Annotated in this window: 63 protein-coding genes; 8 read left to right on the top strand and 55 right to left on the bottom strand. The window is 70.1% G+C overall.

Features of this window, described 5'->3' with window-relative positions; all coding sequences use genetic code 11:
- Nucleotides 1–84 precede the first annotated feature (84 nt).
- From QIS96_RS31655 to QIS96_RS31390, 54 genes are all read right to left on the bottom strand, one after another.
- On the bottom strand, nt 85–1,515 hold the full coding sequence (locus QIS96_RS31655) for a hypothetical protein (protein ID WP_282546272.1): 1,431 nt from the start codon (nt 1,513–1,515) through the stop codon (nt 85–87).
- 78 nt (nt 1,516–1,593) lie between these two features.
- A complete protein-coding gene (locus QIS96_RS31650) occupies nt 1,594–2,688 on the bottom strand; it encodes a hypothetical protein (protein ID WP_282546271.1) in 1,095 nt (364 codons plus the stop codon).
- 301 nt (nt 2,689–2,989) lie between these two features.
- Nucleotides 2,990–3,721, bottom strand: a complete 732-nt coding sequence (locus tag QIS96_RS31645; RefSeq protein ID WP_282546270.1) for a pentapeptide repeat-containing protein — start codon at nt 3,719–3,721, stop codon at nt 2,990–2,992.
- Entirely contained in the window at nt 3,718–4,338 is a 621-nt protein-coding gene (locus QIS96_RS31640; RefSeq protein WP_282546269.1) for an RNA polymerase sigma factor, read from the bottom strand. Before QIS96_RS31640 ends, QIS96_RS31645 begins: the two co-directional genes overlap by 4 nt.
- Complete coding sequence (locus QIS96_RS31635; protein ID WP_282546268.1) at nt 4,331–4,558, bottom strand: hypothetical protein; 228 nt, start codon at nt 4,556–4,558, stop codon at nt 4,331–4,333. Before QIS96_RS31635 ends, QIS96_RS31640 begins: the two co-directional genes overlap by 8 nt.
- Nucleotides 4,559–4,784: 226 nt before the next feature.
- The gene (locus QIS96_RS31630) at nt 4,785–5,027 is read right to left on the bottom strand and encodes a hypothetical protein (protein WP_282546267.1); all 243 of its coding nucleotides are present in this window, start codon (nt 5,025–5,027) and stop codon (nt 4,785–4,787) included.
- Nucleotides 5,024–8,332, bottom strand: coding sequence for a LysM peptidoglycan-binding domain-containing protein (locus tag QIS96_RS31625; protein ID WP_282546266.1), 3,309 nt, complete (start codon nt 8,330–8,332; stop codon nt 5,024–5,026). Before QIS96_RS31625 ends, QIS96_RS31630 begins: the two co-directional genes overlap by 4 nt.
- Before the next feature lie 2 nt (nt 8,333–8,334).
- Complete coding sequence (locus QIS96_RS31620) at nt 8,335–8,778, bottom strand: pilus assembly protein TadG-related protein (protein ID WP_282546265.1); 444 nt, start codon at nt 8,776–8,778, stop codon at nt 8,335–8,337.
- Nucleotides 8,775–9,278 carry a hypothetical protein gene (locus tag QIS96_RS31615; protein ID WP_282546264.1) on the bottom strand — a complete coding sequence of 168 codons (504 nt, stop codon included), beginning with the start codon at nt 9,276–9,278 and terminating at the stop codon, nt 8,775–8,777. Before QIS96_RS31615 ends, QIS96_RS31620 begins: the two co-directional genes overlap by 4 nt.
- Nucleotides 9,275–9,631, bottom strand: a complete 357-nt coding sequence (locus QIS96_RS31610) for a TadE/TadG family type IV pilus assembly protein (protein WP_282546263.1) — start codon at nt 9,629–9,631, stop codon at nt 9,275–9,277. Before QIS96_RS31610 ends, QIS96_RS31615 begins: the two co-directional genes overlap by 4 nt.
- A 47-nt stretch (nt 9,632–9,678) precedes the next feature.
- Nucleotides 9,679–9,906 carry a hypothetical protein gene (locus QIS96_RS31605; protein WP_282546262.1) on the bottom strand — a complete coding sequence of 76 codons (228 nt, stop codon included), beginning with the start codon at nt 9,904–9,906 and terminating at the stop codon, nt 9,679–9,681.
- A gap of 41 nt (nt 9,907–9,947) precedes the next feature.
- Nucleotides 9,948–10,844: a hypothetical protein gene (locus QIS96_RS31600; RefSeq protein ID WP_282546261.1), complete on the bottom strand. Its 897-nt coding sequence runs from the start codon at nt 10,842–10,844 to the stop codon at nt 9,948–9,950.
- Entirely contained in the window at nt 10,841–11,791 is a 951-nt protein-coding gene (locus QIS96_RS31595) for a type II secretion system F family protein (RefSeq protein WP_282546260.1), read from the bottom strand. Before QIS96_RS31595 ends, QIS96_RS31600 begins: the two co-directional genes overlap by 4 nt.
- Nucleotides 11,788–13,365: a CpaF family protein gene (locus tag QIS96_RS31590; RefSeq protein WP_282546259.1), complete on the bottom strand. Its 1,578-nt coding sequence runs from the start codon at nt 13,363–13,365 to the stop codon at nt 11,788–11,790. Before QIS96_RS31590 ends, QIS96_RS31595 begins: the two co-directional genes overlap by 4 nt.
- Nucleotides 13,358–14,263: a MinD/ParA family ATP-binding protein gene (locus QIS96_RS31585; protein WP_282546258.1), complete on the bottom strand. Its 906-nt coding sequence runs from the start codon at nt 14,261–14,263 to the stop codon at nt 13,358–13,360. Before QIS96_RS31585 ends, QIS96_RS31590 begins: the two co-directional genes overlap by 8 nt.
- Before the next feature lie 2 nt (nt 14,264–14,265).
- A complete protein-coding gene (locus QIS96_RS31580; protein WP_282546257.1) occupies nt 14,266–14,967 on the bottom strand; it encodes an SAF domain-containing protein in 702 nt (233 codons plus the stop codon).
- Between the two features lie 24 nt (nt 14,968–14,991).
- Entirely contained in the window at nt 14,992–15,864 is an 873-nt protein-coding gene (locus QIS96_RS31575) for an ATP/GTP-binding protein (RefSeq protein ID WP_282546256.1), read from the bottom strand.
- Entirely contained in the window at nt 15,858–16,460 is a 603-nt protein-coding gene (locus QIS96_RS31570) for a hypothetical protein (protein ID WP_282546255.1), read from the bottom strand. Before QIS96_RS31570 ends, QIS96_RS31575 begins: the two co-directional genes overlap by 7 nt.
- Before the next feature lie 234 nt (nt 16,461–16,694).
- Nucleotides 16,695–17,318, bottom strand: coding sequence for a hypothetical protein (locus QIS96_RS31565; RefSeq protein WP_282546254.1), 624 nt, complete (start codon nt 17,316–17,318; stop codon nt 16,695–16,697).
- Nucleotides 17,315–18,427, bottom strand: a complete 1,113-nt coding sequence (locus tag QIS96_RS31560) for a C40 family peptidase (protein ID WP_282546253.1) — start codon at nt 18,425–18,427, stop codon at nt 17,315–17,317. The genes QIS96_RS31565 and QIS96_RS31560 overlap by 4 nt, the downstream gene beginning before the upstream one ends.
- Nucleotides 18,424–20,769, bottom strand: a complete 2,346-nt coding sequence (locus tag QIS96_RS31555; RefSeq protein ID WP_282546252.1) for a hypothetical protein — start codon at nt 20,767–20,769, stop codon at nt 18,424–18,426. Before QIS96_RS31555 ends, QIS96_RS31560 begins: the two co-directional genes overlap by 4 nt.
- Entirely contained in the window at nt 20,766–21,248 is a 483-nt protein-coding gene (locus tag QIS96_RS31550; protein WP_282546251.1) for a hypothetical protein, read from the bottom strand. Before QIS96_RS31550 ends, QIS96_RS31555 begins: the two co-directional genes overlap by 4 nt.
- Nucleotides 21,249–21,469: 221 nt before the next feature.
- The gene (locus QIS96_RS31545) at nt 21,470–24,109 is read right to left on the bottom strand and encodes an ATP-binding protein (RefSeq protein WP_282546250.1); all 2,640 of its coding nucleotides are present in this window, start codon (nt 24,107–24,109) and stop codon (nt 21,470–21,472) included.
- Entirely contained in the window at nt 24,106–24,687 is a 582-nt protein-coding gene (locus QIS96_RS31540; protein ID WP_282546249.1) for a hypothetical protein, read from the bottom strand. The genes QIS96_RS31545 and QIS96_RS31540 overlap by 4 nt, the downstream gene beginning before the upstream one ends.
- Nucleotides 24,684–25,016, bottom strand: a complete 333-nt coding sequence (locus QIS96_RS31535; protein ID WP_282546248.1) for a hypothetical protein — start codon at nt 25,014–25,016, stop codon at nt 24,684–24,686. Before QIS96_RS31535 ends, QIS96_RS31540 begins: the two co-directional genes overlap by 4 nt.
- A complete protein-coding gene (locus QIS96_RS31530; RefSeq protein ID WP_282546247.1) occupies nt 25,013–26,029 on the bottom strand; it encodes a conjugal transfer protein in 1,017 nt (338 codons plus the stop codon). The genes QIS96_RS31535 and QIS96_RS31530 overlap by 4 nt, the downstream gene beginning before the upstream one ends.
- 833 nt (nt 26,030–26,862) lie before the next feature.
- Nucleotides 26,863–28,233: a DUF2637 domain-containing protein gene (locus QIS96_RS31525; RefSeq protein ID WP_282546289.1), complete on the bottom strand. Its 1,371-nt coding sequence runs from the start codon at nt 28,231–28,233 to the stop codon at nt 26,863–26,865.
- 170 nt (nt 28,234–28,403) lie between these two features.
- Nucleotides 28,404–30,647: a P-loop NTPase family protein gene (locus QIS96_RS31520; RefSeq protein WP_282546246.1), complete on the bottom strand. Its 2,244-nt coding sequence runs from the start codon at nt 30,645–30,647 to the stop codon at nt 28,404–28,406.
- Nucleotides 30,648–30,937: 290 nt separating this feature from the next.
- Nucleotides 30,938–31,507 carry a transcriptional regulator gene (locus QIS96_RS31515; RefSeq protein ID WP_282546245.1) on the bottom strand — a complete coding sequence of 190 codons (570 nt, stop codon included), beginning with the start codon at nt 31,505–31,507 and terminating at the stop codon, nt 30,938–30,940.
- A 145-nt stretch (nt 31,508–31,652) separates the two neighbouring features.
- Entirely contained in the window at nt 31,653–32,423 is a 771-nt protein-coding gene (locus tag QIS96_RS31510) for a hypothetical protein (protein WP_282546244.1), read from the bottom strand.
- Nucleotides 32,420–32,893: a hypothetical protein gene (locus QIS96_RS31505; protein ID WP_282546243.1), complete on the bottom strand. Its 474-nt coding sequence runs from the start codon at nt 32,891–32,893 to the stop codon at nt 32,420–32,422. Before QIS96_RS31505 ends, QIS96_RS31510 begins: the two co-directional genes overlap by 4 nt.
- Before the next feature lie 78 nt (nt 32,894–32,971).
- A complete protein-coding gene (locus QIS96_RS31500; RefSeq protein ID WP_282546242.1) occupies nt 32,972–33,184 on the bottom strand; it encodes a hypothetical protein in 213 nt (70 codons plus the stop codon).
- Nucleotides 33,181–33,588, bottom strand: a complete 408-nt coding sequence (locus tag QIS96_RS31495; protein ID WP_282546241.1) for a hypothetical protein — start codon at nt 33,586–33,588, stop codon at nt 33,181–33,183. The genes QIS96_RS31500 and QIS96_RS31495 overlap by 4 nt, the downstream gene beginning before the upstream one ends.
- 38 nt (nt 33,589–33,626) lie before the next feature.
- The gene (locus tag QIS96_RS31490) at nt 33,627–33,818 is read right to left on the bottom strand and encodes a hypothetical protein (RefSeq protein ID WP_282546240.1); all 192 of its coding nucleotides are present in this window, start codon (nt 33,816–33,818) and stop codon (nt 33,627–33,629) included.
- 48 nt (nt 33,819–33,866) lie between these two features.
- Entirely contained in the window at nt 33,867–34,085 is a 219-nt protein-coding gene (locus QIS96_RS31485; RefSeq protein WP_282546239.1) for a hypothetical protein, read from the bottom strand.
- Between the two features lie 105 nt (nt 34,086–34,190).
- On the bottom strand, nt 34,191–34,481 hold the full coding sequence (locus QIS96_RS31480) for a hypothetical protein (RefSeq protein ID WP_282546238.1): 291 nt from the start codon (nt 34,479–34,481) through the stop codon (nt 34,191–34,193).
- A 39-nt stretch (nt 34,482–34,520) separates the two neighbouring features.
- The gene (locus QIS96_RS31475) at nt 34,521–35,111 is read right to left on the bottom strand and encodes a hypothetical protein (protein ID WP_282546237.1); all 591 of its coding nucleotides are present in this window, start codon (nt 35,109–35,111) and stop codon (nt 34,521–34,523) included.
- The gene (locus QIS96_RS31470; RefSeq protein ID WP_282546236.1) at nt 35,108–35,497 is read right to left on the bottom strand and encodes a hypothetical protein; all 390 of its coding nucleotides are present in this window, start codon (nt 35,495–35,497) and stop codon (nt 35,108–35,110) included. Before QIS96_RS31470 ends, QIS96_RS31475 begins: the two co-directional genes overlap by 4 nt.
- A 136-nt stretch (nt 35,498–35,633) precedes the next feature.
- Nucleotides 35,634–35,978, bottom strand: a complete 345-nt coding sequence (locus QIS96_RS31465; protein WP_282546235.1) for a hypothetical protein — start codon at nt 35,976–35,978, stop codon at nt 35,634–35,636.
- The gene (locus tag QIS96_RS31460) at nt 35,975–36,118 is read right to left on the bottom strand and encodes a hypothetical protein (protein WP_282546234.1); all 144 of its coding nucleotides are present in this window, start codon (nt 36,116–36,118) and stop codon (nt 35,975–35,977) included. Before QIS96_RS31460 ends, QIS96_RS31465 begins: the two co-directional genes overlap by 4 nt.
- A gap of 82 nt (nt 36,119–36,200) precedes the next feature.
- Complete coding sequence (locus QIS96_RS31455) at nt 36,201–36,407, bottom strand: hypothetical protein (RefSeq protein WP_282546233.1); 207 nt, start codon at nt 36,405–36,407, stop codon at nt 36,201–36,203.
- A 186-nt stretch (nt 36,408–36,593) separates the two neighbouring features.
- Complete coding sequence (locus QIS96_RS31450) at nt 36,594–37,679, bottom strand: hypothetical protein (RefSeq protein WP_282546232.1); 1,086 nt, start codon at nt 37,677–37,679, stop codon at nt 36,594–36,596.
- A 115-nt stretch (nt 37,680–37,794) separates the two neighbouring features.
- Nucleotides 37,795–37,968, bottom strand: a complete 174-nt coding sequence (locus QIS96_RS31445) for a hypothetical protein (RefSeq protein WP_282546231.1) — start codon at nt 37,966–37,968, stop codon at nt 37,795–37,797.
- Nucleotides 37,965–38,201: a hypothetical protein gene (locus QIS96_RS31440; protein ID WP_282546230.1), complete on the bottom strand. Its 237-nt coding sequence runs from the start codon at nt 38,199–38,201 to the stop codon at nt 37,965–37,967. The genes QIS96_RS31445 and QIS96_RS31440 overlap by 4 nt, the downstream gene beginning before the upstream one ends.
- 143 nt (nt 38,202–38,344) lie before the next feature.
- Nucleotides 38,345–39,754: a hypothetical protein gene (locus QIS96_RS31435; RefSeq protein WP_282546229.1), complete on the bottom strand. Its 1,410-nt coding sequence runs from the start codon at nt 39,752–39,754 to the stop codon at nt 38,345–38,347.
- A 5-nt stretch (nt 39,755–39,759) separates the two neighbouring features.
- Entirely contained in the window at nt 39,760–40,293 is a 534-nt protein-coding gene (locus QIS96_RS31430; RefSeq protein WP_282546228.1) for a hypothetical protein, read from the bottom strand.
- A 130-nt stretch (nt 40,294–40,423) separates the two neighbouring features.
- Nucleotides 40,424–40,855: a hypothetical protein gene (locus QIS96_RS31425; RefSeq protein ID WP_282546227.1), complete on the bottom strand. Its 432-nt coding sequence runs from the start codon at nt 40,853–40,855 to the stop codon at nt 40,424–40,426.
- A gap of 247 nt (nt 40,856–41,102) precedes the next feature.
- A complete protein-coding gene (gene traB / locus QIS96_RS31420; protein ID WP_282546226.1) occupies nt 41,103–43,130 on the bottom strand; it encodes a plasmid transfer protein TraB in 2,028 nt (675 codons plus the stop codon).
- Between the two features lie 92 nt (nt 43,131–43,222).
- Entirely contained in the window at nt 43,223–43,837 is a 615-nt protein-coding gene (traA, locus tag QIS96_RS31415; protein ID WP_282546225.1) for a plasmid transfer protein TraA, read from the bottom strand.
- Between the two features lie 62 nt (nt 43,838–43,899).
- On the bottom strand, nt 43,900–44,064 hold the full coding sequence (locus QIS96_RS31410) for a hypothetical protein (RefSeq protein ID WP_282546224.1): 165 nt from the start codon (nt 44,062–44,064) through the stop codon (nt 43,900–43,902).
- Nucleotides 44,065–44,199: 135 nt separating this feature from the next.
- A complete protein-coding gene (locus QIS96_RS31405; protein ID WP_282546223.1) occupies nt 44,200–44,388 on the bottom strand; it encodes a hypothetical protein in 189 nt (62 codons plus the stop codon).
- Between the two features lie 321 nt (nt 44,389–44,709).
- Entirely contained in the window at nt 44,710–44,952 is a 243-nt protein-coding gene (locus QIS96_RS31400) for a hypothetical protein (protein WP_282546222.1), read from the bottom strand.
- Between the two features lie 34 nt (nt 44,953–44,986).
- A complete protein-coding gene (locus tag QIS96_RS31395; protein WP_282546221.1) occupies nt 44,987–45,151 on the bottom strand; it encodes a hypothetical protein in 165 nt (54 codons plus the stop codon).
- Between the two features lie 112 nt (nt 45,152–45,263).
- Nucleotides 45,264–45,827 carry a hypothetical protein gene (locus QIS96_RS31390; RefSeq protein WP_282546220.1) on the bottom strand — a complete coding sequence of 188 codons (564 nt, stop codon included), beginning with the start codon at nt 45,825–45,827 and terminating at the stop codon, nt 45,264–45,266.
- 324 nt (nt 45,828–46,151) lie between these two features.
- Between QIS96_RS31390 and QIS96_RS31385 the strand changes: the two genes are divergently transcribed.
- The 8 genes from QIS96_RS31385 (at nt 46,152) to QIS96_RS31350 (ending at nt 52,592) form a co-directional block, all read left to right on the top strand.
- Complete coding sequence (locus QIS96_RS31385) at nt 46,152–46,910, top strand: GntR family transcriptional regulator (protein WP_282546219.1); 759 nt, start codon at nt 46,152–46,154, stop codon at nt 46,908–46,910.
- On the top strand, nt 46,907–47,608 hold the full coding sequence (locus QIS96_RS31380) for an AAA family ATPase (RefSeq protein ID WP_282546218.1): 702 nt from the start codon (nt 46,907–46,909) through the stop codon (nt 47,606–47,608). Before QIS96_RS31385 ends, QIS96_RS31380 begins: the two co-directional genes overlap by 4 nt.
- Nucleotides 47,609–48,144: 536 nt before the next feature.
- A complete protein-coding gene (locus QIS96_RS31375) occupies nt 48,145–49,104 on the top strand; it encodes a helix-turn-helix transcriptional regulator (RefSeq protein ID WP_282546217.1) in 960 nt (319 codons plus the stop codon).
- A 13-nt stretch (nt 49,105–49,117) separates the two neighbouring features.
- A complete protein-coding gene (locus QIS96_RS31370) occupies nt 49,118–49,684 on the top strand; it encodes a zinc finger domain-containing protein (RefSeq protein ID WP_282546216.1) in 567 nt (188 codons plus the stop codon).
- Nucleotides 49,685–49,734: 50 nt separating this feature from the next.
- Nucleotides 49,735–50,178 carry a DUF6233 domain-containing protein gene (locus QIS96_RS31365; RefSeq protein ID WP_282546215.1) on the top strand — a complete coding sequence of 148 codons (444 nt, stop codon included), beginning with the start codon at nt 49,735–49,737 and terminating at the stop codon, nt 50,176–50,178.
- A 50-nt stretch (nt 50,179–50,228) separates the two neighbouring features.
- A complete protein-coding gene (locus QIS96_RS31360; RefSeq protein ID WP_282546214.1) occupies nt 50,229–50,444 on the top strand; it encodes a DUF6417 family protein in 216 nt (71 codons plus the stop codon).
- 376 nt (nt 50,445–50,820) lie between these two features.
- Nucleotides 50,821–51,552: a ParA family protein gene (locus QIS96_RS31355; protein ID WP_282546213.1), complete on the top strand. Its 732-nt coding sequence runs from the start codon at nt 50,821–50,823 to the stop codon at nt 51,550–51,552.
- On the top strand, nt 51,552–52,592 hold the full coding sequence (locus tag QIS96_RS31350; protein WP_282546212.1) for a ParB/RepB/Spo0J family partition protein: 1,041 nt from the start codon (nt 51,552–51,554) through the stop codon (nt 52,590–52,592). Before QIS96_RS31355 ends, QIS96_RS31350 begins: the two co-directional genes overlap by 1 nt.
- A gap of 875 nt (nt 52,593–53,467) precedes the next feature.
- Here the strand turns inward: QIS96_RS31350 and QIS96_RS31340 are convergent.
- Nucleotides 53,468–54,634, bottom strand: a complete 1,167-nt coding sequence (locus QIS96_RS31340) for a hypothetical protein (protein ID WP_282546211.1) — start codon at nt 54,632–54,634, stop codon at nt 53,468–53,470.
- Nucleotides 54,635–55,624: the final 990 nt, after the last annotated feature.

The following is a 55,624-nucleotide window of genomic DNA, read 5'->3' as shown; positions in this document are numbered from 1 at the left end:
CGACGTATCGCTGCGCCTCACGCACAGGGTCGTGGACAGCCTCCACCGGTCGGCCTCCAGGCTTGCCAGACGGAGCGCACGCCCTCACCGGGGTTGGCGGCGGAACCATCGGCGCCAGCTCCTGCGTGGCTCGGCTCGATCTTGCGTCGGTGGCCGCGGCGTTGATGGGGGTGCCGAGGGTGGGGCGGTTGGCTTCGGCGGTACCAAGGGCTGGGGCGGGAGCGGCAGTTCGTTCGGCTCAGGTGCTGGCGGGGGCTGTTCGTCCGGGGTCGGCACGGGAGGTTCGGTGGTTGGAGACGGGCCGGAGGAGGGGCTGCTCCTCGAACCTGCGGTCCAGGCCTGCAGTGTGTCGGTCGCCAGGTCACGAGTGCGGGAGTCCGCGGACTCCTGCGGCGAGGCGTCTCCCAATGCAAGGGTGGGTGCCCCGACCGGACCGGTGCCATCGTTCTGCTGCTGGCCGGGCTCCGCCTTCTCCAGGGCAGGGGCGGCTTCGGCGGCCGCCTGTTCCGCGACGGTCGGTGTAACCACGTGGTCGGGCCGTGGTGCAGCACGGCGGATCGGGATCGGGACGTTCGGGCTGCTGTCGTCGGTGTCCCAACGCTCGTTCTGCCAGGGTTCGTTGGCCCACAGCTGCAGCTCGATCCAGCCGCGTTCGAAGGCCTCGGCCCGGGTCTGCAGGAGCTTCCAGTAGCCGTACCCGAGGAGCATGCCAGATTCCGTGTGGGCGCCGATCCAGTCCGGGTTTCTGCTGCGTACGGCGACGCGGACCCGGATCGACTTGGAGTCGATGATGATCGGGTAGGCGGCGGTGTAGGTCACGACGTACGTGGTGCGCCAATCTCTCTTGACCCCGTAGGCCTTGTTGACGGGGCCCCACACCGCGTACGGGATGGTCCGCGCGGAGCCGTCCAAGAGAGCACGAGCCAGGTCGTGGGCCTCGGTGCGTCCATAACAGAACTCGCCCCAGGCGATGCTGTGTTGCCCGCCGGGGGCCACGGCGCGAAACTTCTTGACGACCTCAGGGTCGTGGCGGAAGTCCTGTAGGAGTTGGACGATGCGGCGGGCCGAGGCGATCGCCGGACCGGCCTTGCGGCTCGTCGGCCGCGGCCCGGAACCTCCGCCTGCACGGCCCGGCCGAGCCGGGCCTGGTATCGGTGGTCTGTCTGAAGCGCCAGGGATCTCGATCGGCGGGCAGATCAGCCGCCACTGGCCGTCCTCCCTGACGACTGTGCCGTTAGAGCCGGAGGCCAAGTCCTCCCCACGGCGCTTCAGGTCGTACGCGCAGTCCGCCTTGTGCTTGCGCCCGGGAAAGAGGGCGTAGTGAGAGGACTTCGACTTTGGGTTGGCGGCGTTGCCCCGCCTGGCCGAGACCAGAACCCTGCAACGGCCGCAGTACAGCGGCTTGGTGTACGGAGGGTCCGGCTGCTCATCGATCGCCTCGGGGCCGTATGGATCGCCGAGCTCATCGACAATTTCCGGAATCCGTAGTCCCTGCTCTTCTTCCTCGGTCGCCACTGGGGCCCCCTCCCTCGTCGCTTACCTCGATCTTGCTTGGCGCGCACGACCCAGGAACGGCCGCCGTGCTGCCGTAGGTCAGGTGTCGACCGAGTAGGCCTTCTCGCCAACCATGAGCGGCGCGTCGGCGGGGCCCTTGATGTAGGGGCCGCGCCAGATCACCCGGTGTTCCTGTTTGCTGGGGTACCACTGGCGGACCTTGTGCATCCTGACGGGCCAGCGGTGGTGGTAGACGCGACCGACGGCGGCCTCGTCGGATTCGCCGCGCTGGGCGGGGACTTGGTGGGCCAGGCGGATGACGCGGACGGCGGGGGCGGCGGGCGCTCCCTTGCGCTGCTGGCCGGTGCTGCCGGGCTGGCGGTACCGGGCAGAGGTCGCGACCGTGACGCCCTGAGTGGTGAGGCGCCAGAACGCGAACATGTAGCGCGCCGCGAAGTCGTCGTAGGTGTCCTCGATCTGGCCGCCGGCCCACTCTCCGACCTCGGGCGGCGCGGTGGTGTGCTTCGAGACCTCGTTGAGCAGCTCGTTGACCCGGCGGTGCTCGCCGTTGATCGAGGCCAGCCGCTCGGTGCTCTCGGCAGCGGCATCGCCGCGCAGGCCGTAGATGCCGTCGGGCACGAAGGGCGGAAGGGGCGTGCGGTTGGCGCGGGCCTGGGCGAGGAGCATGCGCCATTCGGCGGGCTGCACCGGGCCGTCGCGGTCCATGTAGGTGGTGATCTGGACACCCGGGTACTGGGCGGTGGGCAGGACCTGGTTCTGGGTCACGAACTGCCAGCTGTAGGCGATCGTGTCCGAGGCCGTGCCGCCTCGGTTGATGAGGATGACGGGTTCGGGCAGGACAAGCAGTCCGGTGGGGCTGACGATGTCCCGATCCCGATCGAGGGTGACGACGTCAGCGGGCTCCAGGGTGGCTGCGGCCGCCATCACCGCGGCGTGAGCTGCCGGGGACAGGACGAAGACCTCCGCCATGCGCAGGCTCTGCTGGATCTGCTGGATCTGCCAGCGTGCGCCGGTCGTGGGGTCCCTCGGCCACGGAGGCGTGTAGCCCTGCTTGCCGAAGGTCATGGCGAACGTCAGGTCCTGCTGGTGGCCGGGCGGGACGTCGCTGTACTGCAGTGCGGTGCCCAACTCCATGAGTCGTTGATGCGCGTTCGTGGCCAGTCGCGCGGTCACGAACGGGTTGTCCTCCAGAAATCGCTGTGTGTCCGCCTTCGCCCGGTGTGCGGCCCGCGCTGCCCCGGCCGCAGTCCACTGGGCGGCGTTGTCGCGGTTCCGCTGCTTCTTTCCCCGACTGGCTTTCCCCACGGATCCCCCCCCTGGTCACGAACTTGGTCGCTTGTGCCGTACCCCTGCCCACCTGCGGTGACACGGCACCCTCAGGTCACCTTCTGGCTCGCAGTGCGGGCAGTCGCCTGGCCAGGCAGTGCGCGGGCACGTCGACGACATGCTCGCGCCTCCCGACCTCGCCTTCCCGTTACACGGGCTGCAGCTCTGGCAGTTCGACGCGGTCTCGGGCGTAGTCGGCGCGGACCTGGAAGACGCCGAACTCCACTTCCTCCGACCAGACCCGGATCAGCTGGTAGAACTCCGGTGGCCAGTCGGTCTCCAGCGACCAACGAACACCCACCAGGTACGCCTCGGCGAGGTTGCTGCCCAGCAGGTTCGCGCCGATAAGCGATGCCCCTCGAAGGTCAGCCGCGTACAGGTTGGCCCCTCGAAGGTCAGCCCTACGCAGGTTCGTGTGCGCCAGCCGGGCCTTGGCGAGGTTGGCCTTCACCAAGCTCGCGCCCGTCAGGTTCGCCCCGGTGAGCCCGGCCGAGTAGACGTTCGCGTGGGCGAGCACGGCCTGGGTCAGGTCGGCACCGCCCAAGTACGCCCAACTGAGGTCGGCGTGGGCCAAGTTGGTTCCGACCAAGCGGTAGCTGGTGAGCCTGGCACCGTGCAGATCGGCTCCGCGCAGATCGGCGCCGCTGATATCGGTCCGCTCTTCCTCCCACACCATGAGGTCTGAATCGTCCTGGACATCAGCCACGTCGTACACGACTTGGAGGCCGTCCCCGTCGTACACGACTTGGAGGTCGACCTCGTCGTACACACCTTGGAGGCCGGCCTCCAGGTCGAGTCCTTCGCCCACGGCGGCCAGGACGGCCTCGTCCGCCGAGGCGAGCAGGGCGTCGAGGGCGGCGTCGCTGTCGAAGTGGTTCATCGTCCGCCTCCGTCGTTCGGGCCCAGCAGGATGGTCTTGAGGCGTGCGCGGCCGCGGCTGAGGTTCTGGCGGACGGCCTCGGTGCTCAGCCCGAGGACGGCCGCGATCTCGGTGGCGGCGAACCCGTCCAGGTACCAGGCCAGAACCCTGCGCTGCTGCGGCGGAAGGCCCGCGAGGGCCGCATACACGCGGGTCTCCTCTTCCTTGAGCTCCACATGGTGTAGGGGGCACATCCCACCGGGCAGCTCAGGAACGTCCTGGACAGGGTCCTCTCGGTCAGTACGGCGGCGCAGATGGCTACGCCAGGCCACCTGCCGCAGCCACGCAGCCGGGTGCTCGATGGTGTCCCACTTCACGAACGCCTCGGTGAAGGCGGCCTGCGCCGCCTCGGCCGCCTCGTGGCCGCTCGCTCCCTGCCGCATCAGGTGCCGAATCAGCTTGGGCATGTGCTGCTCGTAGAACTGGGCGAACTCCCGCTGTGGGGCGTCGCGGCGCGACGACGCGGATGCCGCGGACTGCGGAACGCTCCGGTCGTGCTTGCCGAACAGCACCTGTCCCACACCGACGTTGCCGAGGCGGAACTCGGCGCGAGAGGACGTGATGTCGTGGTCAGGCATGGCCTTCCCCGCCCGTCGCACCGATCTCGATGCGCAGCTCCTCGCCTGGGCGGAGCTCAGTGACCACGCTTCCTGGGGGCAGTGCGCGGATCCGCTCGCTGGTGCCTTGCTGGCGTAATTGCACCAGCTGTACCTGAGCCCGGCTGCTGATCCACCGGTAGAGCAGCCGTACGGTCAACAGGACCGCGAGCCCGGCTACTCCGAGAACTGTCTCCGGCAAGTCGTCCCCCTGGCATCGGTTGCCGCGGCGCGGGCTGCGCCGTGGTCATTAGGGAGTGCAGCGAGTGCGCCTGAACGTGACATCACGGCGGATGTGATGCGCGTCTCGTCACGCTGGACATCACCGCCGCCCACCTCAGGCGAGGAGTTCGGAGGCGGTGAAGATCGACCAGTCCCAGTTTCCGTTGTCGTCGCGGTCAGCGAGGAGGATCAGGTCGTCGACGCTGTCACGGGGTGACGAGGTAGGACATGTGGAAGTCCTCCGGGAGGGGCTTGCTGCCTTCGACGTCACGGTGGACCAGCAGGAACGCGTCGTTCGACTCGACGCGCGAGGCGAGTATCCGCACGTCGTTAACGCTGAGTTGGGTGATCGTGTCGGTGCGAACCAGGATGAGAGTGTCCGGCCTGCGCGGGTTGACGGCCTGCACCCAGACGTTCGCCATGAAGCTCTCCGTGTGGTTGAGGGTCACGCGGTGCGCCGCATGATGGAGTCGTAGACGCGTTCCGTGTCCGGCTCGGTGCCGACGTTGAGGCTGCGGTTGACGGCGAGGAGCGTGTCGTACGCGGTGCGTACGGCGTCGCGGTTGCCCGCCTGGTCCTCGATGCGCATCCAGTCCTGGTAGAGGAGTTCGGAGCTGTCGTCGATGTCGAGGCCGGCGCGTACGGCGCGGCGTGCGGCGTCGAGGTTGGGGCGTGGGGCGGTGCGGTGCCAGGTCGCGAGGGTGTGGGCGACGTCGGTGATGCGGACGAGCATCTCCTGGATGCGGGCTGCGGCCCAGGTCGGCTGGTCGCCGTCGAAGGGGCGGCCGGTGACCAGGTCGAGGGCGGTGGTGAGGTCGGCGATTCCTGCCGTCTCGCCCTTGGCGAGCCCGCGGGTGGCGAGGGTCTCGAACTCGGTCCAGTCGCAGCGGACTTGATCGGAGAGCCGGTAGCCGCCGGTGCGGGCGCGGGGCAGGTAGACGTTGCCGTCGTTGTCGCTGCCGAGTCGGTTGCGGAGTTCGGAGATGCGGGTCTGCAGGGTGCGCTTGGCCCAGGGCTCTATGGGGTCCATGGCGTCGCAGATCGTGTCGCCGGTGATGCCGGGCTTGAAGTAGATCAGGGCGGCGAGCGCGGCGAGTTTGGGGCCGTGGCCGGAGGCTTCGACACCCGTGACTTCGACCGGGCCCAGCACGCGGATCAGGGGCCCGCCGCCGGTGAACTCCGCTTCCTGGGCGGGGAGTTCGGTCTCGTCTGCCGCTGCTTGGCCGAGCAGAGCGGGAGGGGCAGCCGCTGTCTCCTCGGACGTAGCGGGCTCCGTGTGGTCGTCTTCGGGGGCTTCGTCGGTGGGCGGAAGCGGGTTGAGGACGTGCACGGTGCCGCCGGCGGGCGCGGTGTCGGTGAGCGCGGCGAAGGGCGTCTCGGGTTCGTCGACGGAGTCGGCGGTGGGGTCGGGGACCGTGGCGAGCAGGGGGATGCTGCTGGGGCCGTTGTCCGTGTCGGTCTTGGTGAGGCTGACGGGCGGGACGTGTCGCCAGGCGCCTTCTGCGGGGCGGGCGGGTTCGTCCGCGGTGTGCAGGACGCGGAGGAAGGCCCGGTAGTCCTCCTCGGGGAGGGTCTGCAGGACGAGGTCGGTGCCGAGGTGGTCCAGGTGCTGGGGGGCGTCGGTGCCGGCCTGGAGGCGTACGGCGTCGGGGAACTCGGCTGCGGCGTGCCGGGCCGGGAGCACGAGGGCGACGGGCATGTCGTGGGCGGCGGCGAGCGAGGCGGCCAGGGGCTGTACTTCGTCGGCCCGGATGGCGTCGGCGGAGCAGATCAGCATCCACGGCAGGGGGTCCGCGGGCGCGTCGCCCTGGTGGTGTTCGAGGAGGAGTTCGCCGAGGTCGCTCTGTGCAGCGCGTAGTGAGGGGACGGCGCGCAGGCGACCTTGGGGCAGCAGGGCGGGCAGTTCGGTGCCGAGGCCGACGGTGAGGATGTCCGCGTGGTCGCTCCAGGCGCTGGTGCCGGCGGCGAGGGCGATGACGCGGGCGGTGTCGCGTACGTCCTGGTCGTCGCCGTCCAGGAGGAGGACGCGGGTGTGGGTGAGGTTGAGGAGCAGGTGGCTGCCGTCGGTCTCGGTGCCGAGCGGAACGAGGCCGGGGTACGGGGCGGCAACGGTGTGTGGGCTGTCGATGAGCTGGTGGGCGGGGTCGAGGGCCCAGAGGTGTTCGCCGGCGCGGGTGAAGGGCGGGAGCGGCTCGGCGTCGTCGTCGAGGAGGAGCTCGATGCTGGTGGCGGTGACCCGGGCGCCGCGGAGCTCGGGCAGGGCGCGGTCGTGTGCGGCTGCGTGGTGGGCCAGGGTGCGCAGGGCGTGGTCGAGGAGGTCGACGCTGGCGGGCTCGGCGGCGTAGTCGAGGCCCTGCTCGACGGGACCGGGGGTATCGGGCATGGCGATCGTCTCGCCGGGGTTGCGGCGGCGGCGCTGGAGCAGGCGCTTCACCGCGATCGTTCCGGCCAGGGTTCCGGCGAGGAGCATGCCGAGTCCGGCGATGTGGCGCGCGTCCACGACCGACTCGTCCGTGGAGGAAGCGCCGGGTTCCTGTGCGGGGCGCGCCGTTTCGGCGGTTTCCGACTCGGCCGGCTTCGTAGACGGGGCGGCCGACGGGGGCGCCGATTCGTGTCCGGAGGCGGACGGTGACGGCGCAGTGTCCCGTTCCGCGGAAGGCTTCTCAGTCTCCTTCGGCGGTGTCTTCGCGGCTCCCTCGTCTGCCCCGTGCTGCCGGTCGTCGGCGGAGTCGCCCGGGGTGTCGGGCTCAGCAGGCCGGTTGTCGTTGGAAGGACGGTCGCGGTCAGGGGACTTGGGTGCGTCCGGCTTGGTGTCCTCGGCCGGGGCGGAGGCGTGCGGGATGGTGAGCTTGAGGCCAGGACGGATGTCGGCGGGGTTGGTCAGCCGGGTGCCGCCCGGCTGCTCGGCTCCCTCGTTCGCCTCGAAGATCTCGACGTACTTGGTGCCGTCGCCCTTCTCCTCTTCGGCGATCTCCCACATCGTGTCGCCGGGCTTCACCACGTGCTCGGTGTCGTGCCGCTGGTCGTCGGTGACGGTGGTGGTGTGGCCTCCGGTCGGGCGCGGGCCGCTGTCACCGGCGGCGCGGGCCGCGGTGTCGGCGGCCGGCGCCTGGGTGGGGCGGGCGTCGGCGGGCAGCTTCACCGTGGTGCCGACGGGCAGGGTGGCCCCGGTCGGCAACTCGGGGTTGAGCTGGCGGATTTCGACGGCGCGCTGTCCGTCGCCGAGCGCGGTCTCGGCGATGTCCCACACCGTCTCCCCCGCCTCCGAGACTACGTGGACGGCGCCTGCGCGCTCAGTGGTCGGTGCGGACTGCTCGGTGACGGCCTGCTGAGTGGTGAGCTGCTGCGGTACGTGCGTGGCGGTCGCCGCGACCGCGGGCGAGGAGGCCGCCATCGCAGTGCTGGCGGGCAGGACGAGCAGACCGCCGAGCAGGAAGGCCGCCAGGCGCTGGGGCGCGGCGAAGCCCCGTACGCGCTGGCGTGGGCGGCGGCGCAGCATGGTGCCGGCTTCGATCACGGTGGATGCGGCGACCCAGCCCCAGAACGCCCAGGCAGCGAGGGTGAGGACCTTGAACAGGGAGCTGCCGTCGTCGTACTGCAGGACGTCGCTGATCTCGCTTGGGCCCGGGACGTGGCCGGGGAGGGTGCCGGCGGCGAGGAGGAGGACCGGTACGCCGACCAGGAGGAGCGCGAGGGCGGTGAGGCTGGCTGCGGCCCGCAGGAGCCGCACGGCGAGCGGGGGTTGGGGGCGCATGGTCATCCTTCGGGGTCCGTGCGGACGAGGGTTGCGGTGGAGCGGGCGGTGACGGAGAAGTCCCCGAAGCCGAACCCGTCGAGGAGGATGGGCTCGTAGGTGTCGTGGACGGTGACGGTGATGGTCTGCCCGTCGGCGGAGACGAGGGCGCTGCCGTCGGCTTCGGCCTGGCGCAGGAAGTCGGTGGCGGCCTGCTCGGCGCCGGCGGGGTCGACGACGGTGCCGTGGCCGCCGATCGCGTCTGCGGGGTCGATCTGCTGGCCGGCGGCGCGGGCGGCTTCGGCGGCCAGGTCCTCGCTGTCGGCGGAGGCTTTCATATAGCGGCCCATGTCGGCCATGAGCGCGAGCAGGCCGATCATGATGATGCCGAAGCCGAGGAAGTACAGGGTGACGGATCCGCGATCGGACGCGGTGTTCGTGCGGAGAGCGTGCAGCCACCGTGTCACGGGGTGTCCTCCTCGTCGTCTCGGCTGGCGTACTGATCAACTGAGCTGACGCGGGTGGCTTCGAGGGTCTTGGAGCCGGGCATGCCGGGCACCGTGAGCTGGGAGAGCGGGACGGTGCAGGTGACGGTGGCGGTGACCTGGCCCGCTTGCCCCACGTCTGTGGGGAAGTTGCTGGTGTCGATCGTGATCGATGAGTCTGCGCAGGTGTTTCCGGCTTGGCGCAGGGAGGATATGGCGGCGTTCTGCCCGGCTACTTCGGCGCCTTCTGGTGCATCTGCGCGGCTGGCCGCGCGGGCGGCGGCGGCCGCTGCGTTCGCGGTGGTGGTGTCGCCGATCCCGGCCAGTCCGTACGCGGCGAAGAGGGCCAGCGCGGCTAGGACGACGGGGATGCAGATGAGGGCTTCGAGCGTGTAGTAGCCGCTGTCGTCCTGCAGCCGCGTGTGCCAGGGACCGCGGCGGCGGCCGCGCTGGGGGGTGTGACGTGGGGTGCTCTGGCTCATTGTTCGACGACGTCCTCGGCGCTGCGGCTGATCGAGAAGTCCAGGAACGGCAGGAAGTTCATGGCTTCGGCGTCGACGGTGATGCGGACCGTCTGGCTGGTGGACCCGGTGGTGGAGACATGCGGGTTGCGCACGATGCTGATGTCGGCGAGCCAGCTCTCGGCGCGCTCCGCGCCGGCGGCGGGGGTGGACTGGTACGAGGAGCCGGTCTCGGCGCCCTTGCGGGCGGCGGTGGCGGCGGCGGAGTCCGCGAGGTACCACATCCCCATCTGGAGGGCGGCGCACAGCACGATGAGCAGGATCGGCGCCAGGACCAGGAATTCCAGGGTCCCGATGCCGGCGTCGCTGTTCATGTGCGTCAGGCGCCGCTGCCAGAGCTGTCTCAGCCGTGCTCGCATTGCTACTTGCCTACGGCGGACTCGAACTCGGCGATGAGGCCGTCGAGGGCGCCGTTGAAGGCGAGGGTGAACGCGGCGGCGGCGAGGAGGATGACTCCGGCGAGGGTGAGGGCTTCCAGGGTGCCGAAGCCGCCCTCGCGGACGTCGCGGTCGCTCATGCGGCGCAGGCGGGTGTGCCAGGCGGTGTGCAGGCGTCGGGCGGCGCGGGTCCGGAGTCGGGTGTGGGACATGGCAGGTATCTCCTTGTTCATGGTGGGGAGTTCAGCGGCGGCTAGCGGTTGGTCAGGCCGAGCAGCGCGGGGTAGGCGAAGACGGCGAAGGCGATGGCGAAGACCAGGGTGGAGGGAAGCGGCAGCTTCTCGTAGGCTCCGGCGGCTTGGGCCTGTTTGTCGGTGCGCAGCCGGTTGCGGAGCGCTTTGGCCTGGGTGTCGAGGGTTTCGACGATCTTCGCTCCCTCGCTGGCCAGGGAGAACGTCTCGGCCGGGGCGGCCAGTTCGGGGACGTCGAGTTCGTCGCCGAGCTGCTTGAGTGCGTCCCACTGGTCGACGCCGGCGAGGTCGGCGCGGTTGAGCGCGAGGCGCATCCGCGTCAGGATCCAGTGGTCGCCGACCTGCACGGTGCGCAACAGGGCTGCTTCCACGCCGACGCCCGCGTTGCGGGCCAGTTGGGCGCGTTCCAGCACGGAGGCGATCGCGATGCGGAACTGCAGGCGGCGCTGCTTGGCCTTGAGCCGTACGTCGTGGTCGGCGTTGAACCAGATCACGAGGGCCAGCAGTACGGACACGAACAGCAGGGGCACGGCCAGTTGGGGTGCGCCCGCGGCAAGCAGCAGCGCGTTGAGGATCTGCGGCATGGCGAAGGCGGCGAGAGTGCCCAGGACCTTCGTGCCGACGTGCTCGGCCGGGGTTTTGCCGAGGATCTCCAGGTCGGCGCGAGGCACAGTGAGCAGGTGCCCGAAGCTCGCCAATGCCTTGTGGCCGGCCTGCTCGACCAGCGGCATCTTCTCCCCTGCGGGGACGCGCCGGGGTGCGGCGGCCAGGTGGGGGTTCTCCAACCGGTCCAGGATCGCGTCGGGGTCGGGGCGGGACGGCAGTGCCTCGCGCACCAGGAGGTAGAGGCCCGCTCCCAGCAGGGCGCCGAAGATGAGCGCGGCAGGCGAGAACATCACGAGAAGGCTCCCTTCGCGGGCGCGGGTACCGCGGCGTTACGGAGTTGGGCCTGGGCGGCCTTGGCGGGCAGCGGGTCGAGCAGGCGCGGGTCGGGCGGGGTGACGGCCATGCGGCGCAGCCACCACAGGGCGGCGATGAACCCGGCGGACAGCGCCACGAGCACCAACTGGCCGGTCGCCGTGCGGTACACGTCGCCCCAGGAGGTACCGGTGACGAGGTAGAGGACGAACCCTATGCAGATCACCGACACCCAACGGGTGGACTGCCGTGCACGGTTGCGTTCGGCGTCGATGGCGCTCAGCGCGGTCGCTTCGGAGGCGGTGAGCTGCGACATCGTCTGCAGCGCGCGGGTCAGTCCGCGGCCGTGGTCTTTGGTGTGGGCGAGGAAGAGCAGGGCCACATTGTCGACGGCGCCGTCGGCGAACTGGTCGGCGAACTGCCGGTAGGCGAAGGTCGGGTCGACGCCCATGCGCAGCCGGGCGGCCAGGGTGCGGACCTGCGGGCGGATGATCTGCGGGCAGCGCGTCGCGGACGCGGCGATCGCGGTCTCCAGGGTCGCGGAGGACTGGTGCATGCCGGCGAGCTGCTGCAGCCACTCCGCGATCGCTTCCAGGCGCTGTACCTGGCGCTGTGCGGTTCCGGCCGGGTTCCACACCCAGGGGAAGCCCAGGACGGCCACGGCGACCATCAGCCCTTGGATCGGGCGCAGGGTGTAGGCCCAGGTGAGGATGGCGGCGACGGCGGCCACGATGCACAGCAGCCGGTAGCGGGTGGCCCAGGCCTCGGGCATCGTCGCGCGCATCCGCTGCCACCGTTCCTGGGCGCGGGAGGCTGGGCGGGCCGGGTCGTCCTCGACGCCGCGCAGCCCGGTGATGGCCAGGAGCAGGCCGGTGACGATGAGGGCGCCGAACAGGGCGGCGAGCAGGCTCCATTGGGTGGTGTTCACGAGGCCCTCCGGATCTCGGTGGGTACCAGGTCCAGCGGGCGCCGCCAGGCGGCGCGCTGCGGGGTGAGCCAGTCCAGGTCGAAGCCGGCGTTGACGAGATCGGTGCGGCAGCCCTCCGAGGGGCGCATGTTGAACACGCCGCGCGGGTCATGCTCGGTGGGGGCAAAGACGTGCTGCGTGCTGGGCGCTCCGTTCTCGCCGGGCCGGAGTTCGGTGATGTGGGAGACGAAGCGGTGCACGCGGCCGCCGATGCGCCGTTGGTCGATCTTGCGGACGAACACAACGAAGTGCACGCCCGTGGAGACGAGTTCGTGGACGGAGTCGCGGGTGCGGTTGCGGCACAGCGTGACCAGGCGCGGCACGACGAGGTCGGGGTGGTCGGCGTGGAGCGTGCACATGGTGCCGCGGCCGCCGGCGGACATCGCCTCGAGCATGGCGTCGGCCTCGTCGCCACGGACCTCGCCGACGATGACGCGGCCGGCGGCGGTGCGCAGGGAGTGGGCGAACATGTCGCTCACGCCGATCCTGCCGACTTCCTCGCCGCTGGAGTCGATCTCGCCGTTCGAGTAACGGGCCTCAAGCGCCAGGGCGTGCGGGGTGGCACCGTGCTGGTAGCCCTCTTCGAGGTAGAGCTCCTTGTCGGACTCCAGGACCGTGATCCACTCGTCCGGCGGGATCAGGCGGGCGAGCACGCGCAGCAGCGACGTCTTCCCGGCGCCCATGTTTCCGCAGATGAGCAGGTTCTTCCCGGACAGCACCAGGGAGTAGAGGAACGCCGCCATCGACTCGTTGACGGTGCCCCACTGGATCATCTGGTTCATGTCGGCGCTCTTGGTGCCGTGCCGACGGATCACGAGGTAGGGCTCGTGGGCGAGCAGGCCGGCCTCGGCGCGGGAGCCGTCCGGCAGCCGGAACGACGCCATGGGGCTGGACTGCGACAGGCGTCGCTCGCGGTGCCCGGAGTTCTTCGCGAGCTGGTTGATGAACGCCTGCAGGTCCGCGGGGTCGTCGACCACCGGATCCACCTGCTCCGTGGGCCGGTTGCGGTAGGCGACCAGGGTGGTCATGCCGGAGATCCGGATGTTCTCGACGTCCGGGTCGTCGAGGTAACGCTGCAAAGGGCCTGCGCTGAACACCAGGTCGTACACGGCCTGGATGACCGCGTCGACCTGCGCCGGCGTCATCGGCGTCCGGGCCGGGTTCTCCTTCACGGCCCACTGCGACACCTGCTTGGCGACCAGGTGCCGGGCGCGTTCGCGGCGCGCGTCCTCGGTCGGCATCGGATCGTCGTCGTCGGCCGTGGAGATGGTGTCGGCGACCCGGTCGCGCAACATGGTGATGTCGGCACGGGACACCGGCAGCGCCCCTGGCAGGCCCTCGACGTGGGTGTGCTGCGGTACGGCGGCGGCCGGGGGCGCGGGCGGTGCCTGCGCGGGGAGTTGAGCGGACGGCGGCATCGGTCCCGGGGGGCCTGTCGGTGCTGGCGGTGCCGCGGGCGCGGGTGGCTGGAGGGAGCCGCGCAGCAGGTCCGACAGGCGCTGGGGCTGCTGCTGGCCGTTGGGGTACTCAGCCACGCGGGACCTCCTGGCCAAGCTGCGGAACCTGTTGCCGGGAGGCGGCCAGGCGCTGCAGCACCCCGGCCACCACGGGCGAGCTGACCGCCGCGGGCGGCATCTGCAGCCGCAGACGACGCGTACGGACGTCGACGGCCAGCTGCTCGCACGCGGTGCGGGCCTGCTTCGCGAGCGGCGCCTTCGCGAGTTTCACCGGGCGCTCCGAGCCGTGCGTGAACAGCTGCGCGGTCGCCGGATCCCACGGCAGCATCGCCACCACGGGGGCCTGCAGGCGGCGGGCGATCGCGTCCGAGCGCATCCCGTGGGAGCGGCTCTCCTCCGCGATCATCACGATGCGCAGGGCGTCGGCGCCGGTCCCGGAGCGGTCGAGTTCCTCGCGCAGCGCGGCGGCGACCGGAACGGTCTGGGCCACCGACGTCAGCGTGTTGCGGACGACGAGGAGCACCATGTCGGCGCGGTGCAGCAGCGCTGCCGGATACAGGGTGGGGTGCACGCGTCCGGGCTCGGCGACGAGGCGCCCGGCGTCGACGAACACGTCGTACCCGGCGCCCTGGTCCATCACCTGGAGCAGCCCGGCCAGCGGCTCCCACGTACCGGCGAGCGTGGCGGCTTGGAGGGGGTCGGTCAGGCCGGGCAGGATCCACCGGTTGCCCTCGGAGTCCATGGCCCGCAGGTGGGTCTCGAAGGCTTCGGCCAGCTGGTCCTGGAGCTGTGCCTCGGCGAGGTGCCACAGGCCGATCTCCGGTCCCCAGCGGCCCTGTTGGAATCCGTGGCGGATGCTGCCCTGCGAGCAGTCCGCTTCCACGAGCAGGGACACGTTCGGCGCGGACAGGGTCAGGGCGAGGGACGAGACGGTCGTCCCGCAGCTGTGCGCGGAGGTGATCACGGTTACCGACATGCTCAGCCCTTCGCAACCAGCACCAGGCCGAGCTTGCCGTCGACGGCCTGGGAGGCGACGGTGCTGCTCTGGTCCTTCGGTACGGCGATCTGCACCACGGTGTTGCCGGATGTGTCGGGGCGTCCGACCTTCACCACACGGCCGGTCACCTCTTCGGCGACCGGGTCCTTCGACGGGCTGGCTGGGCGGTCTGCTTCCTCCTGCGCGGGCACGACGCGCACGGTGTCGGCGGGCTCGAGCGCGTCGACGGGGGCGCGGCCGCGCTCGACCTCGACGGCGACGAGTTCCTCGTCGGCCTTCAGACCGTTGCCGTCCTGGAGCTGTCCGTCGGTCAGCAGTGAGCCCTCGGTCAGGCGGACCGAGGTGTGGCGGCCCACCAGGTTCTTGCGCTCGCTGGCGGCGATGGTCTTCAGCGCGGCTTCTTCGGGCAGCGCGACGACGCGCAGGTCCTGCAGGGTGAGGGCCTGTCCGGAGGGGACGTCGCGGGCGACGGCCAGGACGTCGGTGCGGTCGGTGGCGCTGTTGAGGAGCCACGACACCCCGAGCGCTCCGCACAGCACCATCACCGCTCCGCCGGCCATGCGCGAGCGGCTGCGGCGCCGGGGCGGCAGCGGATCGGAGATGCCGATCTCGGGTCGTACGACGGATCCCTGGGCGGGCGGCGCGGCGGCCGGCGCGGGAGTCCTGGAGTTCTTGAGCTTCACGTGCTTGGTGCCTTTCCCGCGTTGCTAGTCGAGGACCTTGAGCTCGCCCACGGAGACGGCGAAGTCGGTTTCGCGGACCTCGGTGAACTGCCCGGTCTCACCACCGCCGTTGACCTGCCACTCGACCGTCCAGGTCGCGGTGGCGGTCCCCTGGTACTTGCCGTCCGGCTCGCCCTTGGACGGCATACGGAAGAGGTGCCCGCAGTCCGGGGACTCCTTCATGCCGTACGACTCCTTGTAGGGGGTGCCGGGGCCGTCGCAGTGCACGCTGTCGCTGCCGTCGCCCAAGTTCCACTCGATGTCGGTGACTTCGGCGTTGGCTGTCACGGTCACCGAGCCTGCGGTCGCGGTCGCGCTGTTCGGCCCGTACGTGGTCGCGCCCTGGTTGACCCACAGCCACATCGGCACGCCGACCGTGTACTTCCCGGTCGCGCGAGGGCTGGCGATGTCGGGGCCGACGAGCTTCATCTGGTCGACGGCCTGGCGGGCGACGACCTCGGGGTCGATCGCGGGCGCGGCGGGGGCGCCTCCGGCCGGGATCCAGGAGATACCGACACGGCCGGTGTCGGGGCAGATGATGCGGTAGACCGCACCCTTCTGTCCCGGCTTGCGGTCCTCGTACACGGCGTTCGCTTTGGGAGGCTGCGGCTTGAGCTTTTCGTACGTGCACTTCGGGGCAGCGTTGCCGCGCTTCTTCTTCGCTGCAGGCTTCGCTCCTTCCATCCCGCTCGCGCCGGGCCTGACTGCTGACTCCTTGGCGCAGACGGTGACGTTGAGGACGGAGCCCTTGCAGCCCGGGTCGTTGCCGACCGCCGGGCCGTCGTCGGCAAGCGCTGTGGGCGCGGTGGTGAGGAGAAGGGCTACGGAGGCAGCCGCTGTGGCTGCCGGCCTCAGCACTTCCGCTCCCCGTGCGGGGTGTACTTGGTGATCATCCAATGGCCGTCCCACCGCTCCAGCTCGGCGGTTGCCTTGTAGCGCGTGGGCTGGTTGCTGGGCAGCGGGATGATCTTCTTGGTCTTCGTGTCGTAGGTCTGCCACTTCGACAGGTCCACGCAGTCCTCGATCACGGCGGAGGGCTGCTTAGCCGTGGTGTCGACCTGCGTGGCCTCGGCCTCGTGGCCCAAGGAGCCCTTGATGACCGTGCCGTTCTTCTTCATCTGCGCGAGGTCGAGTTCGAACTGGCCGAGCGCGTGAAGGGTGGCGTACCTCTCCAGCTTCGTTCCCTTGGCGCTGGCGACGCGGTAGGACTTCATGAGCTCGACCCACATCGCGTCGTACGCCGCGAGGACGGCCTTCTTCTCGGCGGCCTGCGGGTCCTTGCTCTGCGTCGGCTTCGGCTCGGGCTTCGAGGAGCTCGAGCTCGGCTTGGGGTCCGCGTCGGTGGCGTCGGCGCAGCCGGACACGGTCAGCGCGAGTGCGGCCAGCAGGATCGTGGCGACTGTGCGGCGCGTGCGCGCCGGTCGCAGACGATCTGTGAATGGTGCGGTGGTCAACTCGCCCTCCCCGTTACGGCCTGTCACCGTGGTGTTCATTGGTGCTGGTGGTGTGTGTGAGGGTGCGGGCGGGCGATTCTCGTCGTGCCGAATGTGGCTCGTCACCTGCTTGCCCCGTTGTCCTAGTCACGTTACATAACCCCCTGTCAAGTGCCCAGTGGCTATTGCTAGTTGATTGCACGACTTCGTCATACCTTGTGTCGAAAAGTGCATTTCTTGGCTGGGTTTGGGTGGTCACCGTACGGGCAGCCAGCGGCCCTGGTCGTGGGTGAGAACAACTTGGCCGAGACGGCCGTCTTCCACCGGCGACGAGTCGCGGGCCCCGGCCCACACGAGGCGGACCTCGACGCGGTTGTCCTTGAGGTCGGTGGCACGGGCGATCGCCGCCTGGATCCGTACGTGCCGGAAGGGCGAGCGCAGCGGCTGGTCGGTGAAGTACCCCGGCCATCGTGCTCGGTTCTTGCCGGTGACCTCGGCTTTCCAGATCTGTGTGGCGAGCTCGACGAGCTCTCTCTCCGTGCTGCGGGCCAGGTTGGGGGTAGAGGCGCGGTCGAGGACGCGTTGTACGGCGCGGTCGCCGGCGCGCCCGTCGCCTGCCACCGGGACGCCGGTGAGCGCCGTGCGGGGGTCGCTGCCCTTGTCGTCCGGGACCGTCGACTCTTCGCCTCCGGTGGCTGGATCGCTGTCCTCGGGTGCCGGGTCGTGCGTGCGCTGTTGAGCTGCGGGCCGGGCGGTGCGGTCGTCGGCTGGGGTCTCGACGGGCTGGAGAAGTACGAGGCCGGTCAGGATGCAGGCCGTGGCGGCCAGGAGCGGTACGACGACGGAGCGGCGGCGCGGTGTGTCAGCGGAGGTGGTCATACGAGACGGCTCCCTCCCGCATACGCGTGATCCCAGACGGGCTCGGTGCGGACCTTGGTTCCGGGCCGGGGCGCGTTGACCATCTGTCCGTCGCCGAGGTAGATCCCGACGTGGTAGATCGTCGCGTCGCTGTCCGGGTCGTACGCGAAGAAGACCAAGTCCCCGGGCTTGAGCGCCTTCAGTCCGGCTTCGGCGGGGATGCGCTGCCCGCGTCCGGCCTGTTGGGCCGCGGTGCGGGGAAGGCGGATGCCGACCTTGGCGTAGGCGTAGAGGGTGAGGCCAGAGCAGTCGTATCCCTTGATGTGGACACCGGACTTGCCGCCGGGTGAGCAGCAGATCCCGGTGCTGGGGCCGTCGGCGTCGCCGCCGCCCCAGGAGTACCGCTCGCCTCGTTCGGCGAGGGCTGCGTCGATGACGGTGCGGACGCCGCCGCTGGTGTCCTGTCCGAGGCGGATGGTGCCGTCGCCGAGCTGGGTGTAGCGGTCGATGCGGGCGAGGACGTCGGCGACGTAGGCCTGGGAGCGGTTGTACTGGTAGATGGCGGACTTGAGCTGGCTGCGGTCGGCGAGGTTGCGGCCGTTGCCGCAGAGGTAGACGGCGGCGCCGAGGGCGGCGTCGGCGGCGTTGTGCGGGTCTTTCACGTTGTCACCGTTGGCGTCGCGACCGGTGCCTGCCCAGGTGGAGGGCAGGAACTGGAAGGGGCCGATGGCTCGTTCGCCGCTCGAGGTGCCGTCGTAGCGGCCGTTGTCGGTGTCGGCGAACACGCTCGTGTTGCCTCCGCCTCCGGTGCCGTTGAGGAGGATGCCGTAGATCTTCGGGCGGATGTCGCCGTTGGCGGCGACGGTGCGGCCGCCGGCGTGGTTGGACTCGATGGCGGCGATACCGGCCAGGATCGGCCAGGACATGCCGTCGCATTTCGGTGCGTGTTCGGGGAGTTGGGCTGTGGCCTGCTGGTAGGCGGCGAGCATCCGCGGCGGGATGCCGGCGACCTTGCCGACCAGCTGTGTGTCGGGAGCAGCCGGGGTGCGGGCGGCTGCGACGAGGACGCACACCAAGGTCAGCAGGACCAGGCCGATCAGGACGGCTGAGCAGCCGAGGGCCTTCTTCACTGGCGCTCCCACGGGAACCGGCGGGTCCACACTTCCTCGCGTACGTGGCCGTCGTCGGTCAGGCCGCCGTAGTAGCGGGGGTTGCCGTGTTCGTCGAGCCAGGTGTGTTCCCAGGTGCGCAGCCGGTTGGCATTGGTCAGCGGCTGGGAGACGGCCTCGTACGTGCGGCGCGCGGGAGTGGTCAGGTCGTCCAGGCCGTCGCGGCTGTCGCGCTTCCACAGCTCTGCGACGTGCTGGTAGTGGCTGCGCTGGCGGCTGAGTTCCTCGTGCAGGCCCTGGGAGAGCCTGCTCTCGGCACGCCGGACGCGGGTCCAGGTCGCGGGCAGTCCGATGGTGGCGTGGTAGGCAGCCTTGCTGCTGCCGACGAGGACGCGGCCGGCGCGTGTGCGCTTGAGGCCGGCTTCGAGGCGGGTGCCGATCGGGCTGAACCCGCTTTCGGGTGAGGCGTCGTTGAGGACGAGTCCGGTGCGGCCGTCGACCACCGTAGGGGCGGTCGTTCGGCCGGTGTGGCCGGACTGGGGCAGGGCGTCCTTCGCTCGCTTGGGGCCGATCAGGACGGTGTGCGCGGCACGGGCTCCGAGCGCGAGTGGAGCGAGGGCACGGCGTCCTTCGGCCTGGGCCTCGCTGAGCAGCGCTGCGGGATGGCCAGGCAGGCCGGTGGGGTCGCCCAGGGCGCGGAGGCTGGAAGTGAGGGCGGAGTGGCGGGACAGGAACGAGAGATGGGCGGGTGAGGCGCCCATCACTGCGGCGCCGGCACCGTAGTTGAGGGAGGAGAAGGCGGCCGCGGTGGCGGCCGAGTTCTCGCCCATGGTGTGGCTGCCGCCGATGCGGGCGTAGCGCATACGGGCGGCGATGCGCTGCCCCAGCGACTGGCCGGTCTTGAGCATGACCCGGTGCGCGGCGAGCAGAGTGATGGCAAGGCCGACCAGGGTGAGCAGGCGCTCCATCAGGGGGGTGCTGTTGTCGGCGAGGAGCGCGGCGGCGGCGATGCCGAAGAGCGGGATGATCAGGGAGACGCCGACGAGGACGAGCATCGCGGCTGCGAGGATGCCGACCCATTTCCACAGCGCGGCGCGGTTGGGGCCGGGCAGGAGCGCCCACGTGAGGACGGCCAGGGTGGCGACGGCAGCCAGGGCGCAGGCGATCTGGGCGGCGAACAGGGCCAGGACCATGGCCAGGAGGACGACGAAGACGATGCTGGTGGCGACCAGGACGAGTACCGAGCCGAGGCAGCGCTCCCAGGTGGGCGTTTTCATGTAGGCGGTGATGGCCTTGGCCTCGTTGCCCTTGCCCTCGAAGGGTTCGTAGGGGCTGTGGACGTTCGCGCTTTGGAGGCAGTGGTCTCGTACGGGGCCTTGGAGGGGGGCGTCCAGGGAGTTGCAGTCGACTCCGTCGACGGTCGTCTTGTTCTTCTTCGGGTCGACGACTTGCTTGTGGGCCTTGTAGAGGGGGTCGTCCTTGTCGATGTGGCGCCCGTACTGCAGGAGCATGTAGGGCTGCACGACGAGGGTTTCCGTGAGGGTGCGGGTGATGGGCCGGGACACGTCCGCGGCCGCGAGCGGCCGCTCGCCGCTGAGGCAGGTGTCGCGCGCCGGCCCGGCGACGGCGTCGCAGGCCGCCTGGCGCTGCTTCCTCTTCTGCGCGTCGGATGCCGCCGGTGTCTGGTCGGAGGCTGCCTCCTGGCAGGCGTTCCGTGCCGGGCCGGTGATCAGGTCGCACGGGTCGGCGCCTTTGGTCTTGTCGCCGCCGTTCGCGGTGATCGAGGCCGCTTCCAGGGCGAGGCGCTCTGTCTGCTGGATCGGTCCGTCGTATCCGAGCAGGACGGTGGGGCGTACGAAGGTGGTCGCCGCGAGCGCGCCGATCACCAGGGTCAGCATGATCTCCCCGGCGCCGCGGGCGACGCGGCCGCGCATCACGAGGATGAGGCCGAACACGAAGGCCCATGCCGTGAAGACTCCGGCCATGCCCAGCGGTCCGAGGACGTCGCGTTCGTAGGCGTCGGAGACGTTCTGCGCCGGGCCGGCCAGCTTGTCCAGAACGGGGAAGCGGTAGGCCCAGTCGATGAGCCAGGACCCGAGTCCGGTGAGGGTGCGTGAGATGGCGAAGCTGCCGGTGAGGACGAAGCTCTTGACGGTGTCGGCTGGGCTTTCACCGTTGGCGACCAGTTCGTACCGGTCGATCGGGACGCCTTCGGAGGTGTCGACGTTGAGCGGGTCGAGGAGGTCTCCGGACGGGCTGGCGCCGTCGGCGGCGAAGGCCGGTGTGCTCGCGGCGGCCGTCGCGAGGACGGTCAGGGCGGTCAAGGTCGCGGCGGTGCGCCACCGCGTGGTGGCGCGCCTCATGCCTTCCTCCGGGTCAGGAATCGCACGACGACGATGCCGATCACGGCGGGGGCCAGGAGCAGGGCGGCGGACGGGTTGAAGCCCGACGGGGCACCGGACTTGCCCTTGGCACAGTAGTCGTGGGCGGGGCCGACGATCAGGTCGCACGGATCGTCCTCGTGTGCGGGAGTGGAGGCAGCCGTGGCTGTGGGCTTCGCGCCGGGGGCTGCGGCGCCTTCCGGGCCGGGGGCGGGTTGTGCGCTGCGGGGGAAGGCGTTTCCGGTCTGGGGCCACCAGGCCTCGGGGACGCCGTGGGACAGCACGAGCACGGCGGCGACGGCGGCCGCGGTAAGCAGGACGGTCAGGGCGCCGGACAGCCGTGGGCGGCGGGTGGAGAAGGTGTCGCTCATCGCGTACTCCCGGGATGAAGAGGTGAGGGCCAACGCGGGTGCCTGGGCGTCTTGTTCGGCGGCGGGTGCGCGGAGTGGAGGGTGGGGCATGGACGTGCTCCTCGGGGCGAGGTGGTCGATGCCTCACTGTTCGCCGGGGCGCTCACCGCCCGGCTCCCCACCAACTGCCGCGTGCCGTCACGAGGTCATAACTCTGTGCGTGGTGAGTCCGGGCCGTGGCCATGGTGAGTGCGGGCTGCTCGCCCGTGAGCCTCCGTGGTGAGTGGGGTGGCCGTCTCCTCCCCGCGTGCGGCGGGTGGAGAAGGCGTCGCTCATCGTGTGCTTCCGGAAGATGAGGTGAGGGCCAACGCGGGGGCGGTGGCGCCTTGTTCGGCGGCCGGGGTGTCGTGGTCGGGGGTGGTGTAGATGTCGGCGACGATCCGGGGCACGCCGGGCACGAGCGTTTTGAACCGGCCGACGCGCATGCGCGGGTCGCGGCCGAGGAACTCGCCGGCGCGCTCGGTCTGGCCGAACGGGGAGAGGTCGGTTGTCACCATCCGCAGCAGGCCCTCGTCGTCGCCGGGCAGGCCGAGCCATTCCAGGCCGCGGGCGGCCAGGGCCTCGTCGCCGGTGCGGGACAGGAACCGGTAGGCGAGCAGTCCTTGGGCGGTGCTGCTGCCGAGTTCGAGGACGTCGTGGCAGCCCAGGCCGACGCCGGCGCCGTGCTTGCGGCCGTCGAAGACGACCTCGTCGACGAGGGCCTGGCCCTCGGCGGAGGAGGTGAGCCAGTACGCCTCGTCCAGCGGGAGCAGCGTGAAGCGGGGGTCGGTGAAGGCGACTTCGCGTGCGATTGCGGCGATGAGGTAGAGCACGGCGCGGCCGATGAGGGCCTCCAGCGGCTGCGTGCGCATCAGCTCGGGGTTGGTGACCGCTTCGCGGGGCGGCAGGGTGAGGCCGGTGGTGGTGATGACCACGAAGTCGCTGGACACCTTGGAGGTGAGGTCGAGCGGTGGCAGGTCGGGGTTGAACACGGCGGCGGCGAGCGGCTCGTCGGCGGCGACCTGAAGCCACTCCAGCAGCGAGGCGGCGCGCTGGGCGCGCGCACCGTCCCCGTCGGCCATCTCCGTCAGGGCGATGAGGACCTGCGCCATGCACGGCGCGGGCGCCGAACTGGCCTGGGCGACGGCCTTCTTCAACAGTGCCCCGTATTCGGTCATGGGGCCGATGCCGAGTTGCACGGTGAGGTAGCTGAGCGCGTAGCGGGCGCCGGTGGCCGGGTCGTCGAAGACGCGCAGGGGGTCGATGGACAGTTCGGCCTTGGCAGCATCGACGACCTGGCAGCGGCCGGCGGCCGCGGACTGTGCGAAGCGGGCCCATTCCCGCTGCCGGGTGCGGTCGATCGCGATGACGCGGCCGCCGCGGTCGACGATGGCGGAGGAGATCTCCTTGAGCAGGACGCTCTTTCCGCCGCCGAGGTCCCCGGCGATCCCGAAGCTGGCGGAGGCGTTGCGGGACGGGGCGTCGGCGATGTTGAGGAGGGTGGGGGTGACGGTGCCGGTGTCCTGGCTGATGCCGATCATGACGCCGTTGTCGTCGCCGAAGGCCTGCCCGGTGAAGGCGCCGTGCATGGCCCAGTCCTCACCGAACTGGTACTGCGTGTACTGGGTGAGCGGGCCGGGGGTGCGGGTGGCGGGCAGGGTGAGCGCGAAGGCGTCTTCCTGGCCGCCGACGGGCCTCACCATGCGGAAGTGGCCGGGGCGCAGGCGGGCTTGGAGGGCGCGGGCCCGCTGGTCGGCCTCGGCGGCCGTCGTGCCCCAGACGGTCATGACGGTCACCGAGCGGACCTCGGTCTCGACGGTGTTGCGGGAGGCGCGGGCGGAGACGTCGCCGAGGTCTTTGGCGGCGTCGTGCATGTCGTCGGGCAGTCCGGTCTCGCGGCGGGCGGCGTACTGCTCGGCCTGGTCGGCCAGGTCGCGCTTCTTCTTCGTGACCTCGTCGACGACCTTCTCGGTGGGCACGAGCGTCATGTCGCAGGCCCAGTCGACGCCGAACGGCATCCGGTCCAGCTGCGCCAGAAAGTCGCCGCCGTCGGCGGTGTACTTGCGGGGCATCTCGGCGAGCGCCAGGTGCGCCTGGTAGGAGGTCCCGGCCTCGGAATCCACCTGCAGCCACGGCCGCCCGAGCCGTGAGCGGCCCTTCTTCGTACGGGACTTGCCGCCCTTGCGGGCCGTCTTACGGGCGGCGGGCTCGGGGGTCGTGTCGTCGGTTCCGCCTTCCAGGAGCCGGACTTGGCCGAGGTCGGTGTGCGCGGGGGAACGCAGCACGCCGCTGACGATCCGGCTGCCGCGGTCCGAGCTGGCGGACTCGGACAGCAGGGGCTCGTCCAGGCCGCGGGCGACGGCGTGCTGGTGCATCCACACGATCTCGGCCGGGCTCGCCGGGGTGAGGGTGAGGCCGCCCTCGAGCTCGGCGGTGATCTCCCGGGCGCGCTGCTGGCACTCGGCGACGTCGGTGGCGGACACGGGCGCCGGGGGCAGGCCGAGCATGCCGGCCAGTTCGGCCCAGCCGGAGGCAAGCGCGGCGCTCAGCTCGGCGCGGGCCCCGGCGGGTTGCAGCGGGACGGCGAGCCACAGGGTGCGCTGGTGCATCTCCACCGGGGTGGTGAGGTCTTCGCCCGCGAGCAGCTGCAGTTGGGCATCGGCGACCTCCGCCCAGTACGGGCGGGCATTCAGGTTGACGCCATCGACGGTGCGGGCGATGACCTCGCCGGGATCGACCCGGGCGCACAGCCCGTACAGGCGGGCCGCACCGGGCAGGGAGCGGACCAGGGAGGTGACCCGGCCGATGAGCTCCTCACGGGTGCGGTCGTTCATGTAGCGGGAGCCCTGCGGGGCGAGCGCCCAGATTCCCCAGACCTCGCCAGTGGTGGACCACACGAGGTTGTCGACGATGTGACGGATGGCGAGCTTCACCGAAGGCCCCCCTCGGGCTGGTTGAGCATCTGCTGCAGCGGCGTCGGGACGGGCCTCGCCGTCGGTGCGGCTGCGGCCGCCCGGCGTCGGCGGAAGGGACGCGGGCGCGGTGTGCGCCGTACGGTCGGCCGCTGGCGGGCCGTACGGGCGCGACGTTCGGGCGCGGGTGCGGTGGTGGGGGCGGGGTCGTCGGTGGTGGAGATGAGGATGCTGCCCTGCAGCAGTCGAGTGCGCGGGGCGCGGGCGGTGCGGCCGGCGATCCGGCCGGTGGAGGGCTGCAGGAGGTAGCGGAGCCAGCCGTAGGCGACCCACAGCGGCGAGCGGCCACCGATGCGGCTGGCCCGCGCGGCCCATACAGCCACGCCGAGGGCGGCGACCGGGAGCGGGCCCAGCGGCGACCACACGGAGAACGTCTTGATCAGCAGGTAGATCCCGGCGGCGGCGATGACGAGCTGGGGCACGGTGTACGGGCCCAGCGGCAGTGTCCAGTCGCCGATCTTCCCGAGGACCCAGGGGTAGCGGCGGGCTCGCGTGTAGCTCCGGCCGATCCGTACGGAGCCAACGGTGGCGCTGCTCATGCGGGTTCACCACCCGTGGTGTCCGCGGACTCAGGGATAGAGCTCGTCGGGCCCGGTTGCAGCGATGCGTGGATCCCTGCGGAGGCGCTGGTGATCTCGTCGGTGACGGAGTTGCCGAGGTCCTCCCGGGCGTTGTAAATGCCCAGACAAATGAACAGCCCGAACAGCGCGCCAATGCCCGCCTTCATCGAGAGCTTGCTGACGATCTTGACGACGACGATGCCCACGAGGGCGATCTCGAGGCTTCCGTCCGCCCACTCACCCCCGAGGTTGATGAAGTGGTCGCCGATGTCCTTGAGTTCACCGGCGAGTTCGTAGTGGGTATTCATCGCGCCCCCTTCGGGCTCGTGGTGGTGTCGGTGTCGCGGGAGGTCTCGAGGCCGGACTGCACGGCCCGGACCTCCCAGCGGCCGTCGCGGGCCTGGAGCTTGAGCGCGTACGCCAGCGGCCAGACACGGCCGTCGGCGTCGCTCGCGGTGACCTGCGCCAGGACCCGGGCCGTGGCGCCGTCCGCGCCGGCGGTTCCTTCGGTGCGCTCCGTGGAGCGGACGTCGTCGACGCTCACGTCGATCGCGGGCGCGGACACCAGGGCGGGCAGCGTGGTGCCCGGGGCGAGGTAGCGGTCGGCGCCGCCGTCACCGGCCTTGAGGTAGGCGGTGAGGAACTCCCCCGCCGTGGTGGCCAGCTCCGAGCTGGTCGGCACTGGGGCCTCGTACGGGGAGTCCGGCTCGTCGGCCGCAGATGGTCCGGCGACCTCGGCCGGTGCCGCGGCGATGGCGAACTCCTGCGTACCGCCGGGGGCCGCCGTCGTGTCCGTCACCGTGACGGGCAGCGCGAAGTAGCGGACGATCCCCAGCTGCTCCGCGCCGGATTCCGAGGAGGCCTTCGTGGTCGGCTCCTTGAGGTGCACGGCGATCGTCACGGACCAGGCCCCTCGGCCCTGGCGCGCGGTCCGTACGGCGGCCAGGCGCTCGACGGCCGGCGGGCGTTCGCCCCAGACGGGCAGCGGCACGGACGGGGCCATGGCCCGCACCTGCCGCGCGGCCGGTCCGTCCGCGCTGCCACCGGCGCGCAGCCACAGGCCGAGGAACAGCTCCGCGTACCCGGCCGGCCCGGCGGAAGCCTCCGTCGTGCTCGTCGCCTTGGTGACCGGAACGGGCTGCGCCTGTTCCTGCGACCGGGCGGAGGCGAAGCCGGAGACGAGGGCGAGGGGGCCACTGGCTACGGCGAGCCAGACAGCGGCTCGTACGAGCGCGGTGCGCCGGATGGGCAGGCGCCGTACGCGGAGCTGGCCGCCGGAGTCGGGAGGGCCGCTGCGGTCGCGGCGTGGAACGTGGGGCATGGACGTGCTCCTCAGGGCGAGGTGTTGGTCGATGCCTCACTGTTCGCCGGGGCGCTCACCGCCCGGCTCCCCACCAACTGCCGGTGCCGTCACGAGGTCATAACTCCGTACGTGGTGAGTCCGGGCTGCGGCCGTGGTGAGTGAGACAGCGGCCGCGAGCGTCCGTGGGGAGTCCCGCGCCGACTCCTCCCCACGCTGTCCTGGGGGCCGTTGAGCGAGAGGGGATGGGGAGTCGTCGGCGGGCGATGGGGCGGTTGGAACGGAGAGCGTCCGACGGCGTTGACCGCGTTGGAAAACGGCCGTCGCGGTGGCCCAGTGGAACCCGACGGGCGACGGGTCCGGCGTTCCAACGCGGCCCGTTCCCGCTGTTCGTTCCAACGCTGCGATGGCCCATCGCGGGTGCAGCGATGGGCCGGTGACGGTACCCATCGGACGGGGGCGATGGGTACCGATGGGTGCGGTCCGACGGGTGGTGGATACGGACTCACCATGGCGCTGGCGGGTTCGGTTCCTCACTCACCACGGTTGGAAAAATGCAGGTCAGCGCGTTCCAACGCCGTGGTGAGCGGCAAACTCACCACGGCGATGGGTCGGTTGGAATCGCCGCTCCCTCGTGGCCCGTCGGTGCCCTGACGGGTGTCCGATGGGTCCCCGTCGCGGCGCGGCTGATGGGCGATGCGTGGGGTGCGATGGGTGGTGGAACGCGGCCGGCGGATGGCTGTTCCAACGCCGTTCCAACGGTGGCCCGTCGCGGGGATTCCCGCGTCCGCAGCAGCGGTTGGAACGACGGGATCGTTGGAACGGCGGCGCGGTCAGGCCGGTTGGAATCGTGCTCAGGCACCGCGTCGCAGGGCGCCGATGTACTTCCGTACGGTGCCCTCCTTGTAGCCGGAGGCGGCGGCGAGGAGCGGGGCGAGCAGGTTGGCCGACAGCCCCTTCTGGGCCGAAGACAGCTGCCGGTAGTAGAACTCGACGCGGTCGGCTCCCTTGAGTCCGGCCGCGGCTGGTGCGAAGTCCCGCGCGCCCTTGGCTTCCTCGGTCGATTGGGTCGCTTCGCCGGCGTCGTTGGCCGCAGCGATGGGAGGGGCCACGTCCGCGTCCGCGGTGGGGATGGGCTCCTCGTGGGGCAGCCGCATCTGCACGATGCGTCGGCTGCCGGTCCGGTCGGCGGCCGCGCCGACCGGTACGGCCGACTCAGGGGCCGCAGCGACGGCGGTCACGGAGACGAGCTCGTCCTCACGCGCCCGCCCGCCCTGCTCCACCGGCACGGACGAGCTGGCGGACGCAGGCATTTCGGCCCTGGTGTCAGCCACGTGGTCCGCCGGGGATGCGGCGGTCGGTTCGACGTGCTCTCCCCCAGTCTCGGGCTCGCCGCGCTTAGCGGGCTTCGAGCTCGGCTCTACGGCCGCGGGCGGGTCACTCACCACGTCGTGAGCAGGCATGGTGAGCGGCTTCTGCTCGACTTGCTCGTTGTCTCGTACGAGCTCGTACTCGGCATCGTGGCCGTCCGACGGAAGGAGTGTCGGCTCGATCCCGGCGGCGGCGAGGCCCGCGGGCGCGGTGTCGGCGAGCGGTACGCCGTACTTCGCGAGGCGCAGCGGCATCAGGGATTCGACGGGGGCCTTGCGCCGCCAGTTGCGGCCGTAGCGGGAGCGCAACCGGGCCTGGTAGACCAGGCGTTCCTGTTCGAGCTTGATGACCTGCTCGTAGGAGCGCAGTTCCCAGAGCTTCATCCGGCGCCAGAGCAGGAAGGTGGGGCCGGGGGAGAGCAGCCAGCGGGTGAGGCGGACGCCCTCCATGTGCTTGTCGGCGGTGATGTCCGCGATCCGACCGATGGCGTGCCGCGCGGCCTCGACGGCGACGACGAACAGGATCGGGATGACGGCGTGCATGCCGACGCCCAGCGGGTCGGGCCACGCGGCCGCGCCGTTGAACGCGATCGTCGCCGCGGTGAGCAGCCACGCGGTCTGCCGCAGGAGCGGGAACGGGATCCGGATCCAGGTGAGCAGCAGGTCGAGCGCGAGCAGCACACAGATGCCGGCGTCGATGCCGATGGGGAAGACGTACGAGAAGTTGCCGAAGCCCTTCTTCAACGCCAGTTCACGCACGGCCGCGTAGGACCCCGCGAAGCCGATGGCGGCGATCACCACCGCTCCGGCGATCACGACACCGATCAGGATGCGGTGGGCGCGGCTGAGGGATATGCGTGCTCGGCTGGTCCCGTTGGTCGGCACTGCGGTCACTCCTGTCTCAACTGAAGGACACCTTGTCACGGGCGGGCCGTCGGCGGGTCGAGCTGGCGTACGCCGAGCGATCTTGGTGCGGTTGGGGCACGGTGGCGGTGCCCCAACCGCGAGGCGGGCGTTGGGAGCTGTCACATGGTGGGGATGCTGCGGACGTTCCTGATGGCCGTGATGTACGTCCACCAGGTCGTGAGTTCCTTCGCCGTGTAGTACGGGGTCCCGGCGACGGTCACGCCCTCGGGGACGTCGGCGCCGGCGTTGCGGGCGCGCTCCACGCGCTTGCGCGCCGCGTCGTACGAGACGGGCAGGATCCCGGCCTCGCAGGCCTCGCGCAGGCTGAACACCGGGAGTTGGGCCTCCTCGGCCTGTTCGATCTCCTGCATGTGGTGAGTGCCTTGGTGAGATGCGACGTCGGCTGGGACAGCGGCCGCGACATCAGGGCTGGTGAGGTGCGACGTCACAGGCTCTGACCTGGGCGAACTCGTGGTGGGGGCGGGGGTGATGCGGGATGTCGCAAGGCTCACGCTGCGCATGAACGCACCGCCGGGCAGGAAGTCGGCGATCGCGAGTTCCTCCTCGGCCTCCTGGAGGGCTGCGCCGCTGATCCAGGGCGCCATCTCGCCGCGGGCGTGCCAGTCCGGGGCCGGCTTGCACTGCTGGAGATAGCCGCGGGCGTACGGGGTGATGTACGCGTACTGGATCTCCTCGATGTCCGGGGATCCGGTGACCCCGATGACGCCGCGGCCCTTGACCTCGTGCTTGTACGGGACGCGGGGCGCGTCCAGCCCGTACGTCACGCCCCACTTGGGGTTCGAGGCGGCGCCGACGATCCCCTTGGTGCCGATCAGGTCGCGGGTTTCGGTGTCTCCGAAGATCTCGCGGGTGAACGTGTGCGCCCCGACGACGATCTTGTGATTGGCAGAGCGGCCCTGCATGAGGATCATGTGGAACCACGCCTCGAAGGGCGGCATCCCTTTGCCCTTGAGGCCGTACTTCCACCAGATTTTGGCGCTCTTCACGAACGAGGCGAACTCGTCGATCTCGAGGATCCGGCCCGGCAGCGCATCGCCCTCGGGGGTGCCCTGCAGAGCTTCGGCGGCCTTCATGGAGACGTAGAACTCGGCGAGCGCGGCGACGGCTTGACGGCCGGACTTGTGGACGCGGATGCCGGACTCCCCCTCGATGTCCTTGAACGCCGCGGCCTTCATGGTGATGCAGTCGACGAGCGCGCCGTGCTGACGGCCGTGGACCGCGGGGATCAGCAGCACCGTGGTCTTGCCGTCGCCGGTGCCGCCGGAGATCCCCCAGTGCGGAGTCTCGGTGGCGGTGTCGACGTATCGGGACCCGCTGTGCGTCTCCCCCAGGTACACCCGCGACGGATCCTCGGACGGGACCCACTCCACGCGGGTCGGCAGCTCCGGCTCCGGCGCCTCCGGCGGCTTCGGGGCGAACACCACGTGCGGGGAGATGCCGCGCTGGTCGTAGGCGGCGACCCACTGGCCGGGCAGGCGGGAGTGGATGACGTGCGCGAGCGCGCCGCGCTCCTTCTCCGAGCCGAGCCAGTGCAGCGGCAGCCGAACCCCGATACGGGCGCCGTCGCGGGACAGATCGGCGGGCAGGCGCAGCCAGTGCCCACTCCCCCGCTCCTGCTCCTCCGACGACAGGCGCAGGACCTGGACGAGCGCGCCCCACAGGCCCGGCCCGTAGGTCGCGGCGTCGTCCTTGCCGCGGCGGCCGGCGGGAACCAGCGCGATCGCTGCCACGGCCAGGGCCACGAATCCGGCGAGTGCGAGCGTGTTCACCGGCCCGAGCAGCGGGCTCGACACTGCGGTGAGGATGCCGAGGCGGATCGCGGCGCGTACTGCGCACGGCCACGTCGCCCACCGCGAACGGCGGGACGCGTCACGGCGCCCGGCGTTCTTCCTGCCAGGGAACATCTGGTGCAGCCTCCCGGAAGACTTCTCGACGGGGGCGGCTTCGGGATCGGGTGCGGAGTGGCGGTCGAGGACGTCGCCGGCGGTGTGTTCCTTCGGGCCGTCGTTCAGGAGCTGGCCGGTGACGAACCGCCATCCGAGCCCAGGGAGTTGATCAAGTGCGGCGGCGAGTCCGGCGAGGAGCACGTCGCCGAGCCCGGCGAGGCCTTCCTTCGGCTTCTTGCCCTCGTCCTCAAGGCGGGCGGTGCCGATCCGAGCGAGCACGCCGACCAGGAGCACGGCGACGACCGCGCAGGCGGTGAGGCCGCTCTCGCTGCGGGGAAGCACCGAGACCAGCCAGCCGACGGCGTCTTCCGTGAGATCACCGGCGAGACGGACCGAGTGGTGGGCGGAATCGGGAGGGGCTGCCTGGCCTGGCAGGCGGTCGATGGGTACGAGCACGGGTTCTTCTCCTCAACTGGGCAGCTGACCAGCGGAGGATGACCGGCGGCACTCACCACGCCTCTGTCCAGAACCACGGGGAGGCGATCACAGTGCTGTCTCGGCGTGTGGTGAGTTCCAGGAAACGCTCTCCTGCCCCGGATCCGGTGGGCCGCCGGGTGCCAACTCGCCCTGCCCGAAGCACAAAAAAAGGGGGGCGTCCCGCATGCTGCGGGACGCCCCCCTTCGTTTGAGTGGCGTGTGCCGTCGGCTGCCCTCCGCGAGATCGGGGCGGGCAGCGGGGCGCAGGGTCAGGCGGCGAAGCCTATGTTGGAGACGTACTCGTACTGTCCCCAGTCGGATCCCAGGTCCACGACGATCGTCTCCCACTCCTGTTCCATCCGGCCGCTGTCGTTGTCGGCCCAGGCGTCGACCAGGGAGTCCCACGCGCGGACGTTCAGCGTCCGGTACGGGGTGTGCCGCTGGAACCGCCGGTCCACCTGGGACTGGTTCTGCGGGTGCAGCTCGACACGCGTACCGCGGCCGTCCTGGTTGAGGCGGGCCTTCATCGAGCGGGCCACGTTCTGCCGGCGCACGGTCTGGTACGCCTGCTCGACCTTCCGCAGGCTGGCCTTGCTCGGCTGCCGCTTCCCATCGCGCCATGCCTTCACGGTGCGATCGGACGGCAGGCCCGCTTCATGGGCCGCCTTCCGGGAACGCTCCGACCGCATCAAGTAGTTGAGCCGCGCAGTCAGCCCGCGCTTCTGCTCGACCGGGGTGGAGATGCCACCCGCGAGCCGGTCGAGTTGCCGCGCAGCGGCCTCGGACCCCTTGATGCCTCTGGCCCCGAACTTCCCGTGATCAATGTTGCGTTCCGGCATGCCCCCACCTCTTTGATCTTCCGTTCGAATTCTGCAGGGCGCCCCCTCGCTGGCTGCGGGCCGCCCCCGGTTTCGGCCTTCAATGTCCTTCGTTCGCCCTGATGTCGAGCGCGCGGAGGACGGGCGTCAGCCTCAGAGAGCGGCATCAGCCGGTCACGATCAGCCGAAGTCCCTTCTTGGCGGGCCGTGTCTGTCCGTCCGGTGTTGGCCAGTCATCAGCGCTGAGCCCGTACGGCGGCGGCGTCCAGCTGCGCGGGGCATAACGTCGGTACACCGTCTGCCAGTCGGCCTTGAAGTAGGCGGGCAGCAGGCCGCCGGAGTTCGGGACGGGTTCGGGGGCCTGCTCGTTCTGCTCCCGTACCTGGTCGCGCACCCGGTCCGCCTGGTCCTGGTGGCGCTTGCAGAACCAGTGCGCGCGGATCCAGCCCGTGCGGAGGTCCTTCTCCAACACCCGCAGATGGCTGGGTGCCCCGCAAATCATCTCCATGTTCCGGATGTCGGCGGGCTGGGTGTAGCCGGGTGGCACGTACAGCACCGGTGCGGGTGGCTGGCGTAGCGGAACCGCCCCGGTGTTGGTCGTCGCGGTGGTGCGGCGCGGCCGGTAGACGTACGGCCGCGTACGGGGTGCGCGGCACCCCGGTGCCTGGCTCGGCCCCCAGTCCCTGGCCTCTCGGGGCGGGGTGTAGCGGGGTGCATCCGCCTTCACCAGGGCATCGAACCGGGGCCGGCCGATGCCATCGCGCCCCAGTACGCGCGCGGCGATCTTCAGCGGGCCGCGCCCTTCCTCGCGGTCCGCCACGCTCACCGAGTAGGCGACCGCGAGGAGAAGTTCGCGGGCTGGTGGGTCAGCTCGGCGGTCCTGGTAGATCCGGTGAACGAGGTCTTCGTACCGCGTCCTCTCCCGCTGCTCCCTCACAGGACCTGCCCTTCGATGGCAACGTCCGTCTCAGCCTTCTCGAGCAGGTAGCGCCAGTAGTCGCGGGCGTCGGCTGTGCGGGCCAGCTTCTCGCGCAGCCCGTCGACCTCAGCGGCGATCCGGTACAGGCGGTCCCATTCGTCGGACAGTCCTGCGTGGATGTACGCGGCGAGGTTCTCGCGGCTGGTTTTCTGGTCCTTGGCGACCTCGTCGAGCGGCACGCGTTCGAAGAACCGGTTGACGAGATTCTGAACGGCCTGCTGGGCCTCGTGGAGGTCGGTCGAGACGTCGCGGCTGGCGGGTGCAGACGCGGCACCGACGGCGCTTCGGTAGGTGGCCGTCAGCCGGTCGATCGCGTCGACGTGCTCCAGGGCCTCGTCCGTGCGCTGTTCCTTGGTCAGGCGGCGGGCGTGCTGGGCGCTGTCGGCAACGGCGGTCAGGTATAGGTGCGGCTTGCCGTCGGTCGTCATCGTCAACTCCTGGGTGGTCGTGGTGAACTGGGCGAGTAGGGCCGCCCGCGATACCAGCGCGGGCGGCCGTAGTCGTGGTCATGCGGCGTGGCCGTCGATGACGCGAAGTCGCGGCCTGGGGCCGCGCGCTTCGAGCCGGTCGAGTTCGGCTTCGAGGGCGGCGACGTGCGCGGCCTGCTCGGACGGTGTCCAGCGGCCGGCCTGCTCGGCGGGCCGTTGTCCCTTGGGGACGGCGTGGCCGAAGGTGCCGGTCGGCAGGCTCTCTGCCAGTAGCCGCTCGTAGGCGTTCACGTCGCACTTCGTCGGTCGAGATCGGCGAGGAACCTTGGCTCCGCGAACCCGGCGTGCTCTTCGGCGAGGGCGACGAGCTGCAGCTTCGCCTCGCGCGTCACGACGGGCTGCTCCTGGTCCCAACAGGCCATCGGCGCGGCGGCGTTGGCGAACGCCGTCGCGTGCTCCTCGTCGGGGAACTCGAACGGCAGGCGCAGGCCGGTGAGCGTGTGGGTGACCACCCACACGCTCTCGTCGATCTCCATCAGGCCGACCACCTTCGGAAAGATCACCAGGCCCTCGGTCTGCGTGCGAATGGCGCCGATGGCCTGCCGTGTACGAACGAGCGTGCCGTCGCTGGTGGGCAGGTTGAGCGGCACGTCGACGTGGATCGTGGGCGACAGCTCGGCGGCGGTGGTGGACATGGGCAGTGCTCCTGAAGGTCGAGGGTGGTGGGGGCGGGTCACCACGGGGGTTCGGTGCTGTCGTGCTCCGGGTCGGCGTAGCTCTCGCTGCGGATCTGCAGCTGGTAGTCGCAGCGGACTGGCGCGCCGGGCTCGGTGTCGAGTTCGGCGAGGATCGCCTGTAGCTGTTGTTCGTCGCGCAGGTGGACGTAGAAGTAGGTGCCGCACGCGCAGGGCGCGACCAGCGCCAAGAGGTGCTGCCAGCCGTCGAGTTCGTCGCTGCGCTGGGTGTATTGCAGCTACCAGCCGTGGACGCGGTCGGCGCTGCCGAGGTACGCGACCGCGGAGGCTCGGATCGGCCCGTAGGGGCCCTCGATGGCCGGGAGGTCGGTCCAGTTCAGCGGCCCGGCGGCTGCGGGGCTGAGCGTGCCGGGGAACCTGCAGATCAGTACGGCGTCGGCCTCGACGGACAGCATCTCGACGGCGGGCCGACGCTTCGTGTGGAGGGGCGTGGTCACGGTTCTCCTGTCGCACGGTCCGGGCGGCTGCCCGGCCCTCGGCGCGGCCCCGGCCCGCATACGGGACGCTGTTGGCGAATGGGGCCGGGGCCGCACCGGGGGCCGTCAGACCATGTCGCTGTACTCGTCCGCCATGTCCCAGATGAACTTGAGGAGTTCGTCGGCCCGGTTGAGGAAGGCGGTGCGGGCGGCATCGTCGTCGCTGTTGCGGGCGTCCGAGAGGTAGCCCACGGCGCTCTCGATGTCCTCGTGGCCGTTGATGCCGGCAATCTCGAGCTGCCGGGCGGCGGTGTCGACGTGGTCGATGAAGGTGTCGAGGTCGGTAACCGGTGCCTCAGCGGCGACGGCGGCGATGTCGTCGGCGTAGCGCTCGATGATCTCGGCGGTGCTGGTCATGGTGTGCTCCTTCTCGGTGGGTGGTGCCGGGTGGTGTGGTCAGTGCTTGTTCTGGCGGTCGCACGGTGCGTTGGGTGGCGCCCCGCGCTGGTGCAGGGCGAGCAGGGCCTGGGGATCGTCGACGCGGGCCCATCGGCAGCCGCGGCAGCCCTCGTTGGGGCAGGGGGCGGCGGCCTCGATGGCGCCGCTGTCGGTGCGGACCCGCAGTCGGATCTCGTCTCCGTGCACGGTGAGGTGGCCGTGGTGGATACCGGGCTCCTGCCAGGTCCAGGCGGTGTGGTGGGCGACCAGCGGGCCGAACCGTGCGCGGACGGCCTCGGCGGCCGCGTACGCCGCGGGCGGGTCGAGCACGCCGGTGAGCAGGTCGGTGAGCGGGTCCGGCTCGGGCAGAAACTCGCGGCTTCCGGTGTCGACGAGTCCGCAGTTGGGGCAGCGGGCCGCGCCGCGGCGGGTGCCGAGGCAGCCGCCGGTGAGGCGGTCGCCGCAGCAGGGGCAGTGGTGCGCGCGGCGGTCGCGCTCGGTGCCGATCGTGACGGTGCAGTTCTTGCAGATGCCCATGGGGGCGTCGTGCCGGAACGGCCGTACGGGCGGGAGCGGAGGGGTCTGGTCGTGAGCGGGGCAGCGGTTCACGGGCGCGCCCCTGTCGGCTCGCCGGTCGCGCGGTCGAGGTCGGCGACGTCGTAGTGGACGCTGAGGTGCGTCGCGCGGCCGACGTCCTTCCTCCGGGCCTTGAGGTCTCCGGGGTGGCGGCGCAGAGATTCGGCCCGGATCAGGTCGCGGATGGCGTTCAGGATGTCCAGCGCGCCGCCCAGGGTGTCGGTGGTCAGATACCTGTGGCCGCCGTCGCTGGCGCTGTAGTTGGCGGTGAGGTGCAGCGGGAGGCTCTCCGCTTTCATCTGCGCCAGGGCGTCGCCGGGGTGCCTTAAGGTCTTCTCCGCCTCCAGCTCCTTGATGGCGGCGGCGAGTTGATCCTGTGCCGTGACGACGTTGATGGCGGCCAGGGCGCGTTTGGGCATGGCGAATCTCCTCGTGTCGAGTGGTGGTGAAGAACGGGCCGACGGCCGCGAGCGGGCCGGGCCGGCGGCGGGCCTCGGTGGGTCTGAGGGGCCACCGCACCGCCCCGGCAGGCGCCGGGGCGGAACGGGCAGTCCGTCAGGCCGCTACCTCCGGTGCTCCCTGGCGGAGCTGCGGGGTGAGCTTCGGTGAGGTGCTCTTGGCAGCGCGGGTCGCGCGGGTGTTCAGCACGTCGTAGGCGCGCTGGACCTCTTGCCTGCCCGTCTTGAGCCGGTCGGCGATGTCGCGCTGGGTGCTGCCGGCAGCGCGAAGCATGGCGACGGCCTCGACGGCCTCCTTGTCGGTGAGGAGTGCGCGCGGGTAGGTGCCGTTGGCGGCGCGCTCGACCGCGACCCAGTCGATGTCGCCCTGGCCTTCGACGATCAGGGTCGGGTCGGCCTGCATGATTCGCGGGGCGTGGAAGGTGCGGGTCGCGCCGGTCATCGGGGCTCACCCCCGGCGGGGAGCGCGAGGACCGGGTGTTCCTGCTCGTAGTCGATGAGGTCGAGCAGGACCTCAATGTCGTGCGCGGGCCACGACTCGTAAGGGGTGCCGTGCAGTGCTCGATACTCTTGGACACTCACCTTGATCCCTTTCATAGGCAGGTTGTTGAGGTGAACAGCAGCGCCTCGAGGGTTCGAGCCTCGGGGCGCTGCGCTTTGCGGGTCAGTTCTTCAGGCCACGCGGGTGGTCGTTGAATGCCATCTTCGTGATCATGCTCATCGCGTGCTCCTGCGCGTCCCTCGCCTCCGACCGAACCGAGCCCGGCATGGACCGGTCGTTCTGCGTGGAAATCGCGAGCTTGATCGTGCGGTTCAAGTCCCGCGTCCCCATGCCCTCGATCTGGTCCTTTACCTTCCGGGAAAGAGCCACTGTTTCCTCCTGTACGAACATCCCCCCGCGCCCCTGTTGGCGTGGGAGAGGTGAACCCACCGGGCAGCGGGTGGCCGGTCGGCCGGCCGCCCCGTGAGGCGTTGAGTGGCAGCCGTCACGCCGCGGCCTGGGAGGTGGCGTTGGCGATCTGCGTGGGGACCTCGGCAAGGCGGTCCAGGCGCACCGTCACCGGGTGGCCTCCTGCTCGGTGCCAGCGGGGATGCCTCGGCGGTCGAGCTCGGATGCGATCAGGGCGATCGCCGCGGTCTTGCCGTACTCGGCCGCTGCGTGGCGCGCCTCGATGACCGTCGCGTTGGGGAGCGTGCCGAGGGCGGCGGTGCAGGCCTCGCAGTGCGGCAGGTGGTCCCCGATCAGCGCCGGGTGGGTCGCATCGTGCGGGTAGCGGTAAGCGGCGCGGACCATCTCGGTCTGCTTCTGGTCCGTGATCGGGTCAGCGGGCGGTTCCGCGTCGCGGGCCTCGGTCGTATCGGGCTCGGTGGGGCCCCGGTGGTGGCGCGGCGCGATCGCGCCCTGGGAGTTCCGGCCCTCCAGCTCGAGGAGTACGACGAGGAGAGCCACGGGTGCATCGGTGTCACGGGCGAGGTGCGCGACCTTCACGAGGTAGGCCTCCGCCTGGCCGGCCAGGCTGGTTGCGCAGGTCTGGCACCCGGCTTCAAGGTGCCGGACCGTGTCGGCAGGGCCGCGCGGCAGGGCGTGCGGAGCGGCCGGCTCTTCGGGCTTGGGGGTCCACGGCATGTCGGCGAGGTCAGCGCGGCCGAGGTCGAAGCGGTGCGCGTGCTCGTTGAAGACACGGCCGACAGCGTTGAGCGTCGACTCGGCGTCGGGACTCTCGCCGCGGGTGAACGAGGTGAACGCGTGGACGAGGTCACGGCCTGCCTGCTGCAGGTGCATGCGGTCCGCGCGCTCCTGATCGAGCGTGGCGGAGACCGTACGCAGACAGCGGGCCTGGTGTTCGGCCTCGCGGCCAGCATCGGCGAGACGGCCGCTCAACTCCTCGACCTGCTGCTCCAAGTCGGCGACCCGGTCCTGCGCCTCGTCGAGGTTTTCCTCGGCGCGGTCGGCGCGAAGACCTTCGTCGGTGTATGCGGCGAACCAGTGCTCGGTCTCCTTCGCGAACGCGGTGGCCTCCGCGTCCAGTTCGTCGAGGACGGTCGTACGGACCAGGCGGAGCGGGAACCGTAAGCGGCGGGGCTTGGCGGGCTGCTCGTCGACGGCGGGGCCGTTCTCGGTGGGTGCGGTGTCATGGGACATCCGGATCTCCCTTGCGGTGAGCGGTGGTTGATGAATCGGGCGGTGGTGTGCGGCCGCGCGACGGCATCGCCCCGAGACCGGATGTCTCGGGGCGATGCGTTGTGCGCGGGTGTGTCTAGCGGCGGCGGCCGGTGCTCCCGGCGTTGACGTGCGCGATGGCACGCCCGCAGCGATGACCGTCGATCTTCGCTTGCATCGCGTACGGGGCGGCCGTGAACCGCTCGCGGCACGCGTTGCAGGTGATCTGCACGCGCCCGCCGCCGACCTGAATCCAAGAGAAGCCACTCACGCGGCCACCCCCAGGCCCGTGCACACCGACGCGTGCTCCTGTGCCTTCACACGGGCGGTGCGGTCGTCGTCGATGTAGCCGGGGTTCGTCCAGCCGCAGCCGTGGCACGTCAGGTCGTAGTCGAGGCTGTCGTCGCTGAGGCCGGCGGACGTGATGATCTCGACGTGGAGACGGTCTGAGAGCCCCTTACCAAGGGGCAGAGCGGCGAGCGTCGCGTACTTGGCGAACTTCATGACTGGTGTCTCCCGGTGAAAACAGCCCGCCCAGGACGGTCCTGGGCGGGGTGAACCCACCGGGTGGTGGGCGTGCAGGGGCGGCCCGCTGCTGCGGGCCGCCCCTTATGTGTTGGTCGCCGGCGGTCAGGACTCGGTGCGCGCTACGCGGCGCGGTCGTCCTCCTGGTCGTCCTCGTCCTGGTCTTCCTGGCTGTTCTGCTCGGTCTCACCGTCGGCGGGGCCGTCCACGGCGGTCACGCGGTCGTACGCCGCGCGAAGCCGTTCGCTCCCCGCCTTGTGGCCCATGTCCCGGAAGCGCCGGTTGACCTCGTTGTATGTGTCGGCGCCTGCGGAGATGAGGACCGTGACGAGCATGTCGAGTTCGATGGTGCTCAGTCGCTCGCCGGGCGTGAGCCGTGCCGCAACCGCTTCCGGGTCCTCGGTGGCGTCCGTGCCGCCCGCAGGGGATCCCGGCGCGGACTGTGCCGCTGTGCCGCCGGTCGTGCCGGTTGCGGGTTCCTGCTGTGCCGCCGTGCCGTTCGGCGTGCCGCTCTTCGGCGCGGGCTGTGCCGGTGTGCCGGTTCGCGGCTGTGCCGGTGTGCCGGTGTGCCGGTTCGGCGTGCCGGATGCTGTGCCGGTTTCGGGGGTGTGCCGTGCCGCCGCGCCGGATTCCGTGCCGGAAGGTGTGCCGCCGCCCGTGCCTGTTTCGGTTTCGGCGCGGCGGGGGCGGCGGTTCTTCGTGCCGGTTTCGGCACACTCGGCGTCGCCTTCCGTGCCGGATCCGGTCTCGTCCGTGCCGGTTTCGCCGCGCTGGTGCAGTACGAGCGCGTCGGCGTCGGCGATTCCGGCACGGAGCGAGAGGGCGAAGAGCGTCCAGCACAGGCCGAGCAGGACGGACATGACGACCATGGCGACGGTGACGATGCCGGCCTCGCCCATGTGGATGTGGGCGGTGACCTCTGCCCCGTAGCCGGTCGTCATGATGGCCCCGGCCACGCCCTGCACCCATCGGGATTCGGTGACGGCGCTGGACAGCAGGATCAACTCTGCGGCCATGACCAGGACTTGCAGGGCGATGGGCACGGTCCACGCCGCGACCTGGGCGAAGTCCTCGGGGAAGTATTCGCGGAGGATCTTGACCTGCACGGCCGCGAACGCGAAGGACACGGCCAGGAGCACGCCGAGGGATACGTACGTGATGACGCGGTAGATGGTCGCCGTGGTGGTGCGCATCTGCTCGGCGACCATCTCGCGGACGAGCAGGTTGTGCCCGCCCTGTGCCGCCGTGCCGGTGGGTGTGCCGGTCGTGGCGCGCTTGCGTGCCGGTGTGCCGGTTCCGGTGCGCTTGCGGGGGGTCGTGCCGGAGTCGGGGCGCGGGCGTGCCGTTTTCGGCTGTGCCGTCCGCGACTTCGGCGCGCGTGCCGTCTTCTCGCGCTCGCGCTCCTGCTTGCGTGCCGTTTTGGCGGCCTTGCGTGCCGCGCGCTTCTCCGCCCAACTCGGCTGTGCCGGTTCGGGGGTGGGTGCGGGCTGTTCGTCGGTGCGGGGTGTGCCGGTTTCGGTGGTGAGTGCCATGGGTGTCACCGCCGAACCGTGATGCGCTGCGTCTGGGTGACGGTGACCGTGCCGCCGTCGCGCTTGCCGCGCAGCAGCGCGACGAGGACGACGGCGGCGAGGGCGGCGGCTCCGAGGATCGGGGCGGCGGCCGCGATGAACGCGGCGGCCTGGGCGAGCAGCCATCCGATGCCCCAGACCACGAACGCGACGAACGCGATCACGGCACCGCCGAGGGCGGCGTATGCGGCGGTCTTCCACGCCCATCGGGGGATGAGCGGGGCAATCGGTGCCGGGCCGTCCTCGGAGGCCTCTGCGGGCCCGTCAGCGGCCTTCTCGGCGGTGTTCTCGGGGGTGCTGGCGGTCGCCTCGGCGGGCTGGTCGGCCTCTGCTGCGAGGCGTTCCTGCTCGCGCACCCAGGCGGCGAGGAGTTCGGCGGTGGACGGGATCGGCGCCGGGTCTTCGTGCTTGGTGAGCGAGGCGGGTGTGTCGGGGATGAGGTAGGCGGTGAGATCCTCGGTGTCGGCGGCGGCCGGCCGGTCGTCGTTGCGGTGGTCCATGGGGTTCCGTTCCTCGTGTCGTGGGCTGCTGCGGGGCTCGTCCGATGGCGCGGACGGGCCCCTTTTCGTACGGGTGCCAGGGGCTGTCAGCCGGTGTCACACCTGCTGCGACCTGGTGTTTTCTGTTGTGTCAGGCGATGCGGAAGCGGCCTGCGCGGCGGGTCTCGATGAGCTGCCCGGCATCGATCAGGTGGCTGATGTGGGTGGCGATCCAGGTGCGGGACCGGCCGATGCGCGGGGCTGCTTCGGTGAGGTCGGCCGTGGTGACGAAGTAGCGGCCGGCTGCGGCGAGTTCGGTCAACAAGGCGTCGATGACCGCGGCCGCGCGTTCGGGGGTGGAGTGGCCGGGGCGGTGTTCGGCGAGGTCGTCGTGGAAGAACTGCAGGAGTCGTTGGAACTGGCTGTTGGTGATCTCGGTGGTGCTGGCGTAGCCCCAGTTGGGCGGTTCGCGGGTGACGATCCGGGCCACGGTGGGGCCGGGGGATGCGTCGATGGCGGCCCAGTTGCGGAGGGCCGCGGCGAGCACGCGGGCTTTGGCTCCCCCTTCTTCTGCCTCTTTCATGACGGTTTGTCTCCTGGGGTGTCAGCAGGTGTCAGGGCCGGGTGTCAGCGCGGTGCCAGGCGTACGCGCACGCGCGTTACCTAAGCGATCTGCCGCCTTGGGTGTCAGCCCTGTCAGTGGGTGTCAGAGCCTGTTAGTGCAGGTCAGCCGCTATGTCAGGGATGTCAGGGCGTCGAACCCGGCTGCGGCGGTGGTGCTGGCGTGCCGTCAGCCGGGTGTCGGTGCAGGTCGCTTGCGGTGCCAGCGCTCAGGCCTCGGCCATCTCGGGGTAGAGGAGCCGGAAGTCTCCGGGCTTCTCGCCGTCGTCGAGGTGGATGCCCTGCTCGGCCAGGTCGGAGAGCCGGCCGGACAGCCAGGCACGCGAGCGGCCGATGCGGGAGGACTTGCCGTAGGGCTGGAAGTTGCGCGGGCCGATGACCTCAAGGCCCTGCTCGCGGAACTCCTCCAGCATGGCGAGCAGTTCGGCCTCGGCCTCTTCGGTGGTCTTCTCGCGCTGCGGCTCGGGGGTCTGCCCGAAGGTCCACACCTGGTCGGCGGGAAGGGAGGGGATCTCGGCGTCGGGGTCGACGTCGGCGTCGGGGCCCTCGTCGTCGCCGACCATGGCGTTTACCGCCCGGTCCTCCTGCTTCTCCATCAGGGCGCGCTCGCGGGCCCTGCGCTCCTCTTCGGTCATGACGATGCCCTCCTTGGGCTGGCTGGTGGTGGTGTTGGTGGTGCGGGTCAGTACGTCGTCGACGGTGTAGACGGCGCGGTCCGCGTACGCCTCGCCGCCGGCCTGGGCCGTGACGGGGTCGGCCGCGGTCTTCGGGGCCGCGGAGAGGACGGCGACGATCTCCTCGTCGGTGAGCGGGATGAAGGTGCGCGCCTTCATCGCGTAGCGCTCCTCGTCGATGCCGGGCGCGACGAGGTAGTTGTAGCCGGGCTTGCGGTTCTCCCAGGCCTGCGGGCGGGCGCCGGCGTCGAGGACGTCGTCGGGCAGTGCCATGGCGGCGGTGGTGTCGCCCTTGACGCCGAAGACGAGGGCGCCGCCGAGCTGTTCGCGCACGTCGGTCGGCATCGAGGTCGCGGAAGGCCGCTGCAGGCTGATGATGACCGAGATACCGGCGGAGCGGGCCTCCATGACGAGGCCTTCCATCTCGGTGCCGTTGCGGAAGAACTTCGCCGCTTCTTCGATCCAGACGACCATGTAGGGCATGCCGAGCTGCTCGTACGCCTGGGGGGTCCAGTTCTTGAAGCCCGCCCGGCCGAGGGCGTCGGCGCGGGCGGTGATGACCTGGGTGAGGGCGTCGATCATCTCGTTGCCCTCGGCCTCGCTCAGGGCCGTCCAGTCCATGAACGGCAGCAGCGGCCCGAAGGTCTGGCGGCCCTTGGACGGGTCGATGCCCCACACGATCGCGTTGTAGCGGGTCAGGGTCTCGACGATCGCGAACTTGAACCCCTCACTCTTGCCCGAGCCGTTCATGCCCGCGCCCAGGAAGTGCGTGGCGTTCCGCTTGGTCACCTCGTCGTACGGGAACCAGAAGATCTCCGGTTCGCCGTCCTCGTAGACGCCGATGACGACCGGCGCGGTGATGGAGCCGCCGAACGCCGAGGGGCCGGGCCAGGGGGTGCCGTCGGTGAGCACGTCCTTGGGCACGAGCACGAACTCGCCCTGGGAGGCGTCGTCCGGGTCGGCCTTGACGCGGATCGCGTTCGGCGAGACGCCGGCCTCGACCGCGATGTTCTCGATATGCCGCCCGATGTCGGCGTTCGTCATCGACGGGTCGGTGATCTTGTAGGGGGCGGTGACCTTGTTCGGCTCGACCTTCGGCGCACCACGCAGGGCCAACTTGGCGTTGCCGAGAGCCTTGACCAGAACGCCGGTCTCCGCGGAGCCCTCGCCGTCCTTGGCCGCGTCGGGGTTGACCCGCATGGCCTGGCGGACGTTCCAGCTGCCTGCGGCGACCGCTCCGCCGATCGCCAGGGTGGACAGCAGCGCGGGGTCGAGCGGGTCGACGTAGGTACCGACGACCAGGTACGTGCTGGCGGCACCGGCCGACAACGTGGCGTGGATACGGCGGTGCGCCTTGGTGCCATGGGCACCAAGCCAGGTGGACGCGGTGAACGCCCCGGCGGCGACGGTCAGTCCGATCGCGGCGATGGGGCTGTCCCCCCAGAAGGCGTGGGTGGCGACGGTGGCAGGGAGTTCGGCCGCGACAGCGATCCACGGTCGGCTGCGCGGGTGTTGGAGGGCCTTGGTGGCGGCCTTGGACAGGGCCGAGCTGTCGCTGGACATGGGCTGTTCTCTCCCGGGGGTCTGAAAGAGGGGGTGGTGTCGGAAGGCAGAAGGCGGGGCCGCGGCGGGTGGCCGCGGCCCCGTGGCGCAGGTCAGCGCCAGGTGAACTTGGAGGAGACCTTGTTGCGCTCCTGGATGCGGCCCTTGCCGACCTGGCGGAGGGCGGAGTCGAACTCGCGCTCAAAGTTCCCGAAGATCTGCGCGAAGTACTTCTGCATGTTCTTCGCGGCGGCGGCGGCCTTCTTGCCCGGACGGGCGACGCGGCGGGCCCGGCCGCGGGCCCCGCTGCGGGAGCCGTTCACGTCGGGGATCGTCGCGAGGGCGGCCTGCAGGTAGTCGAAGTCCATCGCGAGCTCGGTGGCGAGGTCGCGGGCCTTCTTGCGGCGGTACTCGCAGTAGGCGCGGATGTCCTCGTTCGACATGAAGTCCGCGCCGGGGACGCCGCCCTTGCTGGTGCCGGCCGGGCCCTTGCCGAAGCTGATGCCCTTGTCCTCGCCCTTGTCCTTCTCGTGGACGTGGATGTTGAAGCCGCCGTTCTTCTCCTTGATCCGGTTCACGGTGCGGGACCGGTTGATGTTCTTGACGGTGCGGGGCGCACCGCCGTTGGTGGCCCCGCTGTTGCGCTGCGGGGGCGCCTGGGGGGTGGGCTGGGTGGTCCAGCCGCTTCCGTTGGTGGGCGCGTAGTTCGGCTTGGGCGGGATGCTCACGTGTCCTCCTCGGACAGCTCGGTGCCCGGCTGCTCGCGGGCGGGGCTCGGTGGTCGTTCAGGTCAGCGGGGGGTGTCCGCCGGCTTCAGCAGGCGGACCGAGGCCCAGGCGGCGGTAAGGCCGCCGACGAAGCCGAGGGCGTGCGCCTCGGCGTAGGCCCAGACGCTGACCCCGGCCCCGGCCAGGAACAGCCAGGTGCGGGCACTGCGTAAGCGGCTGGCGAGCATGAACGACTCCTCGGTGCGAAGACGGGCCGGGCCCGGCGCGGAGGGGATCCGCGCCGGGCCCGGCAGAGCGGCGGCGGCCCGCTGCTCCCCACCGCCCCCGCCCGGACAGGCGCGGAGGCGACAGGCAACAGCAGGTCAACCCCGCTGCTCCTTCTGGTGCTTGAGGTAGTCGTTGTCGCGGTGGGCGCGGATCTCGAGGAGCCGTACGCCCACCCCGCACTGGCGGAGCCCGCCGGGCTCGCAGGACGGGCAGGTGTTCAGGTGCTGGTGGTAGGCCTGGCTCGCCTGCAGGTACAGGGCGTACAGGTCGCTGGCCCGGCTCACCGGGGCCTCTGCTGCGACTGCCGGTTGGCCTCGCCGACCTTCTTCGACAGCGCGGCGCGCTCGGCGTCGGTCAGGCGCGTGATGAGGGCGATCACCGCTTTCCCTCCCGTACGCGTCGCAGGGCCTCGTCCATGATCGGGTCGGAATCCGTGGTCTTGATCGGTCGTGCGATGCTGTTCATCCGGGCCTCCCATAAGGCCTGTTGGACAGCCCCAGGGGCGCAATCCCTGGGGCTGTCGTGTGTCGACTGCTCGGTCGAGCAGCCGCACGGCCGTCCCCGGCTACTCGTGATCCGGGGACGGCCGTGCGGGCTCGCGGCGATCAGTCCAGTTCGAGGCCGTCGGGGACCTCGCCGTCGCGGAGAGCAGCGGCGATGTGTCGGTACTCGCGGGCGTTCTGGCGGGCGATGACCGTGCAGCGGGAGGCGACACCCTGGGCGTACTCGCTGTGCGCCGGGTCCTTCGCGGCCTGTTCGCCGTCGATGGCGGCAGCGGTCGAACGGTCGGCCTCGGCTTCGAAGTAGCCGGCTTCCTTGTTCAGCCGGGCTTGGGAATAGCGGGACATCGGTGTCCTTCCGGTCAGTTGGTGCGGGGCGGGTTCAGGCACCGAGACGCTTGGCCTGCTGCTCCAGGTCGTGGATGCGGTCGGCGATGTCAGCGCGCTGCCGGCGGGACAGGCCCGGCTTGGTCAGCTGGCGCCGGGTCATGGTGAGTTGATCGCGTACGCGCTGATGCGGGCTGCGGGGGTCCGTCGGGATCGGCATGGCGTTCTCCTGTCGGGTGTTGAGTCCGTGCCGTACGTAGATCGCCCTGCACCGGCCGGTGTTGAGGCGGCCGGTGCAGGGCGATCTGCGGAGGGTGCGGGGCTCGGGCGGGTCAGCGGGTGGTGTGGGGGTGGAGCGTGGTCTGCGGTACTGCGGGGCTCTCCGCCGGGGTGTCACCGGCGGGCACCGCCTGGCGGTGCTTGTCGGTGGCTGCCACGTGGGGCAGCACCTTGTCCCAGTCGGCCTTGCGCCCTCCCGGCGTGCGGTCCGCGCGGGCCTGCAGGATGCGGTCGGTCTGCGGGCTGAAGGCCTTGGGCAGCACGGCGGTTGCCGTGCGGCTGGAGGCTTCCGTGATCGCGTCAGCCAGGGCGTTGCGCCAGTCGGCGATCGTGATGTCCCACTTGATGACGCGGTTGCTGCTCCGGCAGCGGATCGCGGCGTCGACGCCGGCCTTGCCGGTGTGGTGCGGGACCAGCTTCTGGACCTTGGCTTTGATGCCGGTGATCGGCACCCAGGTCCCGCAGTCCTCGCAGACCAGTACGGCGTTGAGCAGGTCGCGGAGGTCGATGTGCGAGGGCGGGAGCTGGGAGAGCTTCAGGGCGGGGAGGCTGCTGACCCGCTTGGTGCGGGTGCGGCGGGGACGCTCCTTGGCGACAGGCTGCGCCGAAACGGCCATGGTGGATCTCCTCATGTGCGAAGGGGAGAGGGTGCATCGCGGTGCTCTCTCCGACCGCCAGGCCGCGCGGGAAGTCCCGGCGCCCTGATGGACGGACAACGCATAGCGCTGCGATGTGCAGCAGGAAGTCGAGCAACCCGGGGGATTTAGTGGTGCATCGACCCCGACCCCCTCTCGCGAAGGGGGACGACTACCTGCGGTGGTGCTCACTCGGTGTTCCGACGGTTCACCGAGGGGTTACGTACTTCAGGTTGCCTCAGGTACCCTCAGGTGTCAAGCGGTATAGTGAGGCACCCAGATGGAAACGAAGGAGGCGAAGGCGAAATGACCGGGCGACCCCGAGCCGACAATCGGCCGCCATACGCACGCATCGCGGGCCACTACCGTGACCTGATCAGCTCCGGGGAACTCTCGCCTGGCGACCTGTTGCCGAGCATCAAGACGCTGGCTGCTGAGTGGGATGTCAGCACGGCCACTGCGGACCGGGCGATGAAGTTGCTTCGCGACGAGAGGCTCGTGCGGGGCATCCCAGGTGTTGGCACCGAGGTGATGGCGCGCCCCATCTCACTGTCCTCCGGTTCGGAGCGCCACGACCGCAGCAGCAGGACGCAGTCGTCGTGGGGCGTCGGGGAGAGGTCTTCGGGCCACACCGCCGGCGTAGTCGAGGCCCCCGAGGACGTTGCCCAAGTACTCGGCATCGCGCCTGGTGACGACGTGATTCGCCGCAGCCGGGTATACCGAGACGCGCATGGCATCGTCGCGCACTCGACGTCGTGGATCCCCGCCGAATTCGCCCAGGTGCTACCGGAGTTGGCCCGGAGCAATCGGCTCAAGGGCGGCCTCTCCCTGGACTTGATCGCTCAAGCCACCGGGCGTCTCGTCGCACGCCGCGAGGATGAGGAGTCAGCGCGTATCGCCACGAAGGACGACCTTGAGCTCCTGGAGCTGGAGAGCCGCACCCGCGCGGCGATCCTCGTTCTGAGCGCGCGCTTCCTGGACGCCGACGGGGAACTGCTGGAGTACGGCGTCGACTTGGGCGCCCCGGGCCGCACCCGTCACACGACGTCAGAGGTGCCGCAATGACCACCCACGAGATCGCCGTCCTGGACGACACGCTCGTTTCCTGCCTTGAAACCCGCCTCAGCCAGCTCCTCCGAGCCGAGCGAACCGACACACTCACGCTGGAAGGACGATCCGAGATCGCCCGTACCTCCGCAGCCTTGTCTGGCCGACCGAGCCTTGCACCCCGCGCGATTCTCATGTCCGGCCTTCAGGGGTCCGGCAAGACGACCCTCGCCCGCGCCCTGGAGGCAGCCGGGTTCCGGCGCCTGTGCCCAGACGAGGAGATGTTCCGCCGCTACGGCCACTACGGCACTGACTTTCCCCGCGGGGAGTTCAGGATCAGGGAGGCCCCCGTACTCAAGGACATAGCCCTTGAGCTTCAGGAACTTGTACTCGCTGGACACGACACCGTGGTCGATCACGGTTTCTGGACCGCGGAAGAACGAGCCCAGTGGAAGGCAACCGTGATGGAGGCCGGCGGTGAGCCGGTTCTCATCTACCTGCCTGCGCCGCATGAGGTGCGCTGGGAGCGGATCCAGAAACGCAACGAGCAGTCCCTGGTCGACGCAAACGCGATCGAGTTCAGCGAGGAGGACCTCCTTCGCCATGCGGGCCGCTTCTCCCCGCCGACCTCCGAGGAAGCGCACATCGTCTACGACGGCAACCCGGACAACGTACTAACTGCGCTCCGACGAGCTCCGTCTGCAAGCGACTACTGATGAGGTGTTCTCAATCCCCCAGCCCCCGTAGTTCAGGGAGATCAACCATGTACGTGCACCGCTCCCCAGCCGCAGTTCACTCACCATGGCTCACCAGTACGCATGTGTTGCCACCCTGTGACCGAGGTTGCGGGCTCATGGGGAGTGAGGTGGTGAGTGCAGGAGCGAACTGTATGGGCAGGCACATCAACCGGCGGCCTGGCCGCCCCCCGACTCGGCTTCTGCGCAGCCCGCGCAAGGCGGACAACGGTGTCCCTACCGCGCGTAACGATCACGGTTACAGGGCGTAGGGTGACCCAACAGACTTGACCCACAAAAACCGAAACCCCCCGGGGAGCATGTTGGGTAGGTGCGCCAACACCTGTGATCCCAGCTCCCCGGAGGGCCCATAGACGCTGTCGAGTGTAGAGCAGAGTGCTACCGGATTCGATCCGGCCTCTTTCTCCCCCACTCGGTCAGCGGGATAGGTAGTGTCCGTAGTGGCCCAGCAGCATCCGAACCGTCCGCCGAACGACTGCTCCACCTGCCGGAAGGTGTTGAGCACCCGCACCATCCTGCTCCTTGAGAACCCGTCCGTGGCACCGACCACGGCGATGGTGTGTGAGCGCACCGGAATGAGTCGCCGAACCGTGCAGGTCCACACGGTGCACCTGACGAAGTACGGGCACCTCGACGGCGGCGTGCCGACGGATCTCCCGATCGATCCCGAGCCCGTTCTCGAACTGGTCCCTGAGCGCCTGACTCCGCTGCAGTGGGCATCGTCGGTCGTGGTGCAGTGCCCGACGTGCCGGTGCATCCTGTGCGAGCTCGCGCGGATCGCTCGGGGTAACTACCGAGGGCAGATCAGCATGAAGGAACTGGCTCTGCGGCTCGGCATGAACGAGCGGACCGTGCGTACTCACGCCCGTACCGGGCACCGGGAGACCCGCCTTTCCCGTCCGCACAGCCTGGTCGCGGACGGACTCGTGTCCTTCGACGCCGACGGGACGGTGACGGGCTGGGACGAGCAGGGCCGCAAGCACCACGTCCGCCGCCCCGACGTGTTCACCCTCGACCCCACCGAGGCCGCAGAGGTCATCACCGGGCCCTGGGGCGACGACATGTTCACCGACGGACTCGCCGAGCGGCTGCGCGCCGAGACCGAGTGGTTCGACCCGGCACACCGTCAGGCCTTGTGGATCGTGAGGTACATGGCCGACCTCATCCAGGCGGGCTGGCCCGAAGAGGTGCTGATGGCGAAGCTGCGCGAGCGCCCGCACCGGATGCCCATCAAACTGCCGTACCGGTACGCCAAGGCACGCCTCCCCCAGCGCGGAAAGCCGTACGTGCACTCCAAGGCAGCGCCGCCGCCGGCATTTGAGCGGCTGCGCTGCGCCAACCCCGCATGCGGGGTGCAGATGCAGCAGCCCCGGCCGGGCGGATTGTGCCGCGAGTGCCGGGAAGAAGTTGACGCAGGAGTGCTGACGATCCCGGAGTTGGTGAAGAGTGATGGCTGAGCAAGATCGGTCAGTGTCGGTGCCCTGCCCGAGGTGCCTGGCAGCCGAGGGCGAGCCGTGCGACGGCGACGTGGTGGTCCACTACGAGCGGCACCGGCTGCTCATGGAACGCCTGGGCCCCGCCGCGCACGGGAACCGGTTCCAGTCGAAGATCACGGCGGAGCACGAGGACGGTTCGCGGTGTCCCGACACCGGGCCCCGCCGGCACCGACAGCGTCCGCTCGATCCGCAGTGCCCTGGGCGTGTCTTCTTCCGGGCGACCTGCCGCGAGTGCCGGTGGACCTGCCGCAAGGAGCGCCGCAAGGACGCCCAGGCCGCGGGCGAGCTGCACGCACAGTTCTGTTGGGACCAGTACAGGTCGATGGACCCGCGCGAGCGGGCAGCGCAGCGCGAGGCGCAGCGCGTCCAGAACGTGATCAAGGTGGCCTGCCCGGTGTGCGACGCCGACGTAGGCGTTCACTGCCGGGACACCCGCGGCCGCCGGCCCCGGCCCTACATCCACTGGGACGGCTCACCCCGCGTCCACCTCAAGCGCTCCGCCGCTGCGCCCCATTACGGGCATCCGCTGCCATACCCGTGACCTCGCCTGAACTGCCTCTGGTTCTGCTGCTCTTGCCCAACGGTCAGACCGTGCGGGCACGTCTGCATGCCCAGCAGCAGACCGCGCTGGGCTGGAGGTGCCGCGTCGGCGTGCCGTTGTATCGGAACGTCGACGAGGAAGGGACCGCCGAGGCCGCCGAGTATCTGGTGTGGGTGACTCCGGGCATCCACGTCCAGCGGATCGAGGGGGAGGACTACTCAGGTGTGCCCACGGCCCCGCTGCGGTCGGCACCGGCCGAACCGGATCTGCGATGGGCATGGACGGTCGAGCGGCGCCGACTCGACGGTGGGCGCTTCGAGTTGGTGGTGCACACCTACGACTGTGCCGAGGCACCTGCCGGCGGCGAGGAGCTGAACATAGACCAGGCGCTCAACGCGTTGGAACGGCCCGGCGCTCGGGCCTGCCGCGTGTGCGATGCCGCTGCGTCCCTGCTGCCGCTCCTCGACGACCGGCCCGACACGAACGACCTGTAAGGGCGGGGCGAGGGTCGTAACCCGCAGCGCAGCAGGGAGGTTGGCACAGCGTGGACCAGGACCAGGCGGACGCGGAGTGCGTCGACTACGACCCGATGACGGACCTGCAGCGCCTCCCGCTGCTGACGCTCGCCGAGGCGTACGACGTCCTCGATGTGCTGCGCCGCACCGCGGCCGGCGGCGGGCCCGATGCGGCCGAAGCCCAACGCTGCGCGCACGTGCTGGCGTACCGGCTCCCTGCGCAGAACGAGCCCTCGGCGAACTGAGAGTTGCTGCCGCTGCCGTTGACGGCGGGGTGGAGGCCGTTGCCTCGGGAGCGGTGCGATCGAGGCGATTGTGCCTGAGTGCAACGAGCCGAGGCGGTTTTACGGCCGTAAAACGGGGTCAGGCCCGTGACGCGCCGTACCGCTGGTCGTTTCACCAGATGTGGGTGCCCGGAGGGGACATCCACGGGTCGAAGGACGAACGCGCACAGCGCCTCAGTACACCTCAAAGGGGCAGCCCCCCTGCTCCCCTCCTCCCCCGCGTTTTACGGCCGTAAAACAGGTCGCCCCGAGGCGACGATCCGGCCTGCTCTCGTTCTCTGAGAAGATGCTGCGCGTCCGAAGTACCGGAACATCGGGAAGTAATCGGAGAACGTACATGCCTTACATCAGCGTGCTCTTGAACCGGAAGGGCGGGGTCGGGAAGTCCCTGATCTCCACCATGCTGGCGGCTGTCTATGCGGAGACTCTTGGCGACAACGGGGAAGTTGCTGTTGTCTCGATTGACCCGCAGGGAACCACCATCGAACATGCCGAGAAGGTCAGGGCGAAGGGCCGTACAGTCCCCTTCCGCGTCCTTGACCTGAGCGGCCAGACGGATCGGCTGCGCCAGCTCCGCAAGGGCAAGGCAAGCGTCATCATCGTCGACACACCAGGCTTCATGCCGCTCAAGGCGGAAGATCCCGAGGACGAGTCCATCGACCCACTCGGCGATGGAACTGTCGGTGACTCGCTGCGCGCCATTCTCGACGTCGCCGACGACGTCATCGTCCCGCTTCCAGCCGAAGGCGCCGCCTTCACACCGACCATGGTGACCGTCGAGCGGGTCCTATGGCCGCGGCAGATGCCGCACGGTGTTCTGATCAACGACTGGGACCCACGGGATGGAACGGTCGACCGCGACCGGACGATCAGCCTGGCCAAGAAGCGCGGCTGGGACGTGTACAACACCACGATCCGCCACTACAAGCCCCATACCCGGGCACTCGCCAACGGTCGGCTCTGCACTCAGTACGAGTCCAACCACACCTCCACCAAGGCGAAGGCTGACTTCCAAGAGCTTGCGCTTGAACACCAGCTGCGCCGCCACAGGTACGCGGAGGTCCGGTGATGTCGTCCAGCCGCGACGAGTACGACGACTTCTTCGGTGACAGCGAGCCCGAGGCCGGCCCTTCCCCCGACGACACGCGTGCCGAAGGGCGGCTACTTCGGGTTCCTCTCAAGCGCCTGGCACCGAACACGGTCAACCCCCGGAGAAACTTCGGAACGCAGGAAGCCCTTGAGGATCTCGGCCGCAGCCTGAAGCGCCGTCAGCAGCAGCCCATCACTGTCGTCTCCAAGGGCAAGTACCTGAAACTCTGGGACCACACGGACCAGATCGGTGACGTGGACTTCGTCATCGTCTCCGGCGAGCGACGCTACCGCGGAGCCCTGGCAGGCAGTTTGTCCTCCCTCGAAGCGGTCGTGAACGATGCGATCGCCACGTCGCGGAAGTCGTTCCTCGACGCCGTGATGACCGAGAACTTCGACCGCGAGAACTTCGATCCGATCGAAGAGGCCTATGCGGTGCAGGCCATGGTCGACGAGTTCGGTTCCAACCGAGCCGTCGCCGAGCACTTCGGGCGCGCCGACGGATGGGTCACCCAACGCGTCTGCCTCACCTATCTGTCTCCCGAGCTGCAGCAGCAGGTCCGCGCGAGGACGCTCAGCCTCGAACTGGCCCGTTCTCTGGGCCAGAAGGCGAAGAAGCACGGTTGGGACTCTGACGAGCAGAAGCTGTGGCTGCAGCAGCAGCGTGAGCTGCTCGACGAGGAGCGGAAGGCAAAGAAGGAAGAGCGGCGGCAACAAAAGGCGGCGGACCGGGCGAAGGCACCGGACACAAAGGTGTCCGCTGACCGCCCGAGTTTTACGGCCGTCAAACCCCCCTCCGAGTCACAGGCACCCGTACCGGGAGAGACCAATCCTGCCGGGGAGGGTGCACAGCCCGCAACGGCCGATGCACCTGCCGACCGCGAGCAGCTCCCGGACCTCGTGGTACCCCAGGCCGTTCGGTGGGGAGACGTCGAGTTGGTGCACCGTACCCTCCGCCAATGGATGACAGATGAGAACTACCAGTCCTTGAGGAAGCGGATGCTCGCCGAGGGCTCCTGACCTCGACCGAGTGCGTCCGTTCCGACGTGCCGAGTTTTACGGCCGTAAAACTCGGCACGTCGGTCTGTCTGCCTCAACGACGGCGATTTTCTGCGGAAAATCGAGCGCCGTACGCCGCGCCGACCAACTCGGGTCCGGGCGGCTGCTGCTGACGCTGACGCGTGTTCCGCCCTTCTGACCTGCGACGGGGGCCTGTTCCGTTTCTGGATGCGGCGTCAGCGTCAGCGTCAGCGCCGGTCGTAGGCTGACCCTTCTCCATGCCCCACCACTCATCGGCGCGGCCGCCGTCCGCGCTGACGCAAACGAACGCGGGGCCCGCACCACACGGTGCGGGCCCCGCCGTTGTTCGCGGTCGCATGACCGGCCTGGCGTTCGTACGGTGCAGGTCCTAGGCAGTAGCCGCGAGGAACAGCGCGGCCACGACCAGGACGACGACGTGCGCGGTCTGGTCAACGTGCCCGGCACCCCCGTGGTTGGCGAACTTCGGCTGCCGGGCGAAGTCCATCCATGTCGGCAGGCGATGGGCCAGCGCCGGTCAATCAGCCCGTGCGTGACGCCGATCCAAACCAGCGCGGCCGCGGCTGGGAGCGGCGCGAGAGTGACCTCGTCGAGGGCCAGGGCGCCGAGGCCGAGCGCGGCCGCGCAGACGAGGACGTGCGTCGCCGCGTGCGCAAGGTTCGCGCCCCACCCCTCTGCGCCCGACTCCGCCTTGTGGTCGGCCTGGTGGTCGGTCTGCAAACCAAAAGTCGGCGATCCAGTGGGCGGTAAGGAGGAGAACGACGAGGGCTGCGAACATGGTGGTGCTCCTGTCTGTGATGGTCGGGAGTAACAGCGGGCGGCCGTACGCCGGCAAGTGAACGGCCGCCCGCGCCAGGTCAGTTGTCCTTCTCGTTGTGCTCGTACAGCTTGGCGACGTTCTGTCGCGACATCTGGGCACGCTTGGCGAGTTCGGTGTCAGTGGGCCGCTGGTCGTCCCAGGCGAGGACGCGGTACAGCCGGGAGTACAGCCCGGAGCGGTGGCGGGCTACTTCGTCCTTGGCGGCCTTGAGGGCCGCTCCGTAAGAGTCGACCTCGGCCAGGACCTGCTTCCGCAGCTCGTCCCGGACCTCTCGCACAGTGCCCCTTGTGGCACTGAGCAGCGTGACGCCCTCGGCGGCCGCGGCCTGCTCGGCGTTCTGCAGCGCGGTGTCGAGTTGAGCGTCGGAGGTCTCGTCGGTGACCAACCCAGGGTGGGTGCGCAGGAACTCGGCGGCGGGCATCGTCTGGCGGTCGCCGAGCGCCTTCCGTCGGTTCTCGTAGAGCCAGGCGCGGGTGCCGATGAGCGCCACGTCGGGCTCGCTCAGGGAGAGGCCGAGCCCCTCGGCGATGGCGGGGTTGTGGTCGAGCCCGAAGCGGTTGAGGTCCTCCGCCACCTCGTCGAGGTGCACGTCATCGAGGGACGCCCAACGATCCTGCACGAGCTGGGGGAACACGGACACGGCTTCGTGCATGTTCACGAGCTCGGGGCGCCGGCCAACGGGCGGGAGCTGGTGGCGGTCGCACGCGGCCGTGATGTCACGCCCCGCACTGGCAGCCTCGGCCGTCCAGTCGAAACCGTCCGTACCAGGCACGGCAGCCAGGTTGAGAAGGAGAGCCTCGGCGAGAGGAGCAATCCGATTCAGGAAGTCGTTGGCCTGCTCGCAAGTGAGGTAGGGGCGCTCCTCGACGTTCAGGCCGGCGTCGAGGACCCACCAGATGACATCGGGGACCGTCAGCCAGTGGAACGGCGCGAAGAGCCCACCCGTGGGCGGGTAGCTCCGGTTCGCCTGACGGGGGGCCCTCCAGTCGTCGCAGTGAAACGACAGCTCTCCGCGCCGGACGTCCAGGACAACCATCTGGTACGCCCATGCCTGGGCGTGCAGACGGCCGGCCTCGTACGCGCCCTTCGAGTCGAGGTACCGGCGGGCCTCAGCCTGGTCGGGCGGAGTCGGAATCTGATCGGGCGTGACCTCACGGACCACCAGGGCGGGCAGCTGCGCGGCGGTGTTCTCCATCTCCATCATGCAACCAGATTGCCTCTCAACTCCCAGTCAACGCAACCTGGTTGCACACTATTGGCCGAGAATCGCAACCTGACCGATTCCCGACGACCCGGCGCCGCACAGTGCGCCGCCCCGCCCTGGGCGAAGTCGTGAACTTCGCCCAGGGCGGGGCTTGCTGAGCACCATTCAGCGCTCATCCACCCCCAGCCCGTTCAGTGGCCATGCGCCCCAGGCCCACGAACCCCGACAACAAGGACTGCGTGCCCCCGGAGGCCCTAGGGGCACGCCCTGGGGCACGCATCCGAACTCGCCTCCCTCGTACCGTCATTGGCCGCGAGAGGCGTACAGGGCGACGTACACGGCCACCCCCAACGTGAGCGCCGGCGCAAGGCTTGGGTGCTGGTAGGCGATATAGGCAACAAGGCCGGCTGCAGTGCACACGGCCAGAAGGACAAGGTGATCGTTATTCGGCATGCCGCAGACGATCAGGTGCCGAGGGGTTAGCCCTGCAACTCCCGCTGGCCTCCACGACGTCGGCGACCGAGCCAGCGCAGCCCACGAAATCATCCACAAGCCCCGCGGCAAGAGGGGCGCACAAGGTTTCACGCATTCAGAACGGCGGTGGCTCAACATCGTTGAGCGTCTTCAGCTCTGGGCCACTCGGCGTGGGCAACCTCCATGACTGGGCATCACCTCTCGCACCATCAAGCCGGACTGACGCCCCCTCACCTCCCAGCTCCGCCCCGCGCCTGACCCTGAGTCACCGGTTTCGTGTCGTGGCGGGCAGAATGCTGCGCCCCCACACATGTTCGAATCCAAACTGTGGAAAGGGGGCGCAGATTCATGCCCGCCACGACACGAAAGCCAGGGGGGCGCAGATTCATGCCCGCAAAGGTGCACCCACAAAAGCGCAGGTCAGAGGGGGCGCAGAAATCTGCCCGCATTGAACACGAAGCACGTTCCCCCAGGTCAAGGCACATGAGGGCAGGGGGGCGCAGATTCATGCCCGTG

Origin of the sequence: Streptomyces cavernicola (assembly GCF_029968035.1) — a bacterium.
Lineage (GTDB): Bacteria > Actinomycetota > Actinomycetes > Streptomycetales > Streptomycetaceae > Streptomyces > Streptomyces cavernicola.
This window is presented reverse-complemented; position numbering and strand designations above follow the sequence as displayed.

Excerpts from the sequence above, each read along its gene's own strand:
- QIS96_RS31645 (WP_282546270.1), bottom strand. The coding sequence starts at position 3,721 with ATGAACCACTTCGACAGCGACGCCGCCCTCGACGCCCTGCTCGCCTCG.
- QIS96_RS31640 (WP_282546269.1), bottom strand. The coding sequence starts at position 4,338 with ATGCCTGACCACGACATCACGTCCTCTCGCGCCGAGTTCCGCCTCGGC.
- QIS96_RS31625 (WP_282546266.1), bottom strand. The coding sequence starts at position 8,332 with ATGCGCCCCCAACCCCCGCTCGCCGTGCGGCTCCTGCGGGCCGCAGCC.
- QIS96_RS31615 (WP_282546264.1), bottom strand. The coding sequence starts at position 9,278 with ATGAGCCAGAGCACCCCACGTCACACCCCCCAGCGCGGCCGCCGCCGC.
- QIS96_RS31610 (WP_282546263.1), bottom strand. The coding sequence starts at position 9,631 with ATGAACAGCGACGCCGGCATCGGGACCCTGGAATTCCTGGTCCTGGCG.
- QIS96_RS31605 (WP_282546262.1), bottom strand. The coding sequence starts at position 9,906 with ATGTCCCACACCCGACTCCGGACCCGCGCCGCCCGACGCCTGCACACC.
- QIS96_RS31585 (WP_282546258.1), bottom strand. The coding sequence starts at position 14,263 with ATGTCGGTAACCGTGATCACCTCCGCGCACAGCTGCGGGACGACCGTC.
- QIS96_RS31565 (WP_282546254.1), bottom strand. The coding sequence starts at position 17,318 with ATGACCACCTCCGCTGACACACCGCGCCGCCGCTCCGTCGTCGTACCG.
- QIS96_RS31555 (WP_282546252.1), bottom strand. The coding sequence starts at position 20,769 with ATGAGGCGCGCCACCACGCGGTGGCGCACCGCCGCGACCTTGACCGCC.
- QIS96_RS31550 (WP_282546251.1), bottom strand. The coding sequence starts at position 21,248 with ATGCCCCACCCTCCACTCCGCGCACCCGCCGCCGAACAAGACGCCCAG.
- QIS96_RS31540 (WP_282546249.1), bottom strand. The coding sequence starts at position 24,687 with ATGAGCAGCGCCACCGTTGGCTCCGTACGGATCGGCCGGAGCTACACG.
- QIS96_RS31535 (WP_282546248.1), bottom strand. The coding sequence starts at position 25,016 with ATGAATACCCACTACGAACTCGCCGGTGAACTCAAGGACATCGGCGAC.
- QIS96_RS31530 (WP_282546247.1), bottom strand. The coding sequence starts at position 26,029 with ATGCCCCACGTTCCACGCCGCGACCGCAGCGGCCCTCCCGACTCCGGC.
- QIS96_RS31515 (WP_282546245.1), bottom strand. The coding sequence starts at position 31,507 with ATGCCGGAACGCAACATTGATCACGGGAAGTTCGGGGCCAGAGGCATC.
- QIS96_RS31505 (WP_282546243.1), bottom strand. The coding sequence starts at position 32,893 with ATGACGACCGACGGCAAGCCGCACCTATACCTGACCGCCGTTGCCGAC.
- QIS96_RS31495 (WP_282546241.1), bottom strand. The coding sequence starts at position 33,588 with ATGTCCACCACCGCCGCCGAGCTGTCGCCCACGATCCACGTCGACGTG.
- QIS96_RS31480 (WP_282546238.1), bottom strand. The coding sequence starts at position 34,481 with ATGACCAGCACCGCCGAGATCATCGAGCGCTACGCCGACGACATCGCC.
- QIS96_RS31470 (WP_282546236.1), bottom strand. The coding sequence starts at position 35,497 with ATGCCCAAACGCGCCCTGGCCGCCATCAACGTCGTCACGGCACAGGAT.
- QIS96_RS31465 (WP_282546235.1), bottom strand. The coding sequence starts at position 35,978 with ATGACCGGCGCGACCCGCACCTTCCACGCCCCGCGAATCATGCAGGCC.
- QIS96_RS31450 (WP_282546232.1), bottom strand. The coding sequence starts at position 37,679 with ATGTCCCATGACACCGCACCCACCGAGAACGGCCCCGCCGTCGACGAG.
- QIS96_RS31440 (WP_282546230.1), bottom strand. The coding sequence starts at position 38,201 with ATGAAGTTCGCCAAGTACGCGACGCTCGCCGCTCTGCCCCTTGGTAAG.
- QIS96_RS31435 (WP_282546229.1), bottom strand. The coding sequence starts at position 39,754 with ATGGCACTCACCACCGAAACCGGCACACCCCGCACCGACGAACAGCCC.
- QIS96_RS31430 (WP_282546228.1), bottom strand. The coding sequence starts at position 40,293 with ATGGACCACCGCAACGACGACCGGCCGGCCGCCGCCGACACCGAGGAT.
- QIS96_RS31425 (WP_282546227.1), bottom strand. The coding sequence starts at position 40,855 with ATGAAAGAGGCAGAAGAAGGGGGAGCCAAAGCCCGCGTGCTCGCCGCG.
- traB (WP_282546226.1), bottom strand. The coding sequence starts at position 43,130 with ATGTCCAGCGACAGCTCGGCCCTGTCCAAGGCCGCCACCAAGGCCCTC.
- QIS96_RS31410 (WP_282546224.1), bottom strand. The coding sequence starts at position 44,064 with ATGCTCGCCAGCCGCTTACGCAGTGCCCGCACCTGGCTGTTCCTGGCC.
- QIS96_RS31400 (WP_282546222.1), bottom strand. The coding sequence starts at position 44,952 with ATGTCCCGCTATTCCCAAGCCCGGCTGAACAAGGAAGCCGGCTACTTC.
- QIS96_RS31395 (WP_282546221.1), bottom strand. The coding sequence starts at position 45,151 with ATGCCGATCCCGACGGACCCCCGCAGCCCGCATCAGCGCGTACGCGAT.
- QIS96_RS31390 (WP_282546220.1), bottom strand. The coding sequence starts at position 45,827 with ATGGCCGTTTCGGCGCAGCCTGTCGCCAAGGAGCGTCCCCGCCGCACC.
- QIS96_RS31385 (WP_282546219.1), top strand. The coding sequence starts at position 46,152 with ATGACCGGGCGACCCCGAGCCGACAATCGGCCGCCATACGCACGCATC.
- QIS96_RS31380 (WP_282546218.1), top strand. The coding sequence starts at position 46,907 with ATGACCACCCACGAGATCGCCGTCCTGGACGACACGCTCGTTTCCTGC.
- QIS96_RS31355 (WP_282546213.1), top strand. The coding sequence starts at position 50,821 with ATGCCTTACATCAGCGTGCTCTTGAACCGGAAGGGCGGGGTCGGGAAG.
- QIS96_RS31350 (WP_282546212.1), top strand. The coding sequence starts at position 51,552 with ATGTCGTCCAGCCGCGACGAGTACGACGACTTCTTCGGTGACAGCGAG.
- QIS96_RS31340 (WP_282546211.1), bottom strand. The coding sequence starts at position 54,634 with ATGATGGAGATGGAGAACACCGCCGCGCAGCTGCCCGCCCTGGTGGTC.